60 protein-coding genes (1 of these 60 running past the window's edge) are annotated in these 56,884 nt (G+C 43.3%); 31 read left to right on the top strand and 29 right to left on the bottom strand.

Going from position 1 to position 56,884, the window contains the following annotated elements:
• Positions 1–688, top strand: the 3' portion of a protein-coding gene (locus QUB12_RS00760; protein WP_333304995.1) for an AbiTii domain-containing protein. 395 nt of this gene lie to the left of the window's left edge; 688 of the gene's 1,083 nt are visible here — the last part of the coding sequence; its start codon lies beyond the left edge, outside the window; it ends in the stop codon at positions 686–688.
• 37 nt (positions 689–725) lie between these two features.
• Here QUB12_RS00760 and QUB12_RS00755 read toward each other — a convergent pair whose 3' ends face one another.
• The 3 genes from QUB12_RS00755 to QUB12_RS00745 all read right to left on the bottom strand — a co-directional run bounded on the left by QUB12_RS00755 (position 726) and on the right by QUB12_RS00745 (position 2,559).
• Positions 726–1,646, bottom strand: a complete 921-nt coding sequence (locus QUB12_RS00755; RefSeq protein ID WP_333304993.1) for a hypothetical protein — start codon at positions 1,644–1,646, stop codon at positions 726–728.
• A 1-nt stretch (position 1,647) separates the two neighbouring features.
• The gene (locus QUB12_RS00750) at positions 1,648–2,097 is read right to left on the bottom strand and encodes a hypothetical protein (protein ID WP_333304991.1); all 450 of its coding nucleotides are present in this window, start codon (positions 2,095–2,097) and stop codon (positions 1,648–1,650) included.
• A gap of 150 nt (positions 2,098–2,247) precedes the next feature.
• The gene (locus QUB12_RS00745; RefSeq protein WP_333304989.1) at positions 2,248–2,559 is read right to left on the bottom strand and encodes a hypothetical protein; all 312 of its coding nucleotides are present in this window, start codon (positions 2,557–2,559) and stop codon (positions 2,248–2,250) included.
• Between the two features lie 248 nt (positions 2,560–2,807).
• Between QUB12_RS00745 and QUB12_RS00740 the strand changes: the two genes are divergently transcribed.
• On the top strand, positions 2,808–3,125 hold the full coding sequence (locus tag QUB12_RS00740) for a hypothetical protein (RefSeq protein WP_333304987.1): 318 nt from the start codon (positions 2,808–2,810) through the stop codon (positions 3,123–3,125).
• 66 nt (positions 3,126–3,191) lie between these two features.
• Positions 3,192–3,557 (top strand): HNH endonuclease, encoded by a 366-nt coding sequence (locus tag QUB12_RS00735; RefSeq protein WP_333054114.1) that lies wholly within the window; start codon positions 3,192–3,194, stop codon positions 3,555–3,557.
• Here the strand turns inward: QUB12_RS00735 and QUB12_RS00730 are convergent.
• The 6 genes from QUB12_RS00730 to QUB12_RS00705 all read right to left on the bottom strand — a co-directional run bounded on the left by QUB12_RS00730 (position 3,520) and on the right by QUB12_RS00705 (position 7,077).
• The gene (locus QUB12_RS00730; RefSeq protein ID WP_333054113.1) at positions 3,520–4,374 is read right to left on the bottom strand and encodes a 3'-5' exonuclease; all 855 of its coding nucleotides are present in this window, start codon (positions 4,372–4,374) and stop codon (positions 3,520–3,522) included. The genes QUB12_RS00735 and QUB12_RS00730 overlap by 38 nt on opposite strands.
• 499 nt (positions 4,375–4,873) lie before the next feature.
• Complete coding sequence (locus QUB12_RS00725) at positions 4,874–5,086, bottom strand: hypothetical protein (RefSeq protein WP_333054112.1); 213 nt, start codon at positions 5,084–5,086, stop codon at positions 4,874–4,876.
• Between the two features lie 34 nt (positions 5,087–5,120).
• Entirely contained in the window at positions 5,121–5,369 is a 249-nt protein-coding gene (locus QUB12_RS00720; RefSeq protein ID WP_333304984.1) for a hypothetical protein, read from the bottom strand.
• A 110-nt stretch (positions 5,370–5,479) separates the two neighbouring features.
• On the bottom strand, positions 5,480–5,845 hold the full coding sequence (locus tag QUB12_RS00715) for a hypothetical protein (protein ID WP_333304981.1): 366 nt from the start codon (positions 5,843–5,845) through the stop codon (positions 5,480–5,482).
• A 168-nt stretch (positions 5,846–6,013) separates the two neighbouring features.
• Complete coding sequence (locus QUB12_RS00710) at positions 6,014–6,586, bottom strand: hypothetical protein (RefSeq protein WP_333304979.1); 573 nt, start codon at positions 6,584–6,586, stop codon at positions 6,014–6,016.
• A 161-nt stretch (positions 6,587–6,747) separates the two neighbouring features.
• Positions 6,748–7,077: a hypothetical protein gene (locus QUB12_RS00705; protein WP_194060993.1), complete on the bottom strand. Its 330-nt coding sequence runs from the start codon at positions 7,075–7,077 to the stop codon at positions 6,748–6,750.
• A gap of 191 nt (positions 7,078–7,268) precedes the next feature.
• Here QUB12_RS00705 and QUB12_RS00700 point away from each other — a divergent pair, with 191 nt between their 5' ends.
• Together QUB12_RS00700 and QUB12_RS00695 are read left to right on the top strand one after the other, a co-directional pair.
• On the top strand, positions 7,269–7,853 hold the full coding sequence (locus tag QUB12_RS00700) for a hypothetical protein (protein ID WP_333304976.1): 585 nt from the start codon (positions 7,269–7,271) through the stop codon (positions 7,851–7,853).
• A 100-nt stretch (positions 7,854–7,953) separates the two neighbouring features.
• Positions 7,954–8,166, top strand: coding sequence for a hypothetical protein (locus QUB12_RS00695; protein ID WP_333304974.1), 213 nt, complete (start codon positions 7,954–7,956; stop codon positions 8,164–8,166).
• 114 nt (positions 8,167–8,280) lie between these two features.
• Here QUB12_RS00695 and QUB12_RS00690 read toward each other — a convergent pair whose 3' ends face one another.
• A complete protein-coding gene (locus tag QUB12_RS00690) occupies positions 8,281–8,844 on the bottom strand; it encodes a thermonuclease family protein (RefSeq protein WP_333304972.1) in 564 nt (187 codons plus the stop codon).
• Positions 8,845–9,249 carry a hypothetical protein gene (locus tag QUB12_RS00685; RefSeq protein WP_333304969.1) on the bottom strand — a complete coding sequence of 135 codons (405 nt, stop codon included), beginning with the start codon at positions 9,247–9,249 and terminating at the stop codon, positions 8,845–8,847.
• A 173-nt stretch (positions 9,250–9,422) separates the two neighbouring features.
• On the opposite strand from QUB12_RS00685, the gene QUB12_RS00680 reads away from it, so the two are divergent.
• From QUB12_RS00680 to holA, 7 genes are all read left to right on the top strand, one after another.
• Positions 9,423–10,658, top strand: a complete 1,236-nt coding sequence (locus QUB12_RS00680) for a hypothetical protein (RefSeq protein WP_333139873.1) — start codon at positions 9,423–9,425, stop codon at positions 10,656–10,658.
• A gap of 214 nt (positions 10,659–10,872) precedes the next feature.
• On the top strand, positions 10,873–11,259 hold the full coding sequence (locus QUB12_RS00675; RefSeq protein ID WP_194060989.1) for a hypothetical protein: 387 nt from the start codon (positions 10,873–10,875) through the stop codon (positions 11,257–11,259).
• Positions 11,260–11,345: 86 nt separating this feature from the next.
• Positions 11,346–11,726 (top strand): hypothetical protein, encoded by a 381-nt coding sequence (locus QUB12_RS00670; protein ID WP_333054102.1) that lies wholly within the window; start codon positions 11,346–11,348, stop codon positions 11,724–11,726.
• 268 nt (positions 11,727–11,994) lie between these two features.
• On the top strand, positions 11,995–13,398 hold the full coding sequence (locus QUB12_RS00665; RefSeq protein WP_333139876.1) for a DEAD/DEAH box helicase: 1,404 nt from the start codon (positions 11,995–11,997) through the stop codon (positions 13,396–13,398).
• 338 nt (positions 13,399–13,736) lie between these two features.
• Positions 13,737–15,248, top strand: a complete 1,512-nt coding sequence (gene dnaN / locus QUB12_RS00660) for a DNA polymerase III subunit beta (protein WP_333304966.1) — start codon at positions 13,737–13,739, stop codon at positions 15,246–15,248.
• A gap of 604 nt (positions 15,249–15,852) precedes the next feature.
• On the top strand, positions 15,853–17,268 hold the full coding sequence (gene dnaX, locus QUB12_RS00655; RefSeq protein WP_333304964.1) for a DNA polymerase III subunit gamma/tau: 1,416 nt from the start codon (positions 15,853–15,855) through the stop codon (positions 17,266–17,268).
• On the top strand, positions 17,265–18,215 hold the full coding sequence (gene holA / locus QUB12_RS00650; RefSeq protein ID WP_333304962.1) for a DNA polymerase III subunit delta: 951 nt from the start codon (positions 17,265–17,267) through the stop codon (positions 18,213–18,215). The genes dnaX and holA overlap by 4 nt, the downstream gene beginning before the upstream one ends.
• A gap of 212 nt (positions 18,216–18,427) precedes the next feature.
• Here the strand turns inward: holA and QUB12_RS00645 are convergent, their stop codons facing one another.
• Together QUB12_RS00645 and QUB12_RS00640 are read right to left on the bottom strand one after the other, a co-directional pair.
• Positions 18,428–18,652, bottom strand: coding sequence for a HEPN domain-containing protein (locus QUB12_RS00645; protein ID WP_106331804.1), 225 nt, complete (start codon positions 18,650–18,652; stop codon positions 18,428–18,430).
• Between the two features lie 45 nt (positions 18,653–18,697).
• Positions 18,698–18,997, bottom strand: a complete 300-nt coding sequence (locus QUB12_RS00640) for a nucleotidyltransferase domain-containing protein (RefSeq protein ID WP_333304960.1) — start codon at positions 18,995–18,997, stop codon at positions 18,698–18,700.
• A gap of 277 nt (positions 18,998–19,274) precedes the next feature.
• On the opposite strand from QUB12_RS00640, the gene QUB12_RS00635 reads away from it, so the two are divergent.
• Entirely contained in the window at positions 19,275–21,920 is a 2,646-nt protein-coding gene (locus QUB12_RS00635; RefSeq protein ID WP_333304958.1) for a DEAD/DEAH box helicase, read from the top strand.
• 215 nt (positions 21,921–22,135) lie between these two features.
• Entirely contained in the window at positions 22,136–23,317 is a 1,182-nt protein-coding gene (locus tag QUB12_RS00630) for a hypothetical protein (RefSeq protein ID WP_333304956.1), read from the top strand.
• Between the two features lie 707 nt (positions 23,318–24,024).
• Here QUB12_RS00630 and QUB12_RS00625 read toward each other — a convergent pair.
• Positions 24,025–24,327, bottom strand: a complete 303-nt coding sequence (locus QUB12_RS00625; protein ID WP_333304954.1) for a hypothetical protein — start codon at positions 24,325–24,327, stop codon at positions 24,025–24,027.
• Positions 24,328–24,527: 200 nt separating this feature from the next.
• On the opposite strand from QUB12_RS00625, the gene QUB12_RS00620 reads away from it, so the two are divergent.
• The 5 genes from QUB12_RS00620 to QUB12_RS00600 all read left to right on the top strand — a co-directional run bounded on the left by QUB12_RS00620 (position 24,528) and on the right by QUB12_RS00600 (position 28,651).
• Positions 24,528–24,830 carry a hypothetical protein gene (locus QUB12_RS00620; RefSeq protein ID WP_333304952.1) on the top strand — a complete coding sequence of 101 codons (303 nt, stop codon included), beginning with the start codon at positions 24,528–24,530 and terminating at the stop codon, positions 24,828–24,830.
• Between the two features lie 116 nt (positions 24,831–24,946).
• A complete protein-coding gene (locus QUB12_RS00615) occupies positions 24,947–25,621 on the top strand; it encodes a hypothetical protein (protein ID WP_333304950.1) in 675 nt (224 codons plus the stop codon).
• A 247-nt stretch (positions 25,622–25,868) separates the two neighbouring features.
• A complete protein-coding gene (gene iscB, locus QUB12_RS00610) occupies positions 25,869–27,140 on the top strand; it encodes an RNA-guided endonuclease IscB (protein ID WP_333204902.1) in 1,272 nt (423 codons plus the stop codon).
• Positions 27,141–27,228: 88 nt separating this feature from the next.
• The gene (locus QUB12_RS00605; protein WP_333304948.1) at positions 27,229–27,702 is read left to right on the top strand and encodes a hypothetical protein; all 474 of its coding nucleotides are present in this window, start codon (positions 27,229–27,231) and stop codon (positions 27,700–27,702) included.
• A gap of 292 nt (positions 27,703–27,994) precedes the next feature.
• Positions 27,995–28,651, top strand: a complete 657-nt coding sequence (locus QUB12_RS00600) for a response regulator transcription factor (protein WP_333204906.1) — start codon at positions 27,995–27,997, stop codon at positions 28,649–28,651.
• On the opposite strand, the gene QUB12_RS00595 is transcribed toward QUB12_RS00600, so the two are convergent.
• The gene (locus tag QUB12_RS00595; protein WP_333304946.1) at positions 28,623–29,822 is read right to left on the bottom strand and encodes a hybrid sensor histidine kinase/response regulator; all 1,200 of its coding nucleotides are present in this window, start codon (positions 29,820–29,822) and stop codon (positions 28,623–28,625) included. The two genes, QUB12_RS00600 and QUB12_RS00595, sit on opposite strands and share 29 nt — an antisense overlap.
• Positions 29,823–30,030: 208 nt before the next feature.
• Entirely contained in the window at positions 30,031–31,995 is a 1,965-nt protein-coding gene (locus QUB12_RS00590) for a type IV secretion system DNA-binding domain-containing protein (protein WP_333304944.1), read from the bottom strand.
• Positions 31,996–32,253: 258 nt separating this feature from the next.
• On the opposite strand from QUB12_RS00590, the gene QUB12_RS00585 reads away from it, so the two are divergent.
• Positions 32,254–33,342, top strand: coding sequence for a DUF5895 domain-containing protein (locus tag QUB12_RS00585; RefSeq protein ID WP_333304942.1), 1,089 nt, complete (start codon positions 32,254–32,256; stop codon positions 33,340–33,342).
• A 193-nt stretch (positions 33,343–33,535) separates the two neighbouring features.
• Here QUB12_RS00585 and QUB12_RS00580 read toward each other — a convergent pair whose 3' ends face one another.
• The 3 genes from QUB12_RS00580 to QUB12_RS00570 all read right to left on the bottom strand — a co-directional run bounded on the left by QUB12_RS00580 (position 33,536) and on the right by QUB12_RS00570 (position 36,643).
• Positions 33,536–34,111, bottom strand: a complete 576-nt coding sequence (locus QUB12_RS00580; RefSeq protein WP_333195854.1) for a hypothetical protein — start codon at positions 34,109–34,111, stop codon at positions 33,536–33,538.
• Positions 34,112–34,139: 28 nt separating this feature from the next.
• Positions 34,140–36,239 carry a hypothetical protein gene (locus QUB12_RS00575; RefSeq protein ID WP_333195855.1) on the bottom strand — a complete coding sequence of 700 codons (2,100 nt, stop codon included), beginning with the start codon at positions 36,237–36,239 and terminating at the stop codon, positions 34,140–34,142.
• 182 nt (positions 36,240–36,421) lie between these two features.
• Positions 36,422–36,643, bottom strand: coding sequence for a hypothetical protein (locus QUB12_RS00570; protein WP_333195856.1), 222 nt, complete (start codon positions 36,641–36,643; stop codon positions 36,422–36,424).
• A 201-nt stretch (positions 36,644–36,844) separates the two neighbouring features.
• Between QUB12_RS00570 and QUB12_RS00565 the strand changes: the two genes are divergently transcribed.
• The 3 genes from QUB12_RS00565 to QUB12_RS00555 all read left to right on the top strand — a co-directional run bounded on the left by QUB12_RS00565 (position 36,845) and on the right by QUB12_RS00555 (position 39,847).
• On the top strand, positions 36,845–37,429 hold the full coding sequence (locus QUB12_RS00565) for a class I SAM-dependent methyltransferase (protein ID WP_333304939.1): 585 nt from the start codon (positions 36,845–36,847) through the stop codon (positions 37,427–37,429).
• Positions 37,430–37,641: 212 nt separating this feature from the next.
• Positions 37,642–39,420 (top strand): bifunctional 3'-5' exonuclease/DNA polymerase, encoded by a 1,779-nt coding sequence (locus QUB12_RS00560; RefSeq protein ID WP_333304935.1) that lies wholly within the window; start codon positions 37,642–37,644, stop codon positions 39,418–39,420.
• A 193-nt stretch (positions 39,421–39,613) separates the two neighbouring features.
• Positions 39,614–39,847, top strand: coding sequence for a hypothetical protein (locus QUB12_RS00555; RefSeq protein ID WP_333195861.1), 234 nt, complete (start codon positions 39,614–39,616; stop codon positions 39,845–39,847).
• Between the two features lie 152 nt (positions 39,848–39,999).
• Here the strand turns inward: QUB12_RS00555 and QUB12_RS00550 are convergent, their stop codons facing one another.
• Positions 40,000–41,673: an AAA family ATPase gene (locus tag QUB12_RS00550; protein WP_333304933.1), complete on the bottom strand. Its 1,674-nt coding sequence runs from the start codon at positions 41,671–41,673 to the stop codon at positions 40,000–40,002.
• A gap of 162 nt (positions 41,674–41,835) precedes the next feature.
• On the opposite strand from QUB12_RS00550, the gene QUB12_RS00545 reads away from it, so the two are divergent.
• The 3 genes from QUB12_RS00545 (at position 41,836) to QUB12_RS00535 (ending at position 44,134) form a co-directional block, all read left to right on the top strand.
• On the top strand, positions 41,836–42,561 hold the full coding sequence (locus QUB12_RS00545) for a hypothetical protein (protein ID WP_333304931.1): 726 nt from the start codon (positions 41,836–41,838) through the stop codon (positions 42,559–42,561).
• Positions 42,562–42,845: 284 nt separating this feature from the next.
• On the top strand, positions 42,846–43,205 hold the full coding sequence (locus QUB12_RS00540; protein ID WP_015179737.1) for a hypothetical protein: 360 nt from the start codon (positions 42,846–42,848) through the stop codon (positions 43,203–43,205).
• 407 nt (positions 43,206–43,612) lie between these two features.
• Entirely contained in the window at positions 43,613–44,134 is a 522-nt protein-coding gene (locus tag QUB12_RS00535; RefSeq protein ID WP_333304929.1) for a hypothetical protein, read from the top strand.
• A 134-nt stretch (positions 44,135–44,268) separates the two neighbouring features.
• Here the strand turns inward: QUB12_RS00535 and QUB12_RS00530 are convergent, their stop codons facing one another.
• Complete coding sequence (locus tag QUB12_RS00530; protein WP_333279652.1) at positions 44,269–44,499, bottom strand: hypothetical protein; 231 nt, start codon at positions 44,497–44,499, stop codon at positions 44,269–44,271.
• A gap of 178 nt (positions 44,500–44,677) precedes the next feature.
• Here QUB12_RS00530 and QUB12_RS00525 point away from each other — a divergent pair, with 178 nt between their 5' ends.
• Positions 44,678–45,922: a hypothetical protein gene (locus QUB12_RS00525; protein ID WP_333304927.1), complete on the top strand. Its 1,245-nt coding sequence runs from the start codon at positions 44,678–44,680 to the stop codon at positions 45,920–45,922.
• A gap of 52 nt (positions 45,923–45,974) precedes the next feature.
• Here QUB12_RS00525 and QUB12_RS00520 read toward each other — a convergent pair whose 3' ends face one another.
• The 6 genes from QUB12_RS00520 to QUB12_RS00495 all read right to left on the bottom strand — a co-directional run bounded on the left by QUB12_RS00520 (position 45,975) and on the right by QUB12_RS00495 (position 51,365).
• A complete protein-coding gene (locus QUB12_RS00520; protein ID WP_333304925.1) occupies positions 45,975–47,039 on the bottom strand; it encodes a DUF6753 family protein in 1,065 nt (354 codons plus the stop codon).
• Positions 47,040–47,145: 106 nt separating this feature from the next.
• Positions 47,146–47,991 (bottom strand): mobilization protein MobD-like protein, encoded by an 846-nt coding sequence (locus QUB12_RS00515; RefSeq protein WP_333304923.1) that lies wholly within the window; start codon positions 47,989–47,991, stop codon positions 47,146–47,148.
• 180 nt (positions 47,992–48,171) lie between these two features.
• The gene (locus tag QUB12_RS00510) at positions 48,172–48,702 is read right to left on the bottom strand and encodes a hypothetical protein (RefSeq protein ID WP_333304920.1); all 531 of its coding nucleotides are present in this window, start codon (positions 48,700–48,702) and stop codon (positions 48,172–48,174) included.
• Positions 48,695–50,134: a ParM/StbA family protein gene (locus tag QUB12_RS00505; protein WP_333304917.1), complete on the bottom strand. Its 1,440-nt coding sequence runs from the start codon at positions 50,132–50,134 to the stop codon at positions 48,695–48,697. Before QUB12_RS00505 ends, QUB12_RS00510 begins: the two co-directional genes overlap by 8 nt.
• 383 nt (positions 50,135–50,517) lie before the next feature.
• Complete coding sequence (locus tag QUB12_RS00500) at positions 50,518–51,054, bottom strand: transposase (protein ID WP_333304915.1); 537 nt, start codon at positions 51,052–51,054, stop codon at positions 50,518–50,520.
• A 2-nt stretch (positions 51,055–51,056) separates the two neighbouring features.
• Positions 51,057–51,365, bottom strand: a complete 309-nt coding sequence (locus tag QUB12_RS00495; protein ID WP_333304913.1) for a transposase — start codon at positions 51,363–51,365, stop codon at positions 51,057–51,059.
• A 67-nt stretch (positions 51,366–51,432) separates the two neighbouring features.
• On the opposite strand from QUB12_RS00495, the gene QUB12_RS00490 reads away from it, so the two are divergent.
• The 4 genes from QUB12_RS00490 (at position 51,433) to QUB12_RS00475 (ending at position 54,492) form a co-directional block, all read left to right on the top strand.
• Entirely contained in the window at positions 51,433–51,564 is a 132-nt protein-coding gene (locus QUB12_RS00490) for a hypothetical protein (RefSeq protein ID WP_333304910.1), read from the top strand.
• Positions 51,565–52,449: 885 nt separating this feature from the next.
• Positions 52,450–52,572, top strand: coding sequence for a hypothetical protein (locus QUB12_RS00485; protein ID WP_333304908.1), 123 nt, complete (start codon positions 52,450–52,452; stop codon positions 52,570–52,572).
• A 62-nt stretch (positions 52,573–52,634) separates the two neighbouring features.
• Positions 52,635–52,871, top strand: a complete 237-nt coding sequence (locus tag QUB12_RS00480; protein ID WP_333304906.1) for a hypothetical protein — start codon at positions 52,635–52,637, stop codon at positions 52,869–52,871.
• Positions 52,872–53,730: 859 nt separating this feature from the next.
• Entirely contained in the window at positions 53,731–54,492 is a 762-nt protein-coding gene (locus QUB12_RS00475; RefSeq protein WP_333304904.1) for a DUF4238 domain-containing protein, read from the top strand.
• Between the two features lie 343 nt (positions 54,493–54,835).
• Here QUB12_RS00475 and QUB12_RS00470 read toward each other — a convergent pair whose 3' ends face one another.
• On the bottom strand, positions 54,836–55,243 hold the full coding sequence (locus QUB12_RS00470) for a hypothetical protein (RefSeq protein ID WP_333304902.1): 408 nt from the start codon (positions 55,241–55,243) through the stop codon (positions 54,836–54,838).
• Between the two features lie 352 nt (positions 55,244–55,595).
• Positions 55,596–56,756, bottom strand: coding sequence for an ISL3 family transposase (locus tag QUB12_RS00465; protein ID WP_445300644.1), 1,161 nt, complete (start codon positions 56,754–56,756; stop codon positions 55,596–55,598).
• Positions 56,757–56,884: the final 128 nt, after the last annotated feature.

Genomic DNA, 56,884 nt, shown 5'->3' with positions numbered 1-56,884 from the left:
TCTTATTCTAGGACAATTTGTAGAAAACTTAGAATCGAGTTACCATTGCATAAGTGCTGCGCGGCTTATAAATGTTAGCACTATAGTAAGTATATTGGATGTTGTAAAAAGTAAAATTCTAGATTTTACTTTACAGATAGAAGCAGAAAATCCAAAGGCAGGCGATGTACAAATTGGTGACAAGCCAATCCCAGATAGCACTTTAAATATGGTTTTTAACAATACTATCTTTAGCCACAGAGGTGATAATATAAGTTACAATGGCGATGGTTGTGTAATTACTGAGGAAAATATGTCAGATTCTAAATACGATCAGCGTGGAGCTAATTTCTCTGAAGGCGATTATATCGACCAAAAAGGCTCGTCGATAGGGATTGGTGTTAATAAAGGAGGAGTCCAAGCTGAGAAGATAGCAGGAACCATCAATGAAGCTCAAAACGATAGCCTGCAACTGATAGAGTTGCTGCGCCAGCAAATCGAAGCTCTAGATAACCAAGAAGTACGTCGTGAAGCATTGGAACATTTGGATGACTTGGCAACTGAGATTCAATCTTCAGCCCCAAAGCCATCGAGGATCAAAGCTTTTTCGAGCGCGCTGTGGAATGTAGTTAAAGATATTTCACTGGTTGCTAATGCCGTAACTGCACTAGCAGAAAGATTTGGCGTCCACTTGTTACCTTTACGATAGGCGATCGCTTTGAGGCAAAACCCAGAGGAGCTAGTGCTTAGTGATGTTCTTGCCGGACTTCAGATTCCTGCCAATCTTGAATAGCCCTGACAATAAAAACACCTACTGGGTTATCAATGGCTTTTTCAAAAACGACCAGACCCCTTTCATTGGCAGCGTCGATCGCTCGCTGTTTCCAAGTTGGATCGCTCTCTATACGCTCGATAGCTTTTGCTGCTACTGCCATCTTTTCTGCTGTGGTACGGGGAGGGTTGGTTTGAGACAGTTGCTCCAGGAGTTGGCGAATCTCTGCGGCTGCCTCGACTAGATTTTGTTTCTCGGCTTCGTTGATAGTTCCAGCTAACTTCTCTGTATTGATTTCTCCATGATTGACTCCAACGCCTATTGAAGATTTGCTTTGATCGATATTCATTTCATTCATGATTGCTCCTAAATTATCTCCATAATTATTGCCGTAAACATGAAAAATTAACTTGGCATCTTCACCGTCTCCCAAATTAATCTGCAAGTCGGTTAGGTAATTTTCAATATAATAAATAAATGGCTTAACTATACTGTGGTTAAATTTATTTACTACATCTTGTTTTTTGCTGCTGGAATAGTCACCTTCTACAAGCCAAGCTAAATGCCAGTACCCATCGTGGTTGTTGTCATAAAATTTTTCCAATCCATACTGAAGAAGTTGATGGGTAAAACTTATCTCATCATCAGGCGATTCATCAGGAACTTTATATTCTGTTTTTAATGAATCAAAACATATAGGTTGGATATCTGATTTTGTATGGTTATTTCTCAGAAAATCACTAATGATTAAGTTTCGATCGATAAAGTTCACAAATCTTTTAAGGTTTTGCATTCCAGCATCTGGTGTCGTATGTATAAGGCGGTTAGCATACATTCTAAAGTCAAACGATATTTTCTTGAGTTCGTTCTTGCTGATTTTAATATCTATCTCCATTTCATCTCACTCCACAACAAGGACAGTAAACACCAATTACCTTATTTAGAGGTCGGGTTTTAACAGTTACTTGACAGCAAACAAGTGTAGTTATCTCTAGTTCTTCTTGTTCAAATAATATCTTTTCTGCTTCGAGTTTTGGTAGTTTACCAGCTTTGAAATTCACAAACTTATTTCTTTTGGTGCTTTTCTCTAAATCTTTCACCCACTGATTGAGTAACGACTTTGCATAGTTGCTAGCAATAATTTGGGCTTGTTCGATAACCTCATCTCTTAAAAACTGATTGTGTTGGTCTCGCAGTCCGCAGTATGGACAAAATATTTCGATGATATCTTCCCTTTGAAAGTCTTCTACTGTCAGTTTAAATCTATCATCACAAAAAGGACATTGAAGCGTAATAAATCCATCATTATCACTAGGAACCTTTATTTGAAAAGCTACATCAGCCATATTGTTTTACCCCTACAGTGGCACTAAGACCATTTCCAAAGGAAGTAACCAAGCAAATCGCGATCACTTCACACATCCTCATCACCCCTCCTCATCCTTCCACCCGCAGCCGGGATGGGGACAATCCCCCGCAGCGGTATCCTTAAATTATCAGCTACGCAAAAACGCTCGTTCGACACCCCACCTGAAAGTGCAGCCGACCAATCCCCCAACAAACACCCAGAACGCGCATTGAGGCAGCACGGTTAACAAGACAAGCTCATGCGGCCAGGATTGCCATAAACGAAACATTATTGCGGCGATCGCGGCTAGTAAAGCTATTTTGCCAGCAGTTGCTTCATCGGTTAGCCACCCCGATATCACTGCCATCCCGCAGGCGATCGCCAGTTCGACCGACAGCACGAAATTCAAGATGTTGGTGGTGTTGGTGAGGAAATTGTGCAACAAAGTTAGTGAATTCATTGGGTTGATTTTTTAGACTACTCCCCAATCTAGCAAGCTTAACAGAAGTTGTGTAGCCACTGCTTTTCAAGTTTCCTCACCAACGCTCGTCATCCCAGGAATCACAAACTAAAAAACCCAGGGGTCGCCGGGACTGTGTGCGATCGTCAAGCGAGTTTCTACTGCTGTGTACTTTGTGTGCTCTGACTTGGCGATCGCTCAAGAGTCAAACAAGCGTGAAATGATGGCGAGGCACTAAGAAATATGGAATGCAGAGAATGACTGACTGGTCGCTCGAACAAATCAATTTGCTGGACACCGACTACGCCGACATCCTCGCCCACAGCAGCCATACCCAATTCGAGCTGCAACTGGTAAAATCGGGCATTAACCCATCAGAAGTCCGCATCACAACGAACTTCATCACTCTGGTGCGCCAAAAACCCAATACTTCCGAACAGTGGGCAGCTTTAACCGAGGCTTGGGAAGTAGCTTGCGAGTATGAGCCCACCGTTGAAGATTTTCGCTTATTGGCAGAATTCCTGTGGGAGAATCAAGACAGTGTTGAAGTTGACATTGACTGCTGATAATTTTGAATTAAATTTACTTAACAGAGCGATCCCCATATTTTGAAAAGATGAGCTTTTACCGCTATGCCTAAACCCAAGAGGTATCCCGACAATTGGCAACAAATTGCGCTCTCGGTGAAAGAAAAGGCGGGCTGGCGTTGTGCTAAGTGCCATCAACAATGCCTCCGACCCGGTAAACTCCGACCCGGTAAACCGAGTGGCTTAACCAAATCTGAACGTTGTGCCTTAACTTTGACGGTACACCACCGCAATCGGATACCAGAAGACAACCGCCCAGAAAACTTAATTGCTCTGTGTACCGCGTGTCACCTGTCCTACCACAATCGCGGTCAGTCCAACGTATCGCCAGGACAATTATCCCTGTTTCCTGATGATGCGATCGATTGGGATATCATCGCTTCTTTTGGGGAATTGGCACAGGGCAATTGATTTGATCCGAATCTGCTGCCATCCGCTTCATTAATTTGAGAGCAGCCGTGCAATCTCCCAATGCTCGGTGTCCGCCATTTAGGGGAACATACCGATAATATGAGTGATAATAACTCCAGTTTCCGGCCCATTGTGCTACCCATTCCATCAAGCATTCGGAGCGTTCTTTTAAATTGAGAATTGGCAAGCCGTGCAAATAGCAACAGTAATTCAATATTTTAATATCGAATTCGGCATTGTATATCAAAATCCGTTTATCTTTAAGGACTTCAACAATGCGGGGATAGACTTCAGGGAAGGTAGCAGCATCGGCTACCATTGCATCGCTAATGCCGTGAATATTTGTTACTTCTGCGGGGATGGGAATTGAGGGTTTGATGAGGGTATCAAGCAAGGTTTTTTCAGTGCGATCGATAATTGCTATCTCTACAATTTCAGCATCGTATAGCCCCGTTGTTTCAGTATCCAGAATCACCCAATCGTTCTGGCTTAATTGCTCCCTTGCCCAAAGAACAGCACTCACCCTATCTCTTTCGATAAAACCAACTTCCCGATACCACTCTTGATAATCCCGCTTGATTTTGGCTTTGAGACGATTAGCGGCTAAAGTTTCTAATTGTTTGGGAGATGGCTTTCTTTTGGGTCGGCAGGATTCAGGATTAGTCGAATCGTAGAGGAACACGTCGTATTTTCGGGTTGGGATAACGCCGGAAGGTTTCAGAGGCGATAAACCCAATTCACCCAACTGCTTTTTAGTTTTCAGGTGCGGTGGCGACTCGTTGGATTCACCCCACCAACTGTATTTGGTTAGTTCCATATTTGATAGCCCAATATCAAAACAGCACATTCCAAATATAACTCGATTTGTAGCCTTTAAAAACCCACACACCAGCTCATAAAGCAAGTGAAATCGCAAGAAAAAACCCCCAGATTGGGGGATGAGTCGCCCGCTGCAAAACTAAACGACAATCTAATTATTTTATCAAAGAAGCGTCACGGCCTGCGAATGGAAACAACTAATCCCGCTTCACCGTTACTCTTCGTTCGGCTCTATTTTATGAAAATTGCTTGTAATATCCTGCCGTACCCAGGTTGGCATTTCTTACCTGTTACCTTCACAATTTCATATTTTTAACTATCTCAAAAGATTGTTTGAGATATTTCAATATTTGCAGCATTCACCCAATTCGGAGCTAATCTCCACTCAGCAAGTCAAACGAAATCAAGACTTCCCGGACGCAATCTCCCAGCATCCACAAAAAACAAAATTCGCCCAGCAAGGGGTATCGCTGGGCTGTTTCGTGAACGGCAGATAGCTACTCTAGATGCTGGTCAATTAGGGCAATCAGTTGAGCGATCGCCTTCTGTTCTTCTAAGAGCAATTCCTTAAGCTGGCGCATCTGCTCCTGATTCGGCGGACGGTGTACCAAATCATCAACGAAGTCAAGCAAAGGAGACTTTCTAAAAGGTCTACTCAAAGCAGCTTCATCTCGCAAGCGCTTGGTTCGCTCTAGCTTTGACCGTTGCAATCGGTTTTTCTCCTGACGGCGTGCGATAAGTCCATCAAGTCTTTGACATTCGTTTCCAGTCTTCTTCATCTCCATATATCTCTTTCACTTGTTGTTTCAACTCGGTTATCTGCTCGGTAAGACTTGCCACCTGGTCTTCAATAACGTCTGTTTTATCCTCCTGGATTTCCAGAGAAATTTCCACAGATTCGACATATTCTGTTAACTTTTGTATTGGATCGGGCTGAAGCGTGTCGCCGTTAGGGGTGTCACCGTTAAGCCCGTTGCCGTTGGTCATAGTCATTCCTCACTGGTGTCTGATAGAAGAAACTGGCGATCGCTTTTGATACAGTTGAAACTATCGCCAGCATTGCGACAAAGTTGTTACTAAGTTGTTACCAAGTTTTATACCAATTAGTTAGTTGGACTCAATGGGATTCGCTTGGTAATAATGCTCATGAATTCACCCTCACTGGGAGCAGGCATCAAAAAACTCCACTCGCTGATATGAGCGAACTGTAGTTTGTAAAGCCAGCGAATCATGTGAGTAACCCCGTAGCTCGATCCAAAAATCATTACCCTTACACGTTCATAGCCATCAGAGTGAGCTGGCAAACTGTCGGCACCTCTGATGAACGACGGCAAAGTATCGTCTGGACTAGGCACAAAATCCAGATTTTGGGAATAAACCAATTTGGGCGTGAAACTTGGTTGCGAATCAACCAATTGCTGCGTGAAACTCGGTGTCGTTGGCAACCCAATGCCAAAGTTTGCAATCATAATTCAAGCCTCTTACTCGTTCTAGGGGATTAGTCGCGTGGGGGATGTTCCAGATATTCTTTCTTGGCGTGATTAGTTGTAGGTTGCATGATTGCCCTATAAAAAAACTCAACCCATTCACCGGAATCAAAGAGAAATTTGAGACGACATCTTCTATCAACTCAAGAATTAATCGTCCCTCCCATCTCCTGCTGTGGGTGCTGTCGATGCTATCGGTGCGTTAGATTCACTTGCTATTCGCCAGCACAGCGCACTTGCTAGTTCGTTTTGTTCGACGCGACTAAGAGCTCGCACTGTGGGAAACCAAAGCTGCAAGTGGGATAAGTCGTTGTTGACGCTACCCGAATATGCTTGGAACGGGTCGCTCTCCAAACAGACGAACGTCCTCAAAACGTACAATTCATCCGAGTTGAGTCCATCCAATCTGTTGATTAGAGATTCTAGGGAGTATTTTTTGGGTGTTGTGTACGGAGTAATCGCTTGTTCTCCCAGTTGCCACCAACTCATTACGTTGGCTCGTTCGGTGGCACACAGAATCTCTGACTTGCGGACGCACACGTAAATCGGTTGTCCGTCTTCTTTTATCAAGTTGTCCTGGTCATCCAGCAGCCGACCTGTGACGGTTTCAGAACGAACATCGGTTACTTCGATGCGTCCGATGGTCGCGGTAACGCGGGGGTTGGGTATTTCTACAAAGCTGGGCTGGGCGGCTTGTGATGGCTGCCCGTAATCTGCGAACATAAAATTGCTCCTTGATAGCTGGGTCTTATCAGCGAATGGGAGAAGTCCCGGCATCTGTGTTTGCAGCACTGCGCCGGGGCGTCACTCCCACCCTAAAACCTGCGATTAGGGCTGTCAAGAAGTTTACCGTATATTAGAAGGTATTTATTTCGGGTGATTTGCTAGCGCGATGATTTGAGGCGATCGGCAATGATGCTGGAGAGTTCGGGATTATTGCCTGCCGCGTCGAGGATGGAACGGAGAGAATTGGCATAAGCGAGGGTTCGTTCGTACTGTTCGGGCATTTTCTCGAAATCAATGCCGCTTCCCCATTTACTCGAAATAGTCTCTGTTTGCACGGCTAGGATGCGGCTCAACAAGCGAACGCATTCCGCTCTATAGCCCCTCGTAGCTTCCATCTGGGCATCGGCATCAAACCACTGCCTACAAAACTCTCGTGCTTTCACAGGTTTTACAAATTTATCTATAGAACGTCTTTTTAGTGCAAACATAAACTACCTCGTTTACCATATATGTTATGGTATTTTATAGAGATAGAATCGCTTGAGTTTACACGATAATATCATGTAATGAATGCTGAAAACTCCGTAGTGGTGGTGTTCGCCAAGCTGTGGTGCAGTACGGTTCGTTTGCGACAACAATCAAGAAACGGAATATTAAAGGTATAACAGGGGAGCAAACTATGACCGAATCCACTAGAGCCGTCAGAGCCTTGGTACAAATAGGTTCCTTAACAGTCGATGGTTTTATGCTGCCAGACGGCTCGTATCGGATGAGCCAAACCCAAGTCGCCGAAGCAGCGGGCTCTCAAACGGCGCAACGTGTCCGATTTTTACGCTCAAACGCCGGCGAAAGCTTGCTGGGTGAAGGTTACATGAGTACGATTGTTGAGCGCGAAGAAATCGAAATCGAGTCTGAACCCGGTAGTCGGGGGCAAAGTCGGTTTCTGTCCGTCCCTCCAGAAATTGCCAGCGCTTACTGGCTGTGGCAAGCTCACCGGGGGAACAAAGCTGCTTTAACTATGAGCATGGGACTTATTACCGAATCTCTCGAACGGCGGTTTGACGAAGCTTTCGGCGTTACTCGCACCGAGACTGAACGAAACGAATTGCTCAGCCAGCGAGTCCAGCAGCTAGAACGCGATATCAGAGAAGCGTTTTGGGTTGACGATGAAGCCAGAATCGAACGCGACTACTACGAGCTACTGCTTCGAGAAAACGGCATTGACCCTTGGAGAATTCCGGGGGCTGAGGAGGAACCGAGTTAATTGCGATCCCCAAAATTGGAACTTTTCGATTCGGAAATTCCTTGGTAGCCAGCAGTCCAAGAAACCCATCTTTCCTGTTCAATTAAAGAGCAATCGACGAATGGAAGATAATAAGATTTCTCAATTCATTCAAGCGCTTAAATTCTTCGATCTAGAGTTAGAAGAAATGACCGGGAAGCCTGGTTATGAAGATAGAAACGGCAAAGTGATTGCGGTAAGGAAAAAAGGCGATACATCGCGGATACTGTGCGCTTATTCAACCTATGACGAACTGTTTGACTGGGCAAAAAAACAATTCCGCAACCCCAATTAACGCTTTGGTTGAGGATAATTTTACAGTCGTTTATCACCATTGGAAAGCCGCCGCACTTCCTGCCCTGTTAGATCGCTCCCAACAACCTTGGTATATACCGCTGCTTGGCGTACATCAGCTCTGATTTTGCTTGCGATAATCCCAAGGACGCTGACCGCCACCCTGAAGCCGCCACACTCCCAGCTTTTGCGATCGCCCCATCTCCTCTGCGGTATCGAATACATCAGCATTGTGGCAGTTGCCGCTGTACTGTTTGTAATGGTAAGCCATACCCGCTTTGAGCATTTCCTCCTGCACCGATTGTTCGCCGTTTGGTGTATCGAAGAGGACTTCGGCAACGGTGCGGTTGTACTTGTCCCGATCCATTTCCACAACGATGACTTTGTTGGAGGCTTTGGCGATTAGGGAACGCAAATAATCTCGCGATTCGATACCCAGCGGTTGTTTGGCTTCCGGCGCATCGATGCCGCACAGTCGGAGCTTTTGTTCGCGATTGTCACACTTAACCCGAAAAGTATCGCCATCGTACACCGAACCATCTATAACGGAGCAGCGGAGGGATGCCGTTTCGCTGGGGCGCTTGGCTAGTTTGGGTTTGTCGTTGTCGGGTTGGTGGAAGTGAAACCAAATCAAACCTGCGATGGCTAACAGGGGTAAGGCGTTGAGGAACTTATGCATTTATTGATTCCCAAACGCTTTTTCTATTGCAGAATATGCCAATTGTCGGTCAATCCACTTCTGGCAATCTTTAAAGGATTTGGCATCTTTAATCAATACCACTAGAGCTTTGTTGACAACATCTGGCTTGATTTTGAACTTTAAGCTGTCTGCGAGTACCGCTGCTAGTTCGGTTACTGTCATCCCAACTTCTGTCAGAGGAGAAGTTACACCAATAAGTTGCTTTGCAGTCTCTGCTATCCCTCGCAATTCTGGGTACATCGATGCCAGCGAGTTGAATTTGAACTGGGCGATCGCAGAGGCACTCAGTCCGGTCTCTTGTAGCCAAGCAGTCAAATGGTCAATTGTCTCTATGGCAGCAGCAATTTCTTCGGGAGTAGGTATCTTTGCTCTTGAGTTTTCCATATCGCAATATTAGACAACAGGGGAGGTACTTAGCAAGACTTCAAAAAATTTTAAGCCGAAATAAAGCACAAACTCGTTCGGAGTTGATATTAAACCACAAAAAGTTAAGGGATTAAGCGCGAGAAGATATCCCCTAACGGGAGAAGTTGAAAACAATTAGCTTCTCAAAGGTTATGGACTCTAACACGACTTTAATTGGCTTCTCAAATACTTGCTCTAAACCTGACAACGCTCCCCCCAGTGAAGTCAAAGAAGTGGTAGCGGTAATTTTTCCTTTTCTCACTCCGCCTCCTTTCGCTCAACTTCCCTTTAAAGTAGGCGATATCGTCAAATCTGGCAACCATTACGGCACGATAACAGCCCTCCATCAAACCGATAGACCTGTAATAATTACTTGGGATGCTAGTAACAACGAAGATAGTTTTTCCTGGAATTATACCTTAGATGAAATTCGGGTGCTTAAAATATCCCTTGTGCCTCTGTTTATTCCTCAAAAAACTACTGGAGAACTTCCCGCTTGCACAACAATTGTACTAGCTAATTCGCAACAACTACAATTCAGTAACACCACTACTTTCCAAGTAGAATCGCTCACTGAACATCACATTCTCATATTTACTCTTGACCACTATTATCTCTTTCCCATCAACTTGTTCCCTGGCTACCCGACAAGTTGTGCCATAGATGTTTTTACACCCGAACAATTAGAAGCCAGTCGCTTTTTGTCTTTCAATGACCTAAAAATTAGGGCTAAGACCCATTTATTTTTTGAAGTCCCCGACAATTTCTTAGAAATTGTCCTACCAATTCAAAAGCAGCAAATCAAAGAGAAATTGACTAAACAATTGAGTACAGAAAGTTATCACATTCTCGACTTTGATATTGCTTGGGAAGAAGCCTGGCAATATTGCCTTAAACATTTAGCTAAGAAACATGGATGGAGTGGTTTTCGAGAGGGCGATTGCCTCGAACAACGCCGAAATCAAGTGGAACAAAGGGGAATAGTTATTAGTTTGAATATTCAGGCACTACGCCCATTTCAAATTCAATGGGACAGTGGAGAAATTCAAAGCTACAGCTTGACTGAACTCAAAAGTTTAGGCATTACTCATATCCCAACTCTTATTAAATTATCGCCCAATGTTGCTTACCAAGTTAGCGAAGACGGCTCTTACTTTAAAGCTTGGCTTGGTTTCCGTACTAAAGCATTAGCTAAGGCTTGGCTAATACCTATTAAAAAGCTAGTTGGCCGCCTGAGCTACCTAATTGATTGCCAAAGTCCAGAACTTCAACATACAGGTTCTAAATACGAGTATGTTGTAGAAACTCCCCGACATAAAACTTTAAAGAAGCGCTTAGAAGCTCTGCGGGAAGTGGCTGAACTTGATTTAGAAAAGATGCCAAAATGATGGGAATTGGGAAGAAAATTGGCTATTCTGTAACCAATGTAAATGCGATTAAAAACTCTGTTACAAATCCGGAAGATAAATCGCCTAGCGGCGAAAAATGTTGACTTTCTCTACTTATAAATACCAACAACAAGGAGCAATCCGAGAAAGTCAGGGTTTACTACACCACTTCAATTAAAAGTGCTGACGAGCTAAAAGTTAGAAGATGAAAAAGATGAAAGAAATCAATATTTGGTCTGGATGCAGCATCGGAATTGGGGCAGCATTAACTAATCCCACAGAGTTAGCTTTTAGAAAAGGAAACCTCAAGAATCACTACCCAGTTGAGTTCAATGGCAAGGTTTTCCGTGATGCTGAAGCTGCTTATCAAAATCACAAATTTGGACATTTGCAACAAGATATGACAATAATGACAGAAATTATTGTTGCGAAACTTCAACAACATCCACGATTATTAAAAACAATCGCAAAATATGGTGGAGTTGCTTGGCTTGAACAATGCAATCACATTGTTGGTGTGCGCGGCTCTCGTTGGGAAGGTCAAGGCAGAAAAAGCAATTTCATTCAATGCTTGATTTCAGCTTATATCTTGGTGTGTTAGTAAGAAGCAATTGCATTCTTCACAAAGACTCAAGGAGTAATCTTTGAGTCTTTTACTGGCTATCCAAAAATTTGAGGAATTTTACCATGAACAAAATAGTAATGATTTCTGGCAGTCGTTCCATCCAGGAATTGCCATCAGAGGCTCATACATCTCTCAATCGCATCATTGAACTAGGGTTTGAAGTCAGAGTCGGTGATGCGCCTGGAGTTGATAGCTTAGTTCAGCAATACTTGCGGTCTAAGAACTACGAGAAAGTTTTGGTTTACTATGCCTTGTTTAGCGGCAATGGCAAACCCAGAAATACTTCTGGTTATCCAGTTGTTGGTATTAGCGGAAACTATAGCGCTCGCGACATCGAAATGTGTTCGCATTGTGACTACGGATTAGCCATTTGGGATGGACATAGCATTGGCACAGCAGTGAATATCAAACGAGTTAAAAAGACCAAAGTTGTGATTGTTTAACAACTAACAACAGCAGCAAAATCAGCTCAGAATTATCATAAAATTCAGAGCTGATTTTTGATTAAACAATACTTATGATAACTTTTTTTGTCAATGACATAATCAGAGTTTTAGGTAAGTTCGCATAACGAAAAATCAACCATTACAGCCATTCTTTTCTGAAATTCGGAACTATTGTTATAAGTCAGTTTTGATTTGAATGTTCCTCCTACTCCCCCTCAAGCTAGCGCTTATTAGGATGCGAACGAATTAGCATTACTGTACACTAATGATTCAAACTTTACTAGAACGACCGCAGGAATTTAAACAAATTCCCTTTACTCTCAAGCCGCAGCAGCAGCAAGCACTCGACAATTTGAGAACATTTGCAAGCAGCACTTCCGCATTCTTCTTGCTTTGCGGTTATGCAGGCACTGGAAAAAGCACACTTATTTTCCTTATAATCAAAGAACTCTTGGCTCAAAGCAAGCGTATTGCCCTTACTGCACCTACTAACAAAGCCGTCGGTATCCTCAGAAAAATGGCAGCATCTCAAGGCATTTTCGGAGTAGATTTTATGACAATACACCAGCTTTTAGGCTTAGGCATGGTTCGCAAAGAACAAGAGAAAGTCTTAGAACAGACAAGCTGTTGTTACCTCCACCTCTATGATATCATTTTCCTCGATGAATGTTCGATGGTTGGAACTCAATTGTGGTCTTGGATTGAGCGCAGATTTGAACATACTCTCTTCAATCAGCGGAAATTAATTCTCATGGGCGACCCAGCGCAACTTAATCCTGTTGGAGAAAAGCGCTCGCCTGCTTTCAATATTGCCAATAAAGCTGTATTAACTCAAGTGGTTAGACAAGCTGGAGAAAGCCCCGTCCTTGATTTTATTACGGAATGTCGCTCATTTGTCAAGAGTAAAACAGATGTCTTTTTGCCACATCCGAATTACAACTCATTGGACAAATCTAACGGTGCATTCAAAGTTAAACCAGAAGCACTCATCCAATATGCTATCAAAACCATCAAGCAAGAATTTGCCTCAAATCCTGATTGCTTTCGGATTTTGTGCTGGACAAACAAGCGAGTCAACTATTACAATCAGGCTGTTCGAGAACAACTTTATGGTCGAACAACTGCCAGATTTATATCTGGAGAAAGGTTAATTACTAAGAAACCAGTTCTCGCTCCTGATGGTAAGACTGTGATTTTAGCCACATCAACTGAATTTACCATACAGCAAGTTGAAATAAGTCAGCACTACGGCTACCGAGTATGGCTGTTGAAGATTGTGACTGATGATGGTCTATTTCGGCAAATCTTTGTGCTGCATGAATCGGAAAGTAAGCGCTACCAAGCTGAATTGAAAGAGAAACTCAAAAGTGCCAAACGTAATGGATTTCTCTGGCGGAAGTATTACTGGTTTAAAGATGACGTATTTGCCGAAGTTGACAATTGCTTTGCCCTGACTATTCACAATTCTCAAGGTAGCACTTTTGATGAAGTTGGTTTGGACAGCAATGACATTTTGACTCGACTTTTGGTAGGCAAGGAAATGAGCACCCAAGAGAAACTTAAAGAGTACCACCGTCTTTTATATGTTGGAACAAGTAGATGTCGTCAACGAATACTATTTGTCCCTCCTAATTCATTCCGAGTGCAACGAGTATTAGCTCAATTGTAGAGGAAGGGGAGGGGGAAGGGGAAGGGGAAGGAAAGATAATTTTTCGCTTTTTTGAGTTGAACCTTCTTCTCTCAGGACTTACGCACACGATGCCAGAAATCGGGTTTCTTCGTAGATATCTAGTTGAGAAAGCAACAATTTTTCAGAGAAATCCGGTTGATGAGCGTAAGTTCTGTTATCTCACTTATCAAAATCTAAATAATCAGTTTGCTTCAACTTGAACATAACGCGAGTTTACTGAACTTGTTCCACCCTTACCCCTCCCCTTCCCCTTCCCCTTCCCCTTCCTCACTGCTATCGCAGCGACCAATCAAATTCTTGACACCCGACTAATTATTATGGCAAAAACTCGACTTTCTGGAACACATTCTAAAGAGGAAGTAGTGGAGAGAACAGCTAAGAAAAAACGCTCAACTGTAACAGTCAGTAATTTGACTCCTACTACGAAGCCATCAGTCAAAAAAACAACTAAGCTTTCTTCTCCCCTACCCAAAACAACACAAATAGAAGAAGTAGCAGCGAACTACATCACAGACATTGGAACTTCTACACCTTCTGACACCCCAACAAATTCCACTCCAGAAAACCATCTCAATAATGAAATCACAGATTCTCCAACTCCGACATCTTCCCTATCGGCTGTTGAACTTGCCTGCAATTCAAGAGAATTCAACGATTATATACAAGCCCTGAAAGGCATCATTCCCAGCAATAGCAGCCATCCCATTTTGTCCAATATTTTGATTGAAGCTGATGCAGAAACTCAACATTTGCATCTAACTGCCTACAACTTAGAATTTGGAATGCAAGTGAGCTTTGGTGCGAATGTCAATCAATCTGGAAAGCTTACCCTCCCCGCACCCATACTTGCTGACATTCTGGGAAAATTTCCTAACGGCAGCCTCACCTTAAAGAGTTCTTGTGAAATTATTAAAGGAAGCGGCGTTCCATCAGTCAGTGCCACTCTGAGTGCGTCAAGGAGCAAGCACGCCATTCGCGGGCTAGCTGCGGACGAATTTCCGGCTATCCCCAGCGTTCAACAGAAACTTGTAACGCTTCCTGCTAGCGTGTTAATTTCTGTCCTAAAAGCTAGCTTATTTGCTGTAAGTTCTGAGGAAAACAAACGCATTTTAACAGGAGGGAATTTTCAACTCAGTCACGACGCAGACAGAGGACTCGATCAACTGAGAGTTTGGACGACAGATGGGCATCGGGTAGCAATGGTTTTAGGATTGAACGAAAGCAGCAATTCCCACCTTTTGAGCAGTCAAATAGTTAATTTTACTGTCCCTGCTAAGGTACTCCGGTTATTGGAGCGTTCTTTGAATTCTGCTGACAAAGTTACGATTTACTATGAAGGTTTGCCAGACCTACCTAGTAATTTTGTCGCATTCGAGTGGAATAATTGGCGGTTGACCACGAAGTTGCTAGAAGGGCAATATCCGATTTGTGACCAAATTATCGCTCCCTATCGGCATCAATTTAGCCATCAAGTGGTGGTTGAGAGGCTGAGCTTTTTAAAAGCCTTAGAGCGGTTAGCTTCTCACAGCGACAAGTCTCACCTAACAGCTATTTTAGAATTCAATTTAGATGCCCAACAAGTGCGAGCATCACTCAACAATACTCTCAGTTCAGGAACTGAAACAGTTGATGCTAAACTCTGGGGCTGTGAGTTTTGTCTCAAGTGCGACATCCGCTATTTGATTGATACAGCCAAAGCGATTTCCAGCTCAGATTTGCGGGTGTTAATGGCAACTCCTACTACTCCCCTACTGATTGCACCGTTTGGAACGCCAGCTTCGGGTACAGAGGCTTTAGAGTGCGAATATATTGTCGCTCCGCAAGAATAGTCGTGCATTTGGGGAGGGGCATCTAAATTTGATGCCCTCTCCTGCAAAAATTCGGAGCCTATTGCTGTATAATTTAGGAGGGTTAAGTGATTTTTTGCAACACTAAATTGTCTACAAAGACCACATATATTTTACTATTATTTTTTGATTTGAGCAACCTTTGGGGTGGTCAATCAGTGAGTTTTAATGTTTCTCTCCATTGGTTAAAATAAGCTCGCGACCGCCGACCCTGTTGCACCTTGAAAATTTCCAAAACCGCAAGTAAGCGAGGTGTAAATTGCCCCAGTCTTGCGCTCTGGAATCAGCTTCCACTCGCTCAAACCTTTTGCTTTCTATTTTTTCTTCATGCCGTGCTTTTTTGCTGTATATCAGCAGCAGAGGGTTTAGCAATTTTTCCTTGCGGTAGTGTGTTCGGCGCGCCAGCGCTAACAACTGAGCCAGGACTTACGCAAAAAATACTTGGTAAGACTATTGGTAGCGGTAAAATGCACAATTTTTATACTACAGATAGAGCTTATGCGTAAGTCCTATGAGTTTAATTTCAGGCACGGCTCACGCCTCCCCTATCGGGGAATAGTTACCAGAAGTATTCTAACGACTCAAAATGTACCAACCACTGCACCTCAAATACCGACCCAAAAGCCTCCAAGAATTAGTGGGTCAAGACACCATCAAAACAACCTTGACCAATGCCATCACCTCCGACAAAATTGCTCAAGCTTACCTGTTTACTGGCCCCAGAGGAACAGGCAAAACCTCAACCGCTCGCATCCTTGCTAAATCACTCAATTGTTTGAATAACAAAAAGCCAACCGCCACTCCTTGCGGGGAATGTTCAAGCTGCAAAACCATTGACTCCTGTTCAAGCTTAGACGTAACTGAAATCGATGCTGCCTCTCACAATGGCGTGGATGATGCCAGAGAATTAATACAACACAGCAACTTTGCGCCAGCGATGAGCCCTTACCGCATCTGGATTTTAGATGAGTGCCACCAACTCAGTACCAGCGCTCAAAATGCTCTCCTCAAATGCCTTGAAGAACCTCCGGCTCATGTGGTGTTTATTCTCTGTACGACTGAAGCACATAAAGTCCTGCCGACAATTATCTCCCGCTGCCAAACTTTTAACTTCCGAGCCTTGTCAGTTGATGCTATTGTCGGACAATTGCACAAAATTAGCTCTGCTGAATCTATTGCGATCGCAAGTGAGGCCATGCGGGCGATCGCTCGCACCTGCGACGGAGGGTTAAGAGATGCCTTGCAATTACTCTCTCAGCTTTCACTGCTAAACTCAGAGATTACCCTAACTCAAGTTGCAGAAGTATCTGGCAGTATCAGCGAGCAAGAGTCGATCGCCCTTCTCAAAGCCATTCATTCTGGCGATACCTTAAGCGTACTGCAATCTTCGAGAACGCTCATTGACAGCGGCAAAACCCCCAAACTGATTCTCAGCAGCTTGCTAGCAGCAATGAGAGATTTGCTCATTGTCAAATCAACGCGCCACTGCCAGAATTTAATTGCAGGGCCAGTAGGCTATTCACAACTGCGCTCGCTCGCTCTTCATCTCGATTTTGAAACAATTGATGCGGCTTGTACACAATTGCAAAAATCAGAATTTCAATTGAGAACTAGCACCAATGCTGCTACCTGGTTAGAAGTCTGTCTGCTGAACTTGATGCTGTCAAGCAAACCCGCTGCCCCCGAAACGCGGTTGCCGGCAACTTCCCAATCTAATCAGCCTGACAAATTTGATCAAACTCCTCAAAAAATAGAGGCAGATTCTCCTGACTTTGAGACAACTTGGGCGCAAGTAGTAGCAGCAGCGAAACCAGGCAATCGTAGCCTCTTAAACCGCGCTCAAATTGCCGAACTTTCGGCTGATTCATGTGTGTTAGCAGTAGAAAGAAAGTACGCGAACAAGTTTCAGAGTCACCTTGAATCCGTGCAGCGGATTGTTACTAAAGCTTTAGGCCGCTCTGTTACTGTCACTGTCAAACAACAGGAGGAGTTAGCAGCATGATTAGCATCCTAATTGGGAATGACACCTACGCAATTGAACGAGAAGTTGAAAAGTTTAAGACTCAAACTCATCCTCTCTGGCGAGATTTCAACATCCATCGGTTTGATGCTTCTTCCCTGGATATAGCTATTTCTGCGGCTGCTTCAGTTCCTTTTGGTGTCGGAAGTAAACTTATCGTAGTTGAGAATTGTGATTTCAAGCAATTTGGGGAGACGGGGCTAGAACTACTGCAAATCTTGCCCCATTTACCTACCACAACGCACTTAGTTTTCACTGCTGCTGTTATCGACAAACGGCTCAAGGTAGTCAAGCATTTATTGCTGTTTGGTAAACTTAAGGAGTTTACTCTCATTCCTCCTTGGCGTACTGATTTAATTGAAAATGCGATCGCTGCTACTGCTAAACAGATGAATCTCTCAATTGCCAGAGATGCTGTCAGTTATCTAGCGGTAGCGATTGGTAACGATTCTGCTAGAAGAGTTAGTGAACTGGAGAAATTAGCCATTTATGCTGCGGGCGATCGCATTACCAAAGAAGCTGCTAAAATCCTCGTTCCAGCTACCACAGCCAACTGTTTTCAACTGGCAGAAGCTCTTTTAAAAGGTCAAGCAGTGGCGGCAATTAAGGTGCTTGATGAATTGCTATCTCGGGCAGAGTTTTCTTTAGCAATTATTGCTACTCTTCAAACTCAGTTTAAAACTTGGCTGTGGGTAAAAGCTACTCTGGATTCCGGCGGCAAACTTTCTGATAGCGAAATTGCTAGTATGTGCGGAATTAGTAACCCCAAACGGCTGTATTTCCTCAAGCAAGAGGTTAAGGAAGTATCTGCTAACTCCTTAAGTCGCTCGCTGTCCATTTTGTTTGATTTAGAAATTGCCCTCAAAACCGGAGAAAAGTCTGATTCAATGTTGCCTGCTTTGCTCAGAATCACTCAACTCACTAAATAACAGAAAAGGCTGCCGAATTAAATTAGCAGCCTTTTACAGCGTATCCCAGATTTCTGGAGTGCAGTAGGGACACGGCAATGCCGTGTCCCTATGTGGATTTATCAATCCGGGATGTACTTCATAAACGTGGAATCTGCTGTATTAGTCCTGTTTTTTTTGTTTTGGGGTAGCGATCGCCACTCTAACATTCTTCTTTTCCTTCTGCTATATTTTTAGGGACTCAATCCCAAACTTAACCTCACTTCTTGCGGGACTTCTTTGCAAAACTTTAATGCTTGACGTGCTGTATCCTTATCAGCAGAAGCCCCTGGATAACGATAAGCAACCGCAAAAGCAGTTAACGCTAAAAGTTTCTGGCGAAAAATATCATAATTAGGTTCAACAGGTAAAAGTAAATCCAATAAAAATGTCAAATTATGAGTTTTACTAAAACTAATTCCCGCAAAGCCGTAGTAAAATCCCCTTCAGCTTTATCAACCCATTCAACTGTTAGCGGATTCATAAATCAGCTTTCCTTTTTCTATAATTTCTCGCAAGAAAAAATCATTCCAGGCTAGGCGTTGATCAATCTCTACAGGAGTTCGCACTAACAAATCTATGGCAAACTTTGGTTGAACTTTATTTAAAATTTCCCAAGTTTTGCGAAAATTGCTCCCTTTGTATGGCAAAATCACTAGCAGATATACATCCGAGTCATTTTGAGGGTTTCCATAAGCATAGGAGCCAAATAAAATAATTTTTTCTGGCTGAAATTCATTGACAATAGCCTGACTTAATTGCATGATGTTCTCCCTTTCTATCATACTCAATCAATGCTCCTTTATTGATTTTTTTGTAATTAAGACCAGTCTCAAATAGGAATAAATTGCATTTAGTTTAATCAATTAAATTTATTCTAGCATAATTGTAAAGTCTGTCAAGATCGTCTTAAGTCTAAAAGGTTGTAACTCCTACCAAAAGCAGTCCGACTCCCAGTTGGTTTTTTTATTAATTTCCTCTCTCGTTCTTTTTCCTACCTATCGGTAGTAAGAGAGAAAAGATTCATTCTTAGAGTGACCAATGCCTCCCAATTATATCAACCTTCTTTCCCAACTAATAGCCAGGCATGATTTTCACCAAAATAACTTCCCAGAAGCAAGCCACTTGCAGCCAACTGCAACAGCCGATTTGTGTGAGTTTTTAGGCGAAGAGGTTATTTATCAGACAATCGCGACTGCTACAACTCCTAAGCTCTACAAAATTCCTCAAGACTTGCCGCCTTCAATAATTTCTGCTTTGCACAGCCAAGGCATTCAACAGCTTTATTCGCACCAAATTAAAACACTCAAAGCCGTGCGCCAGGGCAAAGATGTCATCCTCAGCACAGCAACAGCTTCTGGCAAATCTTTAAGTGCGTACTTGCCTATTTTAGAGGGCATTCTCCAACATCAATTTACTGCACTCTCTATTTATGGTTTGAAAGCTTTAACAGCCGACCAAAGTCAAAAACTTGCCGATTTGCTCCAACTGATTCCTGAGCCTGCGCGCCCGCGCCTTGCCCTTCTAACTGGGGATACTCCTCCCAAAACCCGAGAACAATTATTAGCTGCAAATCCTAGCATAATCAGCGCAACACCAGAGTTAATTCACTATGCGCTGAAAGGCGTTCACTGGAGTCAGCCTTGGCAGCATTTTTTAAGTCGCCTCCGCTATATTGTCCTAGATGAAGCTCACACTTTTAACGGAGTTTACGGAGCTAACATGGCTAGCTTAATTCGCCGCTTAAAATTGGCAGTAGACGAGCGCGGAGGTTGTTCTCAAAAACTGCAATTTCTGATGTTGAGTGCTACGGTTGGCAATCCCGTTAAATTAGCAAAGTTACTATCTGGTAGAAGTCGAAAGCGAAATATCAATAAACCCGAGCGGTTAGTTTGGATTAACTCTAGCGGAGCTGCTGTCCCAGAACGGCAATTAATTGTTACTAAACCGACTCATGATGCTAATTCCGATGTTGCTCGCATCATTATGTTTTTGTTGCAGCAAGGGCAAAGTGGAATTTGCTTCGGTAACGGCAGACAAGCAATTAAGAACTTGTGGGCAACTTTTAAGCAAGAAGCTGTAACTCAAACTAACTCGGGAATTGAGTCGCAAGTAGCAATTTTCTACGGCAGTTTAACAAGCGAACGTCGCACCGAAATTATCAACTCTTTGCAGTCAGGAAAAGTTAAGTGTATCCTCAGTACCAGTGCTCTCGAAGCAGGAATTGATTTGCCTCAACTTGACTTTGCTATTATTAGGGGATGGCCGGGAAGTTTGCAAGCTTTCAAACAGAGAGCTGGTCGAGCCGGTCGCACAAAATCCGGTTTAATTGTCTTTATTCCTATTGCCCAATCGCCCTTAGATAACTACTTTGCTGAACGCCCTGAATTGTTGCTGTCGGCCGAATCTGAATTGGTGAGCTTTAATGCGAATTATCCCATAGATATTGCCAAACATTTAATGTGCGCGGCTGTCGAAACAGGCATTCCTGCCAATAAGCTCAAGCACTACTTTGGCAAGAGCGCTCATATAATTGCAACGGCTTTAATTGAGCAAGGTGTTCTTCACAGAAGCCGGGATAAATTATGGGCTAAAGGCTTTCCGCATAAAGATGTAAACTTTCGAGGGGGAACGGGTGCTAGCACGATACAACTGGTGGATGCGGAGACTCAAGAAGAGATTGAACTCCTCAGTGCGGAGATTGCTTATCGAGAGGTATTTCCTGGTGCTATTTACCGCACGCAAAACTCAGACGGCTGTTTGGTGACTTATACTTCGCGCTCGCTCTTGAATGGCAAAGCTATTTTGCAAAACACCCCTGAAACTCGACTGTTTACTGTAGCGATTAGCCACACTCATACCAGCCTCAAGCAGAATTTGAGTTTGCCTCAACAAATCCCGTTGGTCATTCCAGAAGTTGAAGGAAATGTTCAAACCAATTCAACGGATAGTAAGGCAATTCCAGCTCAAGCTATTCTGGAACTGGTTTGGGGAGAAATTAGCCAACTCGTCACTGGTTATCAATTATTAACTCGCAATTACGAGTTAACTTGTCTCAATAGAAAGTGTGTCAATTACAAAGAGCATTTACCAAAATGTACTGCCTGTCCTGTTTGTGGCAAGAGAACTCGCTCTGCTGAGCTAACATCGGTTCTTAATGAGGTAAACTTTGAGCAACCTTACGAAATAAAATTTGCGACTCCTGTACTGCAAATTAGTTTTAATTCCCCGGTTGAATGTTATCTGCAACAGGTAGTAACAGCTACTCGCCAGGAATTGCTTCAATCTCAACAGCCGATTCCGCCCGGATATCAGCAATTGTGGGAGTACCCCGCGAATTTGTTGGCTATTCACAGTTTCGGCCATCAAATTTTAGCCGCTTTACCTCTGACTATTTTGGCTTCACCTAATGATGTGAATTTTCTAGTAGAGAAGAGAGGTGCAAATGACTATGCAGGACTATTTTACGATTTAGCAGAAGGAGGTTCGGGAACCTCGGAAGCTATTTTTCGTTCTCTCCCTCAATTAGCTCATGCGGCTGCTGAGTTAGCCCGCAGTTGTTCTTGCAGTTCTGGCTGTCCTAAATGTTTGATTCAGTCGGGATGCCCTGATGGTAATAAAGCTTTACTCAAGCAGGTGGGGCTGCTGCTGTGCGAAGCATTTTCTACTCCTCAAATATCAAAATAATTGGTGGAATAGACGGCTGAGAAAGGGGAATGGGGAGAGAGAAATAGGGAAAATGGGAGTGGGGAATAGAGTGTAGCTTTTTTCAAACAAAAAAGCTACGCTCTATTCCCAATTTTTTTTACTGTTTTTATTAAACAAGACGCTGCTTGCATCAACATAGAATTGTGCGAACCGCTACTGCGGTTTTTAGGGGTGCATTTTTCGGACTTGTACTCATGAAAAACCAGCTTTTATTACCAGTTATTGACTCCAAAACTAGAGAGTCAACGCTGTTACATTTCAGAAAGCAACCCTATAAACCAAAGAAAAAGCAAGCTTTAATTCCTAACCTCAAACGAGATTTAAAGCCGGGCTGGCTTTTAACAATTCTCGCACAAATAGACCGATGTTTATGGGGAAGGTGGGATTATTGGGCTTTGTGTCAAGCTGTCCCCGCTCATGCCTGGATGCGGTGGAAGATGGAGCCAATGCTAGCCATTCTGGAGAACAGAAAACCAGAAATTTTACCCAAATTTGTAATTGAGGAAACTTTGCCAGCAGAACCGATTCCCCAAATTGAATGGCAGCATTCTCCTACCGCAGAAGCCATGTTAGATAATACTCTCAATTGCATTCCTCAACATGGAGAATGGAAAACTTGGTCAGCTTGGGACTATTTGGAGTTTTTCTTGGACTGGGTTTTGTTCGCATTCGGACATCCAGCTTACAAGATTTTACCCAAAGAACCCGCCGGCTGTGAAGGTGCATCAATGCGCCTTTATCAGATGTTTGACCTGTCAATTCTCATGCTATATCCTGAAGATTATATGGGCAGACTGCTACCCCAAATCTGCGGAAAGACTGCTCAAAAAAGTTCAGGATTTTATCCGACACCCTTAGCTTTGTGTCAGTTCATATCTAAGTTAGTCAGTGGCGATAAAACAGAGCGAATTTCCAGCTTCAATGAACCTGCGTGCGGTACGGGTGCTTTAATGTTAACACAGTCAAATTACTGTCTGAGCGGTATCGGTCAAGATATAGACCCTACTCTGTTAAAATGCGCTTTGTTTCAGTTTTATCTGTTTTCACCTTGGCTGGCTGTTCCGATTTGGTGGTTGGGTCAAACTGATTTGCTCCTCGGCAATACTTTAAGTAGCGAGCGACCTCAATCAATGAACGCCACTTCTTGGTACAATGAGTGGTTTGAGCCTGTCGAGTCTCAGGCTAAAAATCATACTGATTGTCCAGTCGAACATGAAATAAGTTCAGGAGAAAGCTCAGAAGTTATTGACTTGAATGAGAGGACATCAATTCACTCAAATCCATTAGTTCAAGAAGTTGTTAAGGGCAAACGCCGACCCAGAAAGATGACGACATCGCCTCACCAATTTACGCTGTTTAATTTAGACGAGTTCTAGCTCAATACCTACCTATCGAACGATTGTTGTGGTGCAGGTGAAGAGTTGAGTAAATCGCATTTAAGGTTTTTTTCACTGTTAGCAACCAAGCTACCGATATTGCTGGCAAGCTATCACGCATGAGTTCGTAATTCGGAAAGCAACAAGCCGAAGAAAGCGCCGTCAGACACTCAGTTGCGAGCGCGACTACACAACCAATTTAGGGTGCATAAACGTCAGAACCACTAATTTATCAATGTCTATGCACCCTAAACGCCGGTAATTTAGGGTGCATAAACGTCAGAACCACTAATTTATCAATGTCTATGCACCCTAAATGACTCGCTTGCTTTAGGGTGCATAAACGCCAGAACCACTAATTTATCAATGTCTATGCACCCTAAACATCGGTAATTTAGGGTGCATGGATGCCAAAACCATTAATCTATCAATCGCTATGCACCCTAAACGCCGATAATTTAGGGTGCATGGATGCCAAAACCATTAATCTATCAATCGCTATGCACCCTAAACGCCGATAATTTAGGGTGCATGGATGCCAGAACCAGTAATCTATCAATGTCTATGCACCCTAAACGCCGATAATTTAGGGTGCATGGATGCCAGAACCAGTAATCTATCAATGTCTATGCACCCTAAACGCCGATAATTTAGGGTGCATAAACGTCAGAATTACTAATCTATCAATCGCTATGCACCCTAAAAACTTAAGGCTTGAGCTTGCCCAGATAGAACGAATGATGCGTGCCGCCCTTACGAAATCTCAAGTAGGCATAGGGGCCGCATCCTTTGATTGTCTTGGATTCGATGTATCCCGTACTACCGCGCGCACCAGTAGCAGCCATTTTTTCTTCCCGTTTTTCTTCCCAGTCTGAGTCGGCTTCCAACTCCGACAACCTTTTCTCTTCAGCGTCAATTAGCACGTCAATTGCATCGAGAAGGTACTTGAGCTCTTCCAGCTTAAGTTGATAGCAATCCTGCAACACGCTGTGCAGCGTTGCAATTTTCACGGAACAACTGCGCTTTTTGGGCATAACCAGTCAAATTTATGGGGCAAAAGCGATAGCATACTCTGCAAATATCGAGTCATTGCACCCTAAACTGATAGAGCACAAACGGGCTAAAGTTTCCACTCACACCTCGTGTCTTGTACAATTTTTAGTATAGGCTTACCGCTTGTTAAAACTGTAGCACAGATATAAGGTCGAGCATGGGACGGAAACAGAGATCGCCTTCAGGCATTGTTTTTCGAGCACGAGTTGCACAACAGACACCAGAAAAACTTGAAAAGCTAGCAGCTTCTATGGGTCACTTGTACGGAGGCAAGGGAAAACCCGGTGCCCTACTAGATATGCTGGCATCGGGAGATTTGGTTCTCGTACCCAAAACCGCAACAGATGTCATCAAATCTGTGGCACAGTTTTTAGAAGAAACCGAGCAGCCAACCGTCAAATTGGATCTTTTGCAGGGGGACGGTAGTCAAACAATTCCTGCAGGGTCACAGCAAATCTAGACCAATCTGTTCCTGATCGTGAGCAGATGTGGCTATAAACTTTTAATCCTATTATGCGCTCTCGGACTTTTTCTGCGGCGATCGCCACTATTGCTCAGCCTTTTATGCTCTGAGCAATGTATCTTCTTACTCTGTCCAACCTCAATCAAACTGTCCAGCCTAACCAACTACAAAAACCATCTTTAGTTCCCAACTATCTCCAACAACATTTGCAGCTACTTGTCAAGCAAATTTTAATGGGATTACCTGTTGAGCCAATTCTCAATAACTATCCGCAGTTACAGCAGTGGGTTAACGAACTTAAAGAATTATCGCCAACACTATTTTTACCGCAGCGTAAACTGTTTGTTGACATTACACTTCAAGCAAAACTACACCTAAGAAAGCAGGGAGAAACAGTAAAACACCCTTCCCCTTCATTTAAAGTAATACAAGTTCCTGCAAATGTTGGTTTTGTCAAAGAACGACCAAAGCTATTTGAGTGGGCGATTCGGCATCCTGTAATGACTTGGGAAGACCGGGTAAAGTTATGGGTAGCTGCTCAATTCTTTAAGATAGAGCCTGAAAAGCTGCAACTAATTGTTTTGGCGTTGCATCCAAATCAACCTGCACAAAAAGTTAAATTTGTCTGGGACACTAAGCAACATCGACAAACCAGAAATTGGTTGCAAACTCAAATTCATTCTCAAACAATCAGTGAATTTATTAGTTTCGGTTATGCTTTAGGGGCAAAACCAGAGTCAATAGCAACTGCTATTAATTTCGATGAAATCGATGAAGTTACGCTTTAACTCGTTCAGTCAGTAACTCAGGGCTAAGTGCCACTGAGCTTGTAAGAAATTGCAAGCTATGCTGACCAGCCTAAGATTCTCGAAATCTACGTTATTTGAGTCACGACACCCTGTGGATGCGAAGCTAGTCCCTTGCCCTGTCATCTGCAATTAAACAGCCTTAAAGTCACTGAGGCAGTGTTGCAGGTTTAAAAAGCTCTTATAACATTGGCGAAGCTAACATTACACGCAAGTGGAGGACACAACAATGTCCAATTTTATTTTCGTACTCGATACAAACAAAAGACCACTAACACCTTGCAAACCGTCAATGGCTCGCAAATTGTTAACTGCCGGTAAAGCGGCTGTTTTCAGAATGTTCCCAATCACAATTATCCTCAAAAAGGTGGTAACAGCAACGATTAAATCAATCACTCTCAAATTAGATCCAGGTTCAAAAACTACTGGTATCGCATTATTGCAAGGTGAGAAAGTAATTTTTGGCGCTGAACTAACTCATCGAGGTCAAGCCATCAAAGCAAGTCTTGATTCCCGTCGCGCACTACGTCGAGGGCGACGAAACCGTCATACTCGCTACCGCCGAGCAAGGTTTTTAAACCGTACCCGCCAAAAAGGATGGTTAGCGCCATCCTTGCAGCACCGGGTAGAAACCACCCTAACTTGGGTTAATAAATTACGCAGACTTGCACCAATCAGTTCGATCATTCAAGAGCTTGTCAGATTTGACCTACAACAACTAGAAAACCCAGAAATTAGTGGGCTGGAATACCAGCAAGGTATTTTATGTGGGTACGAAATTCGCGAATATTTATTGAACAAGTGGAATAGGAAATGTGCTTACTGCAACATTGAAAATGTACCCTTGCAAGTTGAACATATTCATCCAAAAGCTAAAGGAGGAAGTAATCGAATTTCTAATCTCTGCCTTGCTTGTGAGAAGTGTAACCAGAAGAAAGGCAGTCAAGATATTCAGCAATTTTTAGCCAAGAAACCTGACATCTTGAAGCACATTCTTGCACAAGCAAAACGTCCGCTCAAAGATGCCGCTGCCGTGAATTCGACCCGATGGGCGTTGTTTTCTCGACTAAAAGAAACGGGGTTGCCCGTTTTGACTGGTTCAGGTGGACTGACAAAGTTCAATCGTACTCGACTGCAACTACCTAAAACTCATTGGATTGATGCTGCTTGTGTTGGTCAACTTGAATCATTGTCTGTAGTCACGAGTAAACCATTACTAATCAAAGCAACTGGACATGGAACTCGTCAAATGTGCCGTACCGATAAATTTGGCTTCCCATCTCGGTACGTTCCGAGAAACAAGTTTGTCAAAGGTTTTCAGACTGGTGACATCGTAAAAGTAATCGTTACCAGTGGTAAAAAGATAGGTGAGTATGTTGGTCGGGTTGCGGTTAGATCGACTGGTTCATTCAATATCTCGGCATCAGAATTGGTGCAAGGGATTAGCCATAAATACTGCAAAACTATTCACTATAAAGATGGGTACAGCTACTCATTTTGAATTTAAAGATTCAAGGCGATTGAAATCGCCGAGCCGTTTTCCTCTCAGGACTGAAGTCGCTGAGTTTCCCACTTACCGAGTGTTTTTTATGAAAGCTGCGGAATTTGAATGTCCCGTAGTTTGTGAAGAACTTGATTTCTCGGCTAAAAAGCAATCCCTAGGAGAGAAAGGTAGAAAATATGCCCGGATGTTGTCGGGCTGGGCATACAGCGAGTTCTACAAACAACTCAATTCTATTTTGTCGAATCGCGGAATTGAGTTAATTGCAGTCAACCCGGCTTATTCGAGTATTATCGGCTTGGTAAAATACCTAAAAATGTATGGCTTAGCCAGCGATGAATCAGCCACACTGGTAATTGCTTGCAGGGCTATGAAATTAAGTGAAAAAATACCTCGCTCCTTAACCGCCTATTCCGAGATGAACCCGGAAAAGCACGTTTGGAGCGAGTGGAATCAACTGAATAGAAAAATCAAGCGTTCCGCTGTAATATCACGTCGTTGTGATTATTATAGCGTTTCTAACTGGAGTTTCTTGGTCAATCTCGATACCGAGGAAGCGTAAGCGCGCTTGTAAGAACGTTTAAAGCTTATACCGCAGAGCTTACCCAGGTTTGCCTAGGTTTTTATAAGCGGTCATTGATAGGGAGGTGGACTTCAAGGGAGACTAGCTCAACTATAGTTAATGTACCTCCTCCCTACGACTCTCAAACCAAAGACAGACTAGCAGTATTAAAAATCTTCCCAACAGATGAGGACAATACTAGCTTACAAGTTCAACAATTTAGGAACGAGCTAAAGCTTTCTGTCAAATTTCGGCAGAAAGTTCGCCTCCTATCTTTAATCTGGAGAAAAAAATGATCGCTGGAGTAAAAGCAACCAAACCATCAACCATCCTAATTGTCGAAGACGATCCCATGATGCAATTGGGACTATCACGACTCCTAGCAACAGAACCTCAATTTACTATTGTCGGGCAGGTAGAAGATGGCAATTCAGCAATAGATGTAGCTTCCAAGCTAAAACCAGATATTATCCTCATGGATATTGGCTTACCTGATATCGACGGCATTGCTGCTGCCAGTCAAATAAAAGCATTGCTACCCCATACCCGCATCCTCATGCTAACTTCACACACCAGTGATACAGAAGTATTGGCTTCCTTATCTTGTGGAACAGAGGGTTATTGCATTAAAGGGACTAGCACAGAACAGCTATTAACAGCCATCAATGCTGTCCGAGAAGGTAGCACCTACCTAGACGCTAAAATTGCCACTTGTGTCATTCAAAATCTCAGAAAACCCACAACCAACTGCGAAGAATCCCTGTTTACCGCGCGAGAATTGACGGTATTAAAACTAATGGCAGAGGGCAAAAGCAATAAAGATATCGGTTATCAACTGCACTTAAGCCCTAATACTATCAAAGGTTACATTAAAGCGATTTTCAACAAAATGGAGACTAACGATCGCGTACAAGCTGCGGTTATTGCCCTGCGTAGTGGTCTGGTTTAAACACTGGCAAAGTGAACCAAAAAGTAGTACCCTTACCTAGCTCACTCTCTACACCAATTTCTCCACCATGCGCCTCGACTATTTGCTTCGAGATGTAAAGCCCTAAGCCAACCCCAGCAGTACGCTTAACACCACTACCTCGCACGTACAGTTCAAACAATGAAGCACAATGCTCTGATTTTATTCCCACCCCATTATCTCTCACCGTGCAGCGTAGATAAGAGGCCTCTGGCTCCAGCGATGCACCTAATGTTAACGTAAATCCAATTGGATTGTATTTGAGAGCATTGCCAATCAAATTTTCAAAGACTCGCCTGAGCTGAGCGGAATCGGCATTAACTAAAGGTAAATCAGGAGTAAATTGATAATTGAGGACAACTTGGCGTTTTGCCAACATTAATTCCCACTCTAAGAGAATGCTGCGTGTCAAACTGTAGAGATCCATTGGCTGTAACTCCAAAGGGACACCTACAATATCACCCTGCTGCATTTCAATCAGAGAATTAATCAGTTTGATTTGGCGCAAACAGCTTTGCAGGATACTTTCTAAACTTGACTTATCAATAACAACTTCATTTTCTCCTACCACTTTCTTCGGTTTAACTGACTGCTCTTTGAGGAAACATTGCAAAATAATTGACATTCCTGTAATGGGATTTCGCAAGTCGTGGGAAACAGCGTGCATAAAAACTTTCAAACCCATTTCAGCCTGTTGTCTTTCCTGAATTTCCTGAGCGAGTTGGCTATTTTGTGTAACCAGTTGTTTGTTAGCACAAAGAAGTTGCTGCTGCAATCGGCTCATTTTTAGCTGAGCTTCCACTCGTACCAGCACTTCCATCGGCTCAAAGGGTTTAATAATGTAGTCAGCGCCACCTGTTTCAAACCCTTTTACTTTGTCAAAAATATCATCCAAAGCACTAATAAAAATAATCGGAATTTCTGCCGTATTCTCTTGTGCTTTTAAGTGACGGCAGACTTCATAGCCATCCATCCCTGGCATTTTTACGTCCAACAAAATTAAGTCGGGAGGCTGGAGGCTCACTGCTTTTAACGCTCGCTCTCCACTAATGACCTTCCTGACTTTGTAGCCACTTTCAACCAGCACTTTAGACAGTAAGTGAATGTTGTCACGGCTGTCATCTACAATCAAAATATCAGCTTTTATTTGCATAATTTAAGAGGGGGAGGGGGAAGGGGAAGGGAAGGGGAAGGGGGGAGAAAGGGAAGGGAGGGGATTAGAGGTTTACTTCCTACTCACTTCTTTGTACTTTTGAGAAGGCGAGGGGAAAGGAGAAGGAAGGATAAATTTTCGCTTTTCTTTATTCAATAAAAGCAGGATTTACGCAATTGGTACATTATCCCCAAATAATCAGCTTTTTCTACCCTTCCCCTTCCCCTTCCCCCTCCCCTTCTTTCCCAATCTCAGCATTTAGCAGTTTCTTCCTAAGACTGCTAAAAATTAATGCTTCCGCAGCCAGAGACTTAGAAGAATTGGCAACATTCCTAACCTCCACCTCTCCAGTTGTCACTGGTTCATCGGGGTCATTGGGATGAGGCAGCATTTTTTCAGCAGCTCGAATCCGATTTTCCAATTCCTGATCGATATTAATTAATTGTCCTGTCAATCGGTTAACAGACAGCAAGGCTGCTCTTTGAGACAACTGCGGACAGATATGACTGTCCCAGAGAGCTTCTGACTCTTTAGCTTGCTTTAAGTCTCGTTGTCGAACCGGGATTTTCAAGGAATAGGGAAACAGAGCTTCTGAATCCGAACTGTAAGCCGGTGAAGTGATAACGCACTTCCCTTGCGGAAACCTCAGAATCTCATCGGCACTCAAAAGCGGTTTCTTTTGCAACTGCTCGCTCCAATTGACAGAACGGCTTGTTTGTTGCCCCGTCGAGCTACCTGTAGAGCGATTTTTTACCAGCACTTCCACTTCCCCATACCGCTTAGAATACTTCTCCGCTGTATCAAAATCACCGGGGTTGAACAACACATGAGTTGACAAAGCACTTGCGATCGCCGCCCCTTTTTTATCCCCATAGAGATTATAGAGTTGATTGAGGGATTGAATGCCAACAATCGGCACGCCACCAGCCGAACGATATTCGTTAGCCCACTGATCCATTCTATCGAACTTGAGAGACGGAAACTCATCGAGACAGTACACAAATGGGTCAGAACGTACTCGACTCAAATTAGACACTACACATAAGTGAATAGCAGCAGCTAATAGCGGCCCCACTACAGTGCGCCTTTGGTCGTCTAATTTAAAAATAATGCACTTTTTGCCCGACAAAACAATGGGAATTGTACTGTGACCAATAAATGCCCGCAGCAAATCTTTTTGAATAAAACTTGAATAAGTTGCCTCTGCACTTGCCTTGATACCCGCCACTGTTTTTTCAGCATCTTTTGAACTTAATAACTGTGAAAAACTAGACGCAATCCACCTGTCCATTTTGAGAGGATGACCCTCCGGGCGGTGGACAGCATGGTGAATGCGACTAACTAAATCGGGAAGCTGAATAATCGCATAAACAAAAGCCAAATCCGGGTAAGGACTGCCTTTTGCTAACTGCACTAAACCCTTCGCCATTAACTCCCCTGCTTTCTCAAAAAACTCATTACCTTTACTCTCTCCCGGACTTGCATTGCGAGCAATAACTTGCCCAATTTCTGCTGCCATTACAGCATCTTGTGCATCCCTCATAAAATCCAGAGGATTAATAGTACCACTGTAAGCTTCCCCCGGTGCAAACACTTGCACGTCATAGCCGTAGCGCACTGCCAGGGGCGCGTGCAGCTTCATCTGGTCTCCTTTTTTATCGTAAATAATCACAGGAAAGCCTTGCTGAAATGCACTCTCAACCATCCGATCAATCACACTAAAGGTTTTGCCAGAACCCGGAGCACCAATTACTAAAGTACCGCGTTCAGCATGAGGAAACCAAACAGTAGGATTTGCGCCTAATAGCGTTTGTAACTGAGCGCTCAATACCTTTATATTTTTGAACCAATAAGTCGGCGTGCCGCTCCATAAAGTAACGGGTTGCCGCTTTTTTTCTTTCATTTGTTTGAGCGCTAAACTGGTCGCTGCCATCTTTTCAGCCGTACCGCACAACCGACCGGAAGTAACTTTCCCTTTGCCACTTCCAATGATCTTGGAGAAAACAAACAAAGCTAGTAATAAGCCTAGCATTGAAAGTCCTTCTGGATTGATAAATTGACCAATCAAACCCTTGAAGTCTATACCAATAAGCGGGCGTTTAGTGACAGGCTGGGTTTGGACTTGAAGCACTAATTTTGGGTTGTTTTGAGAAAACAATTGAAGATTTTTCATAGGAAGGGGAAGGGGAAGGGGAAGGGGAAGGGGAAGGAAAAACTAGGTTATTGGGGGAGGGGGAAAGGAGAAGGGGAAGAAGAAGGCTGCGCCGTGAGATATACCGAACGGAAAAACAGGTTATTGTTAGCTTTTATTGCTACTAAGCTGTCATCTACAAACCTGCAATCTGCTGTATCCTTCCTTCCCCTTCCCCTTCTACATTAAAAGAACGGCTATCGCCTATGAAGGGTTGATAACGACTCAAATAAGTAAATAATGGTCAGAACTAATAACGCCACACCCCAAACAAAGACTAAAATATCAACACCTAAAAGTGCAAAGGAAGCTACTCAAGAAAACACAACTTCTGAAGCATATCAAGTTGACCCAGAACTATTCGGCAGTGGATACAATCAAGCACGCAAACCGTCTTTACCCTACGGTATTGTCATCAATGACAACCCTGCTGGCATCTTAATTCCTACTGACCAACTCATCAAAGCTGAGTGGTACTCCATCCCGTCTGAATCAGACTTAACAACAGTTGAGTTAACTGAAGAAGTGACAGGATTGCTGCTCCAAAAAGTGAAAATTTTGGTATTAGCTTTTATGCCAGAGTACATTCGATACAAGGATATTGAAGAAAATGGTGAATTAGCTGGTGCATTTGTTGGATTGTATGACGAATACCGCCATAGTTTCAACAAAAAGATGCAGGAAGTCTGTTCAGAACACGCTCTCATTTTCTTAAATTCCCAGAATTTACCATTGCACAAATCCCCCATAGTAGTGCGGTTCAAAAATGTATCTCTTTGGAGCTTTAAGAGTGCTAGAGAAGAGTTTTACCGCAACTTAGAAAGGGCATTTGCTGATTACTTTGAGGTAGAATACAGTGGCAAAAATGACCGATGGCGCTCATTAGGAGTTTTGAATGTTCACTTCCGAGCTATCAAAGAAGGGGAAGGCAAAAATAAATCGTTCTGCTGCAAAACTTACAGCATTACTAAGCCAACTCAGGCGAATTTGCCTAAACTATATCTCGGTAAGCCGAAGCAGAAAAAAGAGGTTTGGAATTTACACAATAGCATTGGTGGCTTTCTTGAAGCTGGAGAAGCTCAATTACCAGCTTTAGCGGCTGATACTGATAACCAACCAGAACGTTCAGCATCCCTTAAAGTTCAGGTGTTGCCTGCTTTAAGTAAAAATTCAGACCACCGTAAAGGTCAAGCGAAAAGTCAATCCAAGCTACCTCGTAAAATAGCACAAGTTGAGTCAGAATTTGATACAGAACTAGACGAATTGGATGACTTTGAAGAACCGACAGAGGTTCAAATTGAGGTGGATGGAGAAACTGACCTTGATTAAGTTTTGAAGAACAGAGGGAAGGGGAAGGAAAGATAATTTTAGCTTTCCTTTCTTCAATCAATACTTCGGAAAGTTTGGGGAAAATGACTACAAGGGTTAATTGGCTCTTGGTGGTAATTTTTCTCAAACTCTTATCCTGTCGTCGTTGGTAATCAAAAACTGTGCGATACTCTGCACTCCGCATTCCCCTTTTCTATGTCAATTGATAGACAAGCCCATTATAGCAAAACTTCAGCCTGCGTTGGCTTTTTTTTACGAGTTGGTTGACCAGTAAACAGGGCAATTCCACGTCACCTTGTTCGCCTCTTTCAACTTCAAATAAAGCTGTTTTTGGGGCAATATTGGGGTTAAGGTAAGCTGTGAAAACTTCGCTCTGAGCCTGATTTTTATCATTAGGAATTAAGTAGCCAACGTAAAGACAGCCCATCTTGCCACACAGCTTAGAATTGTTAAAGTCGTACAAATTCAGTTGACCTTTCTTACCCGTCACTTGTTGGACACGCATAGTGGCGATCGCTTCTTTTGGCTCCAAAATACTGCTATGAGACTGTACAATCTCGCTCAAAATTTCTGCGGGAGCAATTCCACTAGCTTTCTCCCAGGACAACTGAGACAAAGTTGTATCACTACTCGCACTGCAAGCAGCCGTACCCAATAGCATTGCTAAGCCAATAAAAACTGTTAAACCAATGCGAAACCAATAGCCAGCCCGATTCAACCAAGCTGGGGGTTGACTGTATTTGACTACCTGTTCATTCAACTCTTGCATATTTTCCTCTATTCAAATGCTAATAAATTCAATGAGTGAGTGTAGTTGCCGCTATTGCTACTGCTAAACCCAAAATGGCTTGTAGTAGGAATGATTTGAACTGGCGTACTGAAAATTCTCCCCTAAAGAACTGTATTGACCCTAAAACCATGCTGATAGTCGCGGCTATTGGCAACCAACGAGTACGCCAAGTCCATGTCTCACCGCCAGAGTGGTTGCTGATAGAACTCGAAATGCAACTGCTATTGTTGCGGTTATAGTTGTAAAGCGTTTTGACTTTTTCTCCGTACTGCTTAAGCGAGTAGCCTCCTAAAATGTCCGAGTAGCTGGCATCCACCTTGCTACCAGAACCCCCAAAGTGCTTTTGTGCCACTCGTTCAATTAAGCGATCGCCACTGAATAACTGCCTAGTTTTCGGGTCAATTTCCTGCTGCGTGCCAACTACACTCTCAGCCAGAGAATTTTGCAAAACCCGATCTTGAACCGCTGGGGGAAAATATTGAAAAAGCTCCTCAGAAGTAGGCTGGGTGCCACTATTAACTTTCTTGAGGAACTCCGCACCCCCAGGTACAGAAGCGATCGCCTCCTGCACATCTTCCCGGTAGCTCATCAATTGATAGCGACCGAATGCCCGCCCGCAGTTGCGATCGCCATCTGCACAGGTAGCGGTACCGATTGCTTCGTAGTCACCACTACCTGCACTTTCCAAATTGGCGATCGCCTCGGATAAAGCAGCCACATCAACATTGTTAATGTAGGTGGCAGGTTGGACGCAATCTCCCTTTGATTCGGGAATGGCCTTCTTTGTGGGCAGACGGTTTTGTTTAAGCTGAGACGGCTGTTGATTTGAGCCTTTTGGTTGGGAAAGTTTAGGTGAGGATACAGCATCAGTAGGGCGAGAAATACTGTTAGAAGCACCCCCCTCCACTTTGCCAACAAAGATAGGGGAATTTGTTTGGTAGGACAAGAACGGAAATGGGCCAATAATGTAAGGCGATTTCCCACAAGGCAAACTAAACCTGAAGTACAGAGCCGTGTCAACAGTATCGCTGGTTTCTGATGGCTCCATTACTACTACTTTAAACGCATCTCCAAAGGGATGCCGACCCGTTGGCTCCCAACCAGCCAAACAGCCAGAACCGCCTTGCACTTCCTGATATTTACCGCTAATCCACTGCTTCCCTTCCAGTTTTGATGCAAGCTTGCGACCGCTGTTTTCTAAGTCATCAAGTTCAATGTAAGCGCAATCTTTCTCGCACGCTACCGCAAATCCTTCTACGTTAGAACCTGAGATTGTATTAGAGCGCTTACTTTCAGCCGTGCCATAGATCATGTCAATTCGCATCGCAGTTAAACCCAGTTCTCCCACAGGAATTGGGAAACTGCTCAAAGGCACTTGATTGAGTAAGGGAATGTCAGCAATCCGCTCTGATATCCATCCCTCAAACTGCTCTAAATTGACACTTGACAAAGAGGGAATGTCCGTTAAAGAGAACCCAGAAAGGTCGATTTGTTTGAGAGAAGCTTCTGCAAACTGGGGAAATTTAGACATAACTTGACTGAGCGGGAGTTCGCCAGCATTAGAGGTATTTATGAGCGAAGTTTGAGAAGCTAAAGATGCAAGAGGGGCAACTTCTTTCAATTTGAAAGAGCTTAAATTCGGCACAATTTGGATGAGCTTCTCTACCTTTTGTCTGCCCAAGAGTGGAAATGCTGCTAGAGAGATATTTTCTAGGTTTGTTCCTCCTGTTGCTAACTGTTCAATGCTTTCAAGAGAAAGAATTTCTGGTTTGAGAGCTTCGCTGAGGTCTCCGAGTTGCAAGATTTGGTCAGGAGTGTTGCCTTGTGACCAACTCCGGCCTCCCCAACTAGATGAATTAGAAACTGGTGGTAAGTTGCTAAAAGTAATTTGGCTCCAGTCAGGCAATAAAACTCTTGTAGCAGACTTTTGTTGGTCATTACCAGGAATTTCCCAGATCCGAACTGGTAAGGAATTTAACTCAGAAGCATTAGCAATCCCTGGGAATTCCAGTGCTAGTGCAACAGAAATTAACCCAATTGCTGTAGCTGTTATTAAGAGCCAAATTAACTTATTCAGGTCAAAGCGAACATTATTTAGCACTTTCATAGCATTGGCAGTTCCAATAAGTAGAGCGGTTTTCAGTTGCCTGATAACAGGGTAGTTGCTAATTGCTAATTGCTAATTGCTAATTAAAAGCAGTACCTACCCAATTGAAAACTGCTATAAGTGGGAAGGTTGGGTTGCCTATGTTATGAGTGTCATAAAGCTGCCCTTCCCACTCCCAACTGTTAAATTTCTAGCTCTAACTGTGGATTGGGATGAGATGCTGTGTCTGTCCAAGCATGATCGGCTAGATTAGACTCGTCGTACACATTTTCTTGATAGCCGTCTTCAAAATTACCTTGTTGAGATTTCTGAGGTAGTGAATAGCCGGCTGATTCATAGCCCTCTGACTGGTAGCCAGAAGTGTTGTAGCTTGATGTGGATTCGTCTGAGTAATTAGGGTTCATAACAATACATGAAACTAGAAAACACTTCTAGCCTAAATTAACGATAAAACTAATGCCATCACCACAATCGACAATCTTTAATACCTCAACTGGATCGATCCTAATGGAGGGGGATAGGTTTAACTGTAAACAACAACCTTCTTTAGCAATAGCTTGCTGTCGATTGCGGTTGCCAACAAACTATTAACTACTCCTGGGATTATGAATTCTTTACCTATCCATCCTCCAAACCTGTACGAGAAACTATTAACTAATCCACCTTATTCGTGGTTTCCATCATCAGAATTTGTTTTAGAAGAAATGTTAAAATATGCTCAAGTCACTCCGGGCATTGTAGCGTTAGATCCGACAGCCGGAGAAGGCGCTGTTGCTAGAAAATTGCAATCTGCTGGAGCCGTTGTTGATGTCATTGAAATTAATCCTTTGCTGCAACAAATTTTATTTCAGCAAGGATTTAATTTGGTTGGATCAGATTTTATGAAAACTGAACCCCAGCGTCTCTATCGAGTATTAGTAGCCAATCCTCCTTTTTCATTTAGTCCATTAAAAAGAGGAGTTGACTTAACAATTATTAGACGAGCTTTCGATCTATTTCTCGCACCCGGTGGGCGATTGATTTCAGTTGTCAGCGCTTCTCACAAGCATAGCGAATGTTCCAAGGCGAGAGGGTTTAGGGGATGGTTAAATCAAATTGATGCCCAACTAATTGAACTGCCCCTAGAAGCTTTTTGGGGAACATTAAGACCTGTTACTGTCGAATCGTGGTTAGTAATTGCTAAAAAATAAGGGGAAGGGGAAGGGGATGGTTGCTGAACCCAGTCGAAGTAAGGAAGGATAAATTTTCACTTTTATTTCTTCAATAAAAACTAACAATAAACTGGATTTTTCCTTCCCCTTTCCCTTCCCTAAATAACTTATTTTTCCTCACCCTCTCCCCTCTCCCCTTCTCCCCTTCTCCCTCCCTTTCTCTTAACCTTCCCCTTCCCCCTCCCCCTCAAATGAAACTTAACCTAGTTCAAACTCCTTATCAACTGTTAAATAGTGGTTCAGAATTAGAATTAGCTCTTAAACCATTTCAACAGGCTTCATGCTTTGGACTCGACTGCGAAACCGCTTTTGGAATTGACCCATACCGAGCTAAAGTTCGCCTCGTACAGCTTGCTATTCCCGATATGCCAGTAGCGATCGTCGATCTCTTTGCGATCGCGCCCACCGATCTCGGCCCCCTGCGCTCCCTGTTAGCCGGAAATGCCCTCAAAGTTGGACATAACCTCAAGTTTGACTGGCTGATGCTGACTAGGGCTGGGCTTTCACCATCCAAGCCTTTTTTTGATACTTATCTGGCTTACCGGGTGTTGACAGCCGGACTCAAACGCACTTCTTCCCTGGAAGCTGTTGCTGATAAATTGCTGAAAGTGAAGCTAGACAAAGCACAGCAGGTTAGCGACTGGTCGGGAGAACTGAGTAGAACTCAACTGCAATATGCTGCTACTGATGCTGCAATTTTACTACCACTATGTGAGGTACTTCACCGCCAGCTTTATTCAGCAGAACTTTGGCAGACTGCGAAACTAGAATTTGCCTGTTTGCCTGCGGTGGCTTCTATGGAACTTAACGGGATGCTTTTAGATAGAGAACAGTGGGGTATTTTAGGAGAGAAACTCGCGACTAAGCGCGATTCTCTTTCAAGAGAAATTAATTCACAACTCCATCGACCTAACCCTCACAAACAAATCTCTTTGTTACCGGAATTTACGGATACAATTAATCCTCGTTCTCCGAAACAAGTCTTAGCGGCTTTGCAAGAGAAAGGCATTCCTGTTACTTCCACTAATTCTCAATATTTAATTCCTTTGCAGGGCGAGTATCCCGTTATTCAAGCACTCTTAGAATACCGCAGCTTATCAGCTCGTATCAACACTTTTGCTCTGGGTTTAGCTGAACAGATTCACCCCATTACAGGGCGCATTCATCCTAATTGGTTTCAGATTGGTGCTCGGTCAGGGCGGTTTAGTTGTCGAAAGCCAAATTTAACAAATATCCCCAGAGATAAAGAAACCCGGCAGTGTTTTAAAGCTGCACCCGCTTACGTCTTACTTAAAGCCGATTACAGCCAGATTGAACTGCGAATTATGGCGAAAGTGTCAGGGGATATTAGGATGGTGAAAGCTTACTCTCAAGGAGAAGATTTGCATTCTTTGACAGCTTCCTTGGTGTTGGGAAAACTTTTAGCTGAAATTACTATCGAAGATAGACAACTCGGCAAAATTATTAACTTCGGTTTAATTTATGGCATGGGAGTTAGGAAATTTAAGCTTATGGCTCAAGCAGAGCATGGAGTCATTTTAACGCTGGAACAAGCTTCGTACTTTCGTAAGAAGTTCTTTGAATCCTATACAGGTATCAAACAATTTCACGCCAAAGTTCGGAGTGCATGGAGCCGAGGTATTCGAGAAAGTCGCACCGTTTTAGGCAGAAGGAGATTATGGTCAAAAGATACTAAACCGTTGCTTAATGAGATGCTAAATAACCCGATTCAAGGAATGAGTGCTGACATTACTAAACTCGCTCTTGCTCTATTGTTTAAGCCTCTAAGTTACACGGGAGCGAGACTGGTTTGTGTCGTTCACGATGAAATTTTAATCGAGTGTCCTTTTGAAAAAGTGTCGTCAGTTAAAGCAATGCTTGAAAAATGTATGGTGAGAGCCGGGAATAAGTTTCTTTCTCCGATTCCTTGCCAAGTAGAAATTAATGTGATTGAAAGTTGGGGAGGGTAATAGATTAAGGGGCGACGATTTTTGATCTCGTTTTTGGTTACATTTAATCATTAAAAAACCGCAGAGGCACAGAGAACGCAGAGAAAGAGAAAAAGAGGACTAATTCCGATGTAAGCAAATTTGATATTACCCAACCTCCCACCCATAAACAACGATTGTTGTGGTGCAAGTGAAGATTTGAGTTCAAATCAAAATGAATGTAATTCTCACAGTTAGCAACAAAGCCGCAAATATTGTTGGTAAACTATCAAAATATGCCATTGCTATGCTGCAACAAGCTGAATATAGCGTTATCAGGCAGGAGGGCGATCGCGGCTACACGACCAATGCTTTAACGGTTCCGCTTGAAGCAGAAACTGGATTAACTTGGCAGGGAGTCAAACTATGCCTTGAAAATTGCGGCTACCACGTCCAAGTTAAGTCTTAGCTTATACGATAACCAGTGCATCTGTTGTTAACCGGATGTACTGGTTATTATTAAACCGAGATACAGGCTGGACGATTCTACTAGAACGGTGTATCCAGCCTGTATCCCGGTTTGACATTTCAATATCACTAAACGGAGAGTCTAATCCTTAATCAAATTGGATCGTAAGCAGGTGGCCGGTACTCAAACAATTCTTGTTCTCCTGCTGCAAACAAAGAGCGATCGCGACCAGTTGCAGGTCGAGCAAAGGACGCTTTATTACGAATCCCCTGGATATCTTCAGAAGAACGCTCAGACGACAGCACAAACTGAGTTCTCTGATAACGCAAATGGGCTAATTCAATCGAACCAGGTCGCCCTTCACAATAGGCTCGTTCAGCACAGCGCTTTACTGCGATCGCAATTTCAGCACTCGTTGCTCCGGCATAATCAGATAGTAATGAATACCACTGCCTGTCGCTCCAAAGATTCTCTTTTCCTTCCCCAAACTGATCTGGGAAATACTTAGCCAAATGCAAATTGAAAATCTCATAGCGAGCGCCGCTGTGGGGCAAATCCACAAACCAGATTCCGCCGTCGTCAAATCTGCGGATAAGTTCAGCCGGCAGCATTTCTAAGCGGTTAACAGTAGCTAACATTAACACGGGGCTTTCATGCTCCTGCATCCAGGTGAGCAATTTCTGCGACAGCCGCCTAGCTACACCGCCATCAGCATTAGATTCCCAGCCAGAAAAACCCTTGTCAAAATCGTCAAAAAACAGCACGCAGCCGCCCAAATTATCAGCTGTATCCAGCATTTTGTTGAGAGCGCGATCTGGATTAGAAGAACCTAGAATATTGCCCCAACTTGCTGCTAAAAGCGCATAACCTAGTTTCTTAGCAGCTAGCTTTGCACTCAAACTTTTGCCCGTCCCCGGCGGTCCCCACAGCAGCATTCCTTTGGGAGGTCTGAGGTGATATTTCTTGGCATCAGCTTCTGACAGCTTTACGACTTCGCTCAAATAAGCGTCTAATAAATCTAAACCGCCAGCATGAGGCACGTCGGGAGAAGCAATGAACTCCAACCCCTGGTCTCGAAGTTGCGATATTTTATGCTCCAATACCAACTGTGCGATTTGGACAACTGAAGCAGTCATAGAGAGCGATCGATCTAACACTAATTCAATTTCAGCCTGTGGCAGCCCTAGACTAGAAACAGCCAGCCGTTTTTTAGCAGCTACCGCATCTGAACCAAAATCAAGGGAACAATTGCGATCGCAAAAATTATCTACAAGAACTTCGACTTCAAAACGATCGGGTAACGGACATTTGAGTAGAGGAATTAATGGACTTAGCTTTGATGGCAATTGGATGTACTCGCCCAGCAGTACCCAATATTGGTTGGCCCAACGCCCTTTCAAGTCAAAGAATGCGTTAGCCAATTGAGAATAACGGCGGATAAGAGGCTGTTCGGTACTGTCTGACTCCAAAATATCCTCTAACAAAAAGATACCGGGACAGTCATTTTCCAGCAGAAATTGCAGGACATCACTCTCGACAGATAGCTCAGTTTTACATAAGACGCATTCACTATTATACATCTGGGAAATATCTGAAACGCTTGTCCTATCTGAATGACAACCTAAAGTCGGGAGATGTTTATCTAAACACCGCACCTGTTGAAGAGTTGCATAGCCAGGATTCCAATAATAAACAGGTAAACCACACTCATTGGCGTACTGATGAAATGATGACAATATTTTTTGGCGATCGGCACTGTAATATTCGAGGGCAAATATTGGAGTTTGAGGGACTATTAAATTAGACGAAATAGTGAAAATTTTCATGAGTTTATACAACTAAACTGAGGATGTTTAACATAAAAATTTAACTAACATAATTAAAATTTAGCGTCCTGCTAATGAGCGAAGTTCTCCCCCTCAATTGGAGGGGGTAATTGTGCCTAACGGCACTAATAAATTGATGTTATGCAAGTTAAATTGTCAATCATGGTCACAAGTAAAAAGCAAACCGCAGCCACTCCCATTCGCTCTCATTCCCCAGTGCCTGCCAAATCTCAACCGCCTGAAAAGCAAAACAGTAAAACAGTTAGCATTAACAATGGAGCAAAATCAAAACCTCAATCTAACCTCAGCCCTGAGCAACTTGCTGTCGAGCTAGTCAAACAGATTCGGAATACAATTCATAAGAAGTACGGTGTGACAATTCAGCGTCGCGATAGCCGTATTTCGACAAAGGTTGGCCACGCAGTTCGCGAAAAACTGGGATTGGATATTCAAGCTCAGTTGAATAAGCGCAACGGTAATGGCAATGGTAAAAAGTTCGACTGGCAAGAGTGGAACAATACTGTGTTTCCCAAGCTAGTTGGCCGACCCGATGAACTCAAGTATGATGTCGAAGTTGTTGCCTTAGCGATGAGCCAACTTTACGATACAATTGCTGACAACCCGCAAGCTGCCATTGCCGATTTAATGGAGTTCAATGCTCAAAGCTTAAAGCGTCGCAACGAGTTAGCTAAATCCTCTGAAGAAGATACTGAAGAACTCGATGAGGACGACGAACTCGATGATGAAGATGATGAAATTGATGACATACTCGATGAAATTGATGAGGATGACGAAGACTCCGAAGGCGATGAGGATGAGGATGATGACGATGAGGAGGATGATTTTAGTTTAGACGAAGACGAAGAATTTGAGGAAGACGACGAATAATTGCTAAAGTTTGATTAGAAAGCTCTGCTGAAAAAGCAGAGCATTTTTTTGCCTCTATCGAGGCCTTTTCCACGAATCGCGATGCTGGGTAATGATTGTCGCCACCGTCCGAATCAGGGCGCTCTGGGAAGCATACCCAACAAATTCACAATCAAGGAAAATTGAACCTTGGTTGTGAATTTAATTTTACCCACTCACCCACCCACTAATTTTTTTGAATTAATTGTAATTAGCAGACTGCCGTCGCTTTAGTTGTGAAGAAAAAACACGCTTGAGGCTTAATCATGGCTAATCGCAAATCCGCTCCAACTCCGATGCAAAAGCAATTTGCAGAAACTCTTGAAGAACAGCGCTTCGAGATGTTTTTGCACGTTGCCCGCGAGTTAACGGGACGTGCCAAACAACGACAGTTGCAGAAAGGTAAGGCTCTTGACTGGGAAGCGTTCAATACTTGGTTTAACAAGCAATATGAAGGCTACTCGGCTGACGAGATGCTTGAAGAAATCTTGAGCAACGTTTACTGGCTTTCATCTGAGCAAGCAGTGATTGACTTGCACTTCCGTTATATCGAATCGGCAGTCAAAGCTTCTCATAAGAAAAAGGCAACTGACGATAATGAAGAGATTGATGATTTTGTCAAGTAATCAATGACGACCCCCGATAAAGGGGATAAAATCCTGCTCCAAGCAGGATTTTATTTGCCCGCCCACCCACCGCATCAGTTCGATTTGCGACATTTATGAGCGCATTCTCACAAGGATTTAGTTAATAGCACTTATGGAGTAATAACTTGATTATGTCATTCTGAACCCTTGACGGAGTTTACCATCGAACGTAGGAAAGCTTCCGCAAGTAATGCGAATAATCTTAAACCTTTGCAACACAGTTACAAACCGTAAGTTATGGTTAATTGGTTTTATCCGAGAATGTAGGTTGCTCAATAAGTCAGCGTAAAACCGTTTTGCAATAAATTAAATAACTGTTTTTGTTAAAAAGCTTTGATATTAAACGCGAGCGCGTTTGAGAGATGTTCCACTTGCAAATTATAATCATGTACGAACCTATTCAGCATTTTCTCACCCTCACAATTGAAACTGTGGTAATTTTTGGTTACGGTGGCTTAATTGTTCACTATATCGCTACGCTGTTAGCATCGAAGCGGATGAATGATTCTGAACAAATCACAGCAAAAATTGCCCAAAATTTGGTGCCTCTTCTCAATGAAATTGCTTCCTTTCCTGCTGTTGCTGAATGTGCAGCAACTCAAAAACCAACAGAAGAACAGCGCCTCACCTCTTCGCTACAAGTTAAAGCCGAATTTGCTTCTAATATTCAACTCGATACCGACCCATTAAATTTACCCTTAATTCAAGTCGATAGCCTCACTCTTCGACAATGCCGTACCGTTATTCGAGCGCTCAATTCCACTCTCCCACGAAGTGAGCATATTCGCCTTAAACTCAACAAAAAAGATGTGCCAGCAGATTCGTTAAAATTTCAAATCAAGAAGCACTTTGAGCATCGACCGCAGCAAGTTGTCTCCCTAATTAAGCAAATTTTGAAAGCTAGTTAGAATGCTCGGAGAAGCAACGACTAAATTAGTGCTTTATTTCAATAAACCCAATTAGTGCTTTATTTCAATAAAACTTCTAGTAACGAATTGATAGAAAGTTTTATTGATCCAACCTCCCTTTCCATATCGGGCGATTAGTTACTTTTTTCACCGCCAAGGGGAATCAGACCCCTGCCAATCTGTTCGATCAATTCGTTGAGGCTCAATCCTCGTTCGATCGCGATCGCGCGAATTCCTTCCCACCCTACCGACGTTACCTGGATATTTCTTTGCTTCTTGGGTTCTTCATAGCGAGGTTGTCCGCCTGAGCGGTTGAGATTGGCTAACGAGTTGGGATGAGGCTGGATTCCTTTACTAGGTGGCATAGCGTCGATAACGTTTCCCTTTTTCAACTATTTTCGCATTTTCTTGACGGTTTTCGACAGTCGCTATGTTATCGTTGAATAATTCAACGAAAATTCAGCCCGCGCCTAGCCATAAGCTGCGTACAATAGTCAGCGCGGGCGCGACTGGCATGAGACAAGCGAGTCAGGAATGCGTCAAATGCAATCAGAAGCCGACTATCAAGAGCAACAACCGTTAATCGTTTTGCCAGGGGGTGTTGGTGTGTACACCTCCTCCGTTGCGGAAGAACTGCGGATAGACTCTGAATTCCAATCCCTCATCCCTCCCCTAAGTAAGGGCGAAAAAGCAGCCCTGCAAGCCAGTATTCTGGAGGTAGGATGTCTCAACCCGCTAGTAGTCTGGGCTCAAGAGGGTATTCTTATTGACGGTCACAACAGGTACAGCATATGTGTCGCACATAGCATCCCCTACCAAACTGTAGAGATGTCTTTCGATAGCCGGAATGCAGTCAAGGTTTGGATGATTGGCAACCAACTAGGGCGTCGCAACCTGACACCCGAATCTGTTAGTTACCTGCGCGGCACGTGGTACGAGCTAACCAAGCAATCTCACGGGGGCAAGCGTTTGGCAAACTGTCAAAATGACAGTTTGACAGATGAAACAGCGCCAGAGGAGGCAAGCTGTCAAAATGACCACTTGACAGACAAAACAGTTTCAGAAAAAGCAAGCTGTCAAAATGGCAGCTTGACAGACAAAACAGCACGAGAGTTGGGAGAACGGTTCAAAGCTTCCCCTAGGACGATTTACCGGGATGCCAAATTTACTCAAGCTGTGGATGCCCTCAGTTCTATTGGAGGAGACGAAGTGAAGTGGAAAATACTGACCCGCTCTGCTGGGCTGACAAAGAAGGAAGTTCTTGCTTTGGCTTCGGATGCTCGCAGTCGTCCGGCTCAAGTTGCCAAAACTTTACAGGGGCGGTGCCCTTCGGTAAAGCCTGAAAAGCAACCTACCATCGCTCATCACCTAACGCTCAAAATTGGTTCCTTAGTAGAGGTGTACGCGCCCGATCGCCAGGACGTTAACGGCCGATTGGGGCGCATTCAGTCAGTGGGCGAGAAAACTGCCACTGTGTGGATGCGACACATGCCTACCATTACCATGCAGTTATACACCTTCAAGCACTCGGCTCTCACTGTTGTACCGCTCGAAAATCAACCGGGACTTCAAGAAATTTGCGATCGCATCTCCCTGCTCTTTGAATCAGGGAACCTCGACCCATTTGAGGTAGAAATTTTGAATTTGCTCGAACAGCGTGTCGCTCACACACCTTGTGAAATGCAATATTTGGAACAGATTGAAACGCGATACAGAACGAAGGGGAAGGGAGAGGGGGAAGGGGAAGGGAAGATAGATTTTTGCTTTTCTTTCTTTAATAAAAGCTAACAATAACCTGCGTTTTTCCTTCCCTTCCCCTTCCCCTTCCCCTTCCCCTTCATTAGGGAGCAAAAACTCGCTCTTTGGGATTTCTCGTCCATAAAGTACAGAAGCCATCTGTCGCCGCTTTACCTTCTACAGTTAGCGTCACTCCCAATCGATTCACCTCACTTTCACACAACATTTTTCCATTTTTTTCACTCAACAAAGCTTGATTCCAACTCATAAATTGTTGAGCATATTTTCCCTCACTACTCATAGCCCACTTGATAGCTTCTGCATTTTTCATTGCAAATTGTCCTTCAGCACTCAACCCCCAATTCATTGCCACAGCTTCTTTGAGAGTTAGCTGGCGAGGCCCTTTTGGATCGAGGGGTGGTGCGGTCACAAATTTGGGAATAGCCAACCCGATAAACACGCCGATAGCTATTGCTCCTAACACGGCCGCACTTCCAAAAATTACTGACCAAATATCGTGAGCAACTTTCTCTAAAGCAGCTTGCTGAACTAACGTTTTAACTGAACTAGCAATCTTTCGGTGCTGTACGTTGACTGCTGCTTTACCCTGTCGTTCTAAAAACTCCCGGCTATCCTGTTCCCAGTTATCAATTAGCTGCCGTACTTGCTCTAGTTCTTGAGAGATAACAGCTTCAGAGTCTTTCAATTCCGTTTGCCATTTTGACTCCCAAGTTTTGAAAAACCTATCGATTTCTTGAGGCTTTTTTTCGAGGAGCAATTCAAGCTGACCCGTTGCTAGAAGCACAATAAACAAAGGGTCATTTTTATCCAAACCGTAGCGGTAAGCATTGTTAATAACTTCGGAACGAAATTCAGCACTTTTGCCCTTGAGTACCTGACTAATAAGAGACTCACGCTCATGCTCAAAAGCAGGCGGTGCAGCTAATTTGAATAAGTTATCTCCCGCAGAAGTTTTAGGAGGGGTTAGCTCCTGGTCTATTTGCTGCCACAAATATGAGTCACTATTTTCATCTTCTTCATCTTGACCCTCCAAATTCTCATCATTTACTAAACGCTCTACAGTCTTCTCTGAAAAATCATGATTAAGCTCAACTTCTGCCAATTTTTCAATCTTTCTATCGCTAACTCCGGTTGCATCATCTGACATAAGTTCCTCTCATAATCCCTGAAATTACAGTGACACTCCCACCCCTCTCGACTCCTGAAGGGGCGATGCTTACGGCGCGGTCAAACTCTGTCAATAGTTTCTCAGTTCAAGTGGTAGAATCTGGTACGGCTCCTGCCGACTGATGTTCCTCGGTATCTAACACAGCTTCATCTGATGGCTGTTTCTTAATATCTTGTACCACTACTGACCGTGAACGATTCTCACTTTTTAGATTAGGTCGATAGGGAGCTTGATTGAAAATTCTTGTTGCCTCAATTGCATCACAAGTATTTTCTAGAAAAGTGTACATTCGCTGTTGGTTGAGTAAATGAAAGCTGGGATGTGATAGCGCACCTGTTAGAGACAGGCTTTTATTAGTGTCGAGCAACCTTCGTTCTAAAGCACTGAGTTTAGGCAAGTCAACAACTAAAATGCTGTGTTCTTCAAGCAGCTTATTTAGGTTTTTATGGCTGCTGAGGTGAGACCAATCTTTGCACACCCCAAAATTGCGGACTAAAATGTGCTTCAGTCGGCCTTGAAAGCGGTTAACTGATTCCAAAAACATCTCGATACTATCAGCACGCCCACTGCACAAAAACCACTTGCAAACATCTATCCCTGACTTTTCTTTAAAAGAAGCAGTTAACAAACCAGCCGTCTCAATCCAGCCATCTATGATAGAAGAAACACGAGCCGGTAAATTGACAATGACAGGAGCCTGCAAAGCTGTCTCGAAAATGATGTCTGCCTCAAAGTTTTCTTCATCTTCCGCCAAAGTAATAATCTTCGCGGACTCTGGATAGCGCTGCTGCACGTTGGGATTGCCAGCATCGCCATCGATTAGGGTATAAAGAAAGTCGTACTTGTTGTTGTACTCTACGAGAAGGCAACTCCACATAGACTTACCAACACCACCAATTTCTCCATCAACTAAATGAATCGTATTAGTCATAAAAAATCTCCACAATGTTGCTCGTAAATAGCAATCTTGGACAAGGTATAGCAACTGCTTTCGTCGGTTAGGACTTTTTGATTTCCACCAAACCGTTCGGACTTCGGTGAGGTTCGGTGATGCTCAGTCGAGCCGCGAAGCCCGCTTATTTTATTCCCTTCTTTCCCTAGTCCCTAGTCCCTAACTAAAGGTAGGCCCTAACATGGCTGGATCGAATCCTGCTAGATTTACTGTGTCACCCTCGCTGGGGTCAAATTCTGAGTCTGTCACCTGTTCTAGTTCTAAACTCGAACTGATAGCTTGTGGCGCTCTTGAAGATTGACGAGATGGTTTAGAGGGAAATGACTCGCTTGCTGTAGTTAAACCTGTACTTGGTACAAAACTGGGAAGGTAGCCCGGGAGGTGAGCGCACCCGCGAGAAACGAGTAAGGCTCCAAGTTGCGAACCTTCGAGTTCGAGGCGAGCGCGAATGTAATCAACTTGATTGAGCAAAGAATTGATACAGTCCCAGCCCAGTATCCGCACTTCTTCTTCTGAACTTGCACCTTGCGCCTGATACGCCAAAGCTTTCCAAAATGCCTCAAATGCGTCAAATGCTACTCGCTTTGAGTCGTACACGGGATGGTGTAATAGATAGTTCACTAAAATGCCCTCGGGAGAATCAATGTAGGGCTGACACCGCAGGTAATAGGTTACTCGCTCTTTAGCCATGTCTCTCCTCCTCTACTGCTGTGCTAGACTGTCCCACGATAGGCGATCGCACTACGGCTACTTCTCCCCAGTTACGCTCCTTGAACTTTGGCGATCGATAGGGGCCTGCTACTGCCGAAACTTCGGCTTCTCTTACGCTCTGAACACTTAAAAGCGGTAGGCTAGAGTGCTCATTTTCTGTTACAGGAGTAGGTAAGGTTTGTCCGAATGCGCGATCGCTAGAACAGTCGGTATCAGCAACCTCTAAGTAATCATTGTCTTGCTTGTTTTCCGATTGAACGCTGTTAGTGGCATCCAATGCTAAATTCACTTTGTGATTCCCAGAGTCGGAAGTTGTAGCGAATAGAGAACTGAAATAGCTCCATAGCCCCCATAAGTCCGCTAACCGATATCCCAAGCCTTGAGGGTCTAGGTTGGGTGGTACTGTAATCCCGGCGTGCCAAGAGTAGGCAACGCGGGCATATGCTCTCAATTCCGGCTCCAGATAACCGCAAGTACCGCCACAGAACACAATTTCATCTAGATCGGGTGGCAGCACTTCATCTAGCCAACTGGTGAGGATTCGAGCGTAGTCTCTTCTTGCCAGTTTCACTGCTTCAACCAAACGGTCAACTTCAGTGTCCCGCGCTCCTGCGTCATGGTTGCGAGCAATGCGGTAGAAGGGAGGGCGGTTAAAGCGATCGCCTGATGTAGCTATGGCTGTTGCTAAACGAGATAAATCGTAGCCAGAGGTGCGCTCTTGGACTAGCTCGCAGCACCGCACCATGCCTAAATCGGAGGTTTTGCCTTTGCCTACGGCTCCCCGTGCTGAAACGATGACGGAGGCATTGCGAAAACCTACCATTACGAAAGCTGTTACTTGGTGCTTGAAAGCTGCTCCCAGTTTGCTGTTGTAAGCAATACAAATACCGCCTCCTTCTTGAAGCGCCTGGGTTTTGTCTAGCGTTACTTGCATCGTACCGGAAGGCGTTTCAAAGGCGTTAGCAGCTTGTCTGAGCAGTGTAAAAAACTGTTGGGAGTCGTTGAACTCGCCTGGAGGTAAGAAGACGGAGAGCGCTGCGCTGAATTGATTGCCTAAATCTAGTTTGCAAGAGGCTACCCACAAAGCTGCTAGTGCTTTGTACAAGGCTGTACTGTACTTGAGTCCGGCTAAGCCGATGTGAGCGTTGAATTGGGAAGCTGCTAGGTAGCCTACAGCGCGGCATTCATCCCCGATGGCAACCCAGGCAATATTTTCGGGGGCTGCCGAGGCTAAATTAGGTTTCGTGAAGGCATTGGCTGTGTCTTGGCTGATAGTGCCGACTTGGGATTCCATTACTAATGAATGAGCCAGCATCTCTGAACCCTTACGGTAAAAGGCGCGAGTTGATAAACCGCCAAAATCTATGCTCAGGATGACATTCGGATTTGATATTTTCTTGACTCTTGGCATTATATTCGGTGCTCCGAAGTGTGCTTTACACGCCATCTTAGGGACTATGCTTTTTATTTGACATCACCACAATCAGTGGTTTTTATTAGCCCGTTTGGAGCGATCCTTTTGGACGGTTAGCCAATTTTTGATTTGAGATTGAGCAGCACAAAAGTTGAGGTAGCGCAACTCAACCATTCTTAGCCCGCTTTTTGACAATTTTTTCAACTTTCAGCCTCGTCAAATTAAGGAAGGTATTTATTACCTTCAAGTAAATTTAATTCAATCGTAAAAATACTCCGGACAGTTAACGAGTAAGGATTCAGGTCTAAATTTGAGGAATTAAAGATGGTTCTTGCATATCTGGATTAACCATCGCTTTTATAGAACCCATTTGATATCTTTTAAGCTGCAAGCCTTTTAACCATCAGCCTAATAAAACAAACATTAACCTTGGCTGTTGCATTATCTAAAGTTCTCTCAAAGTTTTTGATGAGTATTTTGCACCTTTCCATCCAAGCATTTGACCGTTCAATTATCCATCTGGCTCTCACCGGAACAAATCCCAACTTCCCCTGTGCTTCTTTTTCTACTTTCGAGGGTTTTTTTGAAAGTTCAAACTTGATTTTAGTCATAATTTTTGGATAAATCTTCTGCAACTCAATTGTCAGATGTTCGGGGTGATATCCGTTGTCTAGCAAGATGGTGATTTTGGGGATATTAACTGGTTTAGATTTGAAATAATCGATGTTTTTGCTTAACATTTCAATTAAACCTGCATCATCTGATAAGCTAGCTTTCGTGCAGTGAGTAAAAAAGGGAAAACCAAGCGTGTCAACAGCTAGATGCCTTTTAATACCATTGGTGGATTTATAAAAACAATACCCTTTTGATGCAATACTGGCATTACAGGTATTTTTCACGGCTTGTGAGTCAATCATGATTAACGTAGTCCACTTCGGTTTTTTTTGACTTGTTCGCGTACTTGAGAATGTAAGGCTTTCATCAATTCTTCGATCGCTCCTTCTGACCGCCACTGTTTGTAATACCAATATACAGTTGAGTAGGGTGGTAAATCTTTTGGTAAATCTTCCCAATTGCCACCATTTTTGAGTTGATAGAATATGCCATCCAGGATTTCTCTTTTTGTCCAGTTGGGTGGTCGAGTTTGCTTTTTAATCGGTAATATTTGATGTAGTAGAGGTTCTAAGATAAACCATTCGGAGTCCGTTAGGTTACTAGAATACGGCATGACGGCTTTAGGCTTTAGGGTGTTTTGATGGTAATTTTAGCTCAAAACTTGATGGGGGACAACCAACTTGAAAATCTGTCCAGGCGATCGCCCACAACCGAATGACTTCAAAAAAGAGCTTTTGGCGCCGATCGACTGCTGTGAGCCGATCGACTGTTGTGAGCCGATCGACTGTTGTGAACCCGATCGCCTGTTGTGAACGGATCGACTGTTGTGAGCGATCGCTAAATAGATCTCAAATGGGTTCTATATATAGCAGGTCTAAATGAGTTGTGCAAAAGCATCGTATTTTTTAAATTAGGGTTATAGCCCAATACGGTTCAGTTAACAAAAAATTTCAACTTTTGTAATGCTGAAATACTCATTCTTACATTCAATTATTGAAAATCATGCCAATTACCAACTTTAACTGAACCGTATTGTGCTATAAATGCTACTACTTTTGAGCTTGCCTCTGCTACAATTCCTTGAATTAGGAGTGCAGAGTTTGCTGTTAAATTGTTAAAAAAGTCTTAAGCGTACCGGGACAGAAAAAAACCTCAAAGTTAACTTTTTGGGACTAAGTTTTCATGATTTTTTTTGCATAATTTTGCATAAATTTGAGTTTTTTTGAGTAAAACTATGCAAGCTCAGCTTGAATTGTTAACCCGATTTGGGGCCGTGTTAGCTACAAAAAACTCAAAAATGTGCAAATTTATGCAAAATTATGCAAGCTGGGAAACTAAGGAAAAAGCAGAGATGAGCGATAGCAAGCAATGTTTTTGTGATCACAAATCTGACTTTTACGTGCAGAAAGAGAAATAATGCACCCTCCTTTTACGGAAGCCTAACCGTAAGGTCGGGTTTAATACTTTTTTAAGCTTTAATGACAGAGGAAAGTTGCAGCCAAGTTTCTGAAGTTTGTGTAGCGATCGCAAATCGCTCGCTCCTACAACCGCTTTCTCAGCACAAGCGATCGCTGTACTCCCGAAATAGCTCACGCCCTTCAACGAGCGCCGAACATTAAATTTAAGTCGAGGACTGCCAACAACGCATTCTGCTGAACCGCTAAAAAGCAAGCTGATTGCCTCACCGTCGGAGGTTTATGTCTGGCCTGACCCTCAAGGTGTTGTCAGAGGGCAGGCGATCGCGCGCGCCTCTGTACCGTTCAGTCCCCCAAGCTGCTAAAAACGATCCAGAACTTTACGCCAAGCTGGAGCCTGATTGACGCACTGAGAGTAGGTCGAGTGCGGGAACAGCGTTTGGCGGTTAGCGAACTAGAAAACAGGCTTGTCACCATTAGAACCCGTAGATATTGATGTGATATTTGGTACCGATTCCCATTCAATACGATCGCGCTTGGACAATAAGTGGAGTCACGATCGCTTCTACAGGCGCATAGACGAAATAAACCCATCCGACTCCATTGCTTTGAACTCAGCCGGAATGCTCTCGCAACTGTCAACATTCAAAACAAACTGTATTTGCTTGAATTTGGGAGTGCAGAGTTTGCTGTTAAATTGTTAAATAAGTCTTAAGTGTACCGGAACAGAAAAAAACCTCAAAATTAACTTTTTGGGACTAAGTTTTCATGATTTTTTTTGCATAATTTTGCATAAATTTGAGTTTTTTTGAGTTTTTGTGAGTAAAACTATGCAAGCTCAGCTTGAATTATTAGCTGAAGTCGAGACAGTATTTGCAACTAAAAACTCAAAAATGTGCAAATTTATGCAAATTTATGCAAATTTATGCAAGGTAGGAAGCTGGGGGAAAAGCAGAGAAAGATGGTAGCAAGCAATGGAATTGTGATCACAAATGTCACCTTCATGGCACATCAATCTGACTCCCTCCGTTGGAAACAGAAGGTAGCAAAGGCAATGTTCAGCGATATATTTATACCGCAAAAGGAATCAACCGCTTGCTGATTGCTGTGCAGCGTTTTTCTGAAATCTCAATTTGGATGCGATCGCACGCAATCACCACAGCTACCCAAAGGCGGTAACTGCGGCCAACCTGTCATCGCACACAAAACTTTACGTCTCGTCCTCGGACAGCTCGTATCCTCGGCTTTACCCCATATTCAGGATTTTACTCAGACTCACCTGGCAGAGTTGTTGCGATAATCGTGTCACTATACTCAGCAGCGATCGCATTAGCATTTTTTAGGTACAAAAGCCTTACTTCCATCGAGCTCGTCATATAGCATAGTTAGCAGTCGGGCGATTACGCTGAAAATATACGGATTTTTTCGATAATGTCCTGTGACAGGGATATCATGCAGAAAAAGTCTTGATAATGTCCGCCATTGGGTAAATATCTCGAAAAAATCTCGATAATAGACCGATTTAGGCATTACCTTGAAAAATATTCCGTACAATAAGTTGTTATGCGACAACATCACATACCTAGATCCATTCTCAGGCACTTTGCAGATGCAGAGGACAAAGTTTGGATGCAACGACGCGGTGGATCACCTGTACGGACTAAGGTGGAAAATGCCGCTGTCAAAAAGAATCAATATAAAACGCTTCACGATAAACGACCTGAATGTTATGAAAAGCTATTGACCAGTTTAGAAAACTGGCTCAAACCTGCTTTGGAAGAAGTCATCTCTGAAGAACTACTTCCGAGTGAATCTGAGCGACAAAAAGAGTTAAGACTTTTTACGTCATTACAATATGCACGCTCTCCAGCTACAAGGGAATTTATGAGCAGTGTTGTTTTACCTCACATTGCTAAAGAATCACCTATGAATATGGAAGTACAAGCGCAAATGAAGCTTGCTCCAGAATATGATTTGCCAATGTTTATGGATCTTTACCAAACAGTTTTTAAGGAGCTTGAACAGCTCCCCCTTTTTCTAATTCGTAGTGAAGATGATGGTTTTATCTGTCCTGATGATCCCGTTTTTTTGCAAAGCGATAGTCAAGGAAGAATCATACTAGGACTATTTCCAATAAGTTCTCGGCTGCTTCTACAGTTGGGAGGCTCTAATCGCGACCAAACTTGTGAACCTATTTCTGCCAATGCAGAAGCTATTATTAAATGGAACCAAGACTCAATTTATGACTCTATAGCTGTATATGGTCGATCAAAAGAAGCAGTTGATATGGCAGCTAAAGGTTGGCTAATCCAGAGAGATATATAGTGATTAGTAAGATATTTAAGATATAGAGAAACAGGGAAAAATATCGCAAAGTTTAATTGCCTAATAGTTCTTTGTGAAAGTTTAAAAATTATAGCTGCTTCGGCAAGAGTTAACAATTCCATAATCTCCCTCAACAAAACGATAAGCGCCGTGTTGTGAACTGATTTAGAATCCATTAAGATTTGTTCAAAAGCCAATGCAGCAGCAACGGCTGAGAGTTTTCAGCCAAGGAAGTTCTGAGCTTCAGCTAGGGGTTGGGGTTGATCACCGAGTATCCTCTGCCAGCTCCCATGCGGCGGGCCGCTGAGGCTTTATTTTACCTCTGCTTTGTGGGCGCTCGCTCTCACGAACCCAGCACCTTCAGATTTTTTAAAAAAACCCAAACGTTTTCCCCATTTGGTAGCCGACAACGAAAACCCTCAACGTGATCGATCTCTACGACGGTCAAAAGCTTGCCTTTACATTTTTGCATCAAATCGGAATCCCAACCTTCATAAACAACTTTTGCACCTACGTATTTTTGGCTTTCACCAGGAGAACTTAGTAAATTTTTGAAAACTTGATATTGATCCTCTCCTAATGCACACCAGATGTTGAGTGTATCAATACCCTGCTTTTCAAGTTTGTTCAACTGGCGTTGAACCCAGCCAGCATCTTCTGGGATGTTACTGGCGATCGCATCCTCAATCGATTCGATTGCGTCGATTTCCGCATCGGTTAAATTAGAAATTTTATATTTGCGTTTTTTCATGGTTATGTGTAGCGAACTGCAAAAAGCAGAGGTCAAAACTGCAAAAAGGGGATTTTTGAAACCACATTAACTGCCACTCATCGGGAGTCTCAAAACCACATTCAGTGCAGAAGAAACCACATTACGGGTCTTGGCAACTTTTGGTGATCGGAACCAATCGCGAATGGCGATCGCAGTTTTTCAAACTGCTTCTAGGGAGAGAAAAACCCTTTACATCTTGATTAAAAATCGGCGACTTAATAAATCAATACTAGCGCGACCATACATTTGTCGTTTCAGCATTTTTAATCGATTAATATGTCCTTAAACCGGGCCATTACTTACAGATAAAGTCACACCCGCTTTAACATAATCATAGTTTTTGAATGTCTTCAAATAGTTTTTTTGTATCATAACACTTTTGATTCCATTGTTCAAGGAGATAATCTTTATAGGGATCTAGCTTGCTACGTCGTCGATCGCTACGACCGTTGCGTTCTTGAAATGTTGAATGCCGCAAGTACCGGAACACGGTAGTGCAACCAATACCTAATTTTTTGGCAATTGCTTTTCCTGACAAAGCTTGACGACGTAACTCCCACACTTGTTGATGAATAATAACTCTTCTTTCTCGACGTTGAATCGCTTTTGATACTTCTTTTTTGGTCTGATTTGATGCCGGAGGTAAAGGGACGATTTCAGTTTGATTAGCATCACTGGCTGGGGAACCAGTGTGTAGTTTTTCCACCTCTTTAAGGGTTTTTAGCTGGCTGCCAAATACTTGCGCGAGTGCTTCTGCGAGGTTTTGTAAAATATGAAAACGGTCAGCAACTTGAATGGCATTGGGGGCTCCTTGCAGAACACCTTTTTCATAAGTTCGGGAGCGATCGCGTGAGACTATTTCTACACCGGGATGTTCTTTTAACCAATCGGCTAGGGTTTCGGCTTCACGGTCTTTGAGAATGGCTATGGGTTGACTTTTTTCAAGGTCAACTAATATAGAGCCATAGGTGTGGCGTTTACGAAAAGCAAAGTCATCAACTCCCAGAATTCGAGGGGTTTGAATTGGTGCTAGCGGAATTCTACGCACTAAGTTTAATAGAGTATTGCGACTTAGTTTGAAGCCGAAATATTGGCTTAATCTAACTCCGGCATTCCCAGCTAAAGATAAACCAATAGCTGTTAAATGTTGAGTTAATCGTTGCGTTTTTCTTGCCCATGTTGCTGCTACATCTGTAATTCTTTCCGCAAATATGCGGCGCAGACATCGGGGATTGATACAGAAAAACTTTCGGACATTTAACTGTAAAGTGACTCGAAAATTAGCCCAAGATAAATCACTTAATTTTCGTTTATATTGGCTGTGAATGCGATGACTTACTGCTAAACAAACCGGACATCTGACTGGATTTTGGACAGAAGTGACATTGACTGCGATCTGAGTTGCTGTTTTGTCCAACTCCCAGCTATTTAATTGTAAAATTTCGGGGCTGGGTAGTAAACTGGGAATAATTTCTGCCAATGTAATATTCATTTAGAGTGCTTAATAACACTCAATTATAAGAGGGTTTAAGAATTATTTGGTGAGTACATTTCAATACTACATGAGTGACTGTGTGGCATTGACGATCGCTTGCAGTTGGCTCACGCTACTCTGACATA

The sequence above is a fragment of the Microcoleus sp. B7-D4 genome, from assembly GCF_036705125.1.
Classification (GTDB): domain Bacteria; phylum Cyanobacteriota; class Cyanobacteriia; order Cyanobacteriales; family Microcoleaceae; genus Microcoleus.
This window is presented reverse-complemented; position numbering and strand designations above follow the sequence as displayed.

Bases quoted from the DNA above. Each gene is read 5' to 3' on its own strand.
- QUB12_RS00755 (WP_333304993.1), bottom strand. From the start codon at position 1,646: ATGGAGATAGATATTAAAATCAGCAAGAACGAACTCAAGAAAATATCG.
- QUB12_RS00750 (WP_333304991.1), bottom strand. From the start codon at position 2,097: ATGGCTGATGTAGCTTTTCAAATAAAGGTTCCTAGTGATAATGATGGA.
- QUB12_RS00745 (WP_333304989.1), bottom strand. From the start codon at position 2,559: ATGAATTCACTAACTTTGTTGCACAATTTCCTCACCAACACCACCAAC.
- QUB12_RS00740 (WP_333304987.1), top strand. From the start codon at position 2,808: ATGCAGAGAATGACTGACTGGTCGCTCGAACAAATCAATTTGCTGGAC.
- QUB12_RS00735 (WP_333054114.1), top strand. From the start codon at position 3,192: ATGCCTAAACCCAAGAGGTATCCCGACAATTGGCAACAAATTGCGCTC.
- QUB12_RS00730 (WP_333054113.1), bottom strand. From the start codon at position 4,374: ATGGAACTAACCAAATACAGTTGGTGGGGTGAATCCAACGAGTCGCCA.
- QUB12_RS00720 (WP_333304984.1), bottom strand. From the start codon at position 5,369: ATGACTATGACCAACGGCAACGGGCTTAACGGTGACACCCCTAACGGC.
- QUB12_RS00715 (WP_333304981.1), bottom strand. From the start codon at position 5,845: ATGATTGCAAACTTTGGCATTGGGTTGCCAACGACACCGAGTTTCACG.
- QUB12_RS00710 (WP_333304979.1), bottom strand. From the start codon at position 6,586: ATGTTCGCAGATTACGGGCAGCCATCACAAGCCGCCCAGCCCAGCTTT.
- QUB12_RS00705 (WP_194060993.1), bottom strand. From the start codon at position 7,077: ATGTTTGCACTAAAAAGACGTTCTATAGATAAATTTGTAAAACCTGTG.
- QUB12_RS00700 (WP_333304976.1), top strand. From the start codon at position 7,269: ATGACCGAATCCACTAGAGCCGTCAGAGCCTTGGTACAAATAGGTTCC.
- QUB12_RS00695 (WP_333304974.1), top strand. From the start codon at position 7,954: ATGGAAGATAATAAGATTTCTCAATTCATTCAAGCGCTTAAATTCTTC.
- QUB12_RS00690 (WP_333304972.1), bottom strand. From the start codon at position 8,844: ATGCATAAGTTCCTCAACGCCTTACCCCTGTTAGCCATCGCAGGTTTG.
- QUB12_RS00685 (WP_333304969.1), bottom strand. From the start codon at position 9,249: ATGGAAAACTCAAGAGCAAAGATACCTACTCCCGAAGAAATTGCTGCT.
- QUB12_RS00680 (WP_333139873.1), top strand. From the start codon at position 9,423: ATGGACTCTAACACGACTTTAATTGGCTTCTCAAATACTTGCTCTAAA.
- QUB12_RS00675 (WP_194060989.1), top strand. From the start codon at position 10,873: ATGAAAGAAATCAATATTTGGTCTGGATGCAGCATCGGAATTGGGGCA.
- QUB12_RS00670 (WP_333054102.1), top strand. From the start codon at position 11,346: ATGAACAAAATAGTAATGATTTCTGGCAGTCGTTCCATCCAGGAATTG.
- QUB12_RS00665 (WP_333139876.1), top strand. From the start codon at position 11,995: ATGATTCAAACTTTACTAGAACGACCGCAGGAATTTAAACAAATTCCC.
- dnaN (WP_333304966.1), top strand. From the start codon at position 13,737: ATGGCAAAAACTCGACTTTCTGGAACACATTCTAAAGAGGAAGTAGTG.
- dnaX (WP_333304964.1), top strand. From the start codon at position 15,853: ATGTACCAACCACTGCACCTCAAATACCGACCCAAAAGCCTCCAAGAA.
- holA (WP_333304962.1), top strand. From the start codon at position 17,265: ATGATTAGCATCCTAATTGGGAATGACACCTACGCAATTGAACGAGAA.
- QUB12_RS00640 (WP_333304960.1), bottom strand. From the start codon at position 18,997: ATGCAATTAAGTCAGGCTATTGTCAATGAATTTCAGCCAGAAAAAATT.
- QUB12_RS00635 (WP_333304958.1), top strand. From the start codon at position 19,275: ATGCCTCCCAATTATATCAACCTTCTTTCCCAACTAATAGCCAGGCAT.
- QUB12_RS00630 (WP_333304956.1), top strand. From the start codon at position 22,136: ATGAAAAACCAGCTTTTATTACCAGTTATTGACTCCAAAACTAGAGAG.
- QUB12_RS00620 (WP_333304952.1), top strand. From the start codon at position 24,528: ATGGGACGGAAACAGAGATCGCCTTCAGGCATTGTTTTTCGAGCACGA.
- QUB12_RS00615 (WP_333304950.1), top strand. From the start codon at position 24,947: ATGTATCTTCTTACTCTGTCCAACCTCAATCAAACTGTCCAGCCTAAC.
- iscB (WP_333204902.1), top strand. From the start codon at position 25,869: ATGTCCAATTTTATTTTCGTACTCGATACAAACAAAAGACCACTAACA.
- QUB12_RS00605 (WP_333304948.1), top strand. From the start codon at position 27,229: ATGAAAGCTGCGGAATTTGAATGTCCCGTAGTTTGTGAAGAACTTGAT.
- QUB12_RS00600 (WP_333204906.1), top strand. From the start codon at position 27,995: ATGATCGCTGGAGTAAAAGCAACCAAACCATCAACCATCCTAATTGTC.
- QUB12_RS00595 (WP_333304946.1), bottom strand. From the start codon at position 29,822: ATGCAAATAAAAGCTGATATTTTGATTGTAGATGACAGCCGTGACAAC.
- QUB12_RS00590 (WP_333304944.1), bottom strand. From the start codon at position 31,995: ATGAAAAATCTTCAATTGTTTTCTCAAAACAACCCAAAATTAGTGCTT.
- QUB12_RS00585 (WP_333304942.1), top strand. From the start codon at position 32,254: ATGGTCAGAACTAATAACGCCACACCCCAAACAAAGACTAAAATATCA.
- QUB12_RS00580 (WP_333195854.1), bottom strand. From the start codon at position 34,111: ATGCAAGAGTTGAATGAACAGGTAGTCAAATACAGTCAACCCCCAGCT.
- QUB12_RS00575 (WP_333195855.1), bottom strand. From the start codon at position 36,239: ATGAAAGTGCTAAATAATGTTCGCTTTGACCTGAATAAGTTAATTTGG.
- QUB12_RS00570 (WP_333195856.1), bottom strand. From the start codon at position 36,643: ATGAACCCTAATTACTCAGACGAATCCACATCAAGCTACAACACTTCT.
- QUB12_RS00565 (WP_333304939.1), top strand. From the start codon at position 36,845: ATGAATTCTTTACCTATCCATCCTCCAAACCTGTACGAGAAACTATTA.
- QUB12_RS00560 (WP_333304935.1), top strand. From the start codon at position 37,642: ATGAAACTTAACCTAGTTCAAACTCCTTATCAACTGTTAAATAGTGGT.
- QUB12_RS00555 (WP_333195861.1), top strand. From the start codon at position 39,614: ATGAATGTAATTCTCACAGTTAGCAACAAAGCCGCAAATATTGTTGGT.
- QUB12_RS00550 (WP_333304933.1), bottom strand. From the start codon at position 41,673: ATGAAAATTTTCACTATTTCGTCTAATTTAATAGTCCCTCAAACTCCA.
- QUB12_RS00545 (WP_333304931.1), top strand. From the start codon at position 41,836: ATGGTCACAAGTAAAAAGCAAACCGCAGCCACTCCCATTCGCTCTCAT.
- QUB12_RS00540 (WP_015179737.1), top strand. From the start codon at position 42,846: ATGGCTAATCGCAAATCCGCTCCAACTCCGATGCAAAAGCAATTTGCA.
- QUB12_RS00535 (WP_333304929.1), top strand. From the start codon at position 43,613: ATGTACGAACCTATTCAGCATTTTCTCACCCTCACAATTGAAACTGTG.
- QUB12_RS00530 (WP_333279652.1), bottom strand. From the start codon at position 44,499: ATGCCACCTAGTAAAGGAATCCAGCCTCATCCCAACTCGTTAGCCAAT.
- QUB12_RS00525 (WP_333304927.1), top strand. From the start codon at position 44,678: ATGCAATCAGAAGCCGACTATCAAGAGCAACAACCGTTAATCGTTTTG.
- QUB12_RS00520 (WP_333304925.1), bottom strand. From the start codon at position 47,039: ATGTCAGATGATGCAACCGGAGTTAGCGATAGAAAGATTGAAAAATTG.
- QUB12_RS00515 (WP_333304923.1), bottom strand. From the start codon at position 47,991: ATGACTAATACGATTCATTTAGTTGATGGAGAAATTGGTGGTGTTGGT.
- QUB12_RS00510 (WP_333304920.1), bottom strand. From the start codon at position 48,702: ATGGCTAAAGAGCGAGTAACCTATTACCTGCGGTGTCAGCCCTACATT.
- QUB12_RS00505 (WP_333304917.1), bottom strand. From the start codon at position 50,134: ATGCCAAGAGTCAAGAAAATATCAAATCCGAATGTCATCCTGAGCATA.
- QUB12_RS00500 (WP_333304915.1), bottom strand. From the start codon at position 51,054: ATGATTGACTCACAAGCCGTGAAAAATACCTGTAATGCCAGTATTGCA.
- QUB12_RS00495 (WP_333304913.1), bottom strand. From the start codon at position 51,365: ATGCCGTATTCTAGTAACCTAACGGACTCCGAATGGTTTATCTTAGAA.
- QUB12_RS00485 (WP_333304908.1), top strand. From the start codon at position 52,450: ATGTCTGGCCTGACCCTCAAGGTGTTGTCAGAGGGCAGGCGATCGCGC.
- QUB12_RS00475 (WP_333304904.1), top strand. From the start codon at position 53,731: ATGCGACAACATCACATACCTAGATCCATTCTCAGGCACTTTGCAGAT.
- QUB12_RS00470 (WP_333304902.1), bottom strand. From the start codon at position 55,243: ATGAAAAAACGCAAATATAAAATTTCTAATTTAACCGATGCGGAAATC.
- QUB12_RS00465 (WP_445300644.1), bottom strand. From the start codon at position 56,756: ATGAATATTACATTGGCAGAAATTATTCCCAGTTTACTACCCAGCCCC.